At 43.3% G+C, this 57,671-nt stretch carries 59 protein-coding genes and 1 pseudogene (1 of these 60 cut by a window edge); 34 read left to right on the top strand and 26 right to left on the bottom strand.

Annotated features, from left to right (window positions below; all coding sequences use genetic code 11):
- The 6 genes from D2U88_RS18440 to D2U88_RS18410 form a co-directional block, all read right to left on the bottom strand.
- Nucleotides 1–32 carry the beginning of a quinol oxidase subunit 4 gene (locus tag D2U88_RS18440; RefSeq protein WP_119642020.1) on the bottom strand. Its footprint begins 151 nt before the window's first position, so the window shows 32 of its 183 coding nt (coding positions 1–32); its start codon is at nt 30–32; its stop codon lies off the left edge, out of view.
- Between the two features lie 103 nt (nt 33–135).
- Nucleotides 136–828: a uracil-DNA glycosylase family protein gene (locus D2U88_RS18430; RefSeq protein WP_119642018.1), complete on the bottom strand. Its 693-nt coding sequence runs from the start codon at nt 826–828 to the stop codon at nt 136–138.
- An 11-nt stretch (nt 829–839) separates the two neighbouring features.
- A complete protein-coding gene (locus D2U88_RS18425; protein WP_119642017.1) occupies nt 840–3,386 on the bottom strand; it encodes a phosphoenolpyruvate carboxylase in 2,547 nt (848 codons plus the stop codon).
- A 170-nt stretch (nt 3,387–3,556) separates the two neighbouring features.
- Nucleotides 3,557–4,318 (bottom strand): peroxide stress protein YaaA, encoded by a 762-nt coding sequence (gene yaaA / locus D2U88_RS18420; protein ID WP_119642016.1) that lies wholly within the window; start codon nt 4,316–4,318, stop codon nt 3,557–3,559.
- Nucleotides 4,319–4,406: 88 nt separating this feature from the next.
- Nucleotides 4,407–5,435: an RluA family pseudouridine synthase gene (locus D2U88_RS18415; RefSeq protein WP_119642015.1), complete on the bottom strand. Its 1,029-nt coding sequence runs from the start codon at nt 5,433–5,435 to the stop codon at nt 4,407–4,409.
- A 2-nt stretch (nt 5,436–5,437) separates the two neighbouring features.
- A complete protein-coding gene (locus D2U88_RS18410) occupies nt 5,438–6,025 on the bottom strand; it encodes a PASTA domain-containing protein (RefSeq protein WP_119642014.1) in 588 nt (195 codons plus the stop codon).
- Nucleotides 6,026–6,104: 79 nt separating this feature from the next.
- On the opposite strand from D2U88_RS18410, the gene D2U88_RS18405 reads away from it, so the two are divergent.
- The 5 genes from D2U88_RS18405 to D2U88_RS18385 all read left to right on the top strand — a co-directional run bounded on the left by D2U88_RS18405 (nt 6,105) and on the right by D2U88_RS18385 (nt 11,822).
- Nucleotides 6,105–7,079: a D-alanine--D-alanine ligase gene (locus D2U88_RS18405; RefSeq protein WP_119642013.1), complete on the top strand. Its 975-nt coding sequence runs from the start codon at nt 6,105–6,107 to the stop codon at nt 7,077–7,079.
- A 35-nt stretch (nt 7,080–7,114) separates the two neighbouring features.
- Nucleotides 7,115–7,573, top strand: coding sequence for a pantetheine-phosphate adenylyltransferase (coaD, locus tag D2U88_RS18400; RefSeq protein WP_119642012.1), 459 nt, complete (start codon nt 7,115–7,117; stop codon nt 7,571–7,573).
- Nucleotides 7,574–7,749: 176 nt separating this feature from the next.
- A complete protein-coding gene (locus D2U88_RS18395) occupies nt 7,750–9,579 on the top strand; it encodes a PAS domain-containing protein (RefSeq protein ID WP_119642011.1) in 1,830 nt (609 codons plus the stop codon).
- Nucleotides 9,563–9,976: a response regulator gene (locus tag D2U88_RS18390; protein ID WP_119642010.1), complete on the top strand. Its 414-nt coding sequence runs from the start codon at nt 9,563–9,565 to the stop codon at nt 9,974–9,976. The genes D2U88_RS18395 and D2U88_RS18390 overlap by 17 nt, the downstream gene beginning before the upstream one ends.
- Nucleotides 9,977–10,049: 73 nt before the next feature.
- Entirely contained in the window at nt 10,050–11,822 is a 1,773-nt protein-coding gene (locus D2U88_RS18385) for a M14 family metallopeptidase (RefSeq protein ID WP_119642009.1), read from the top strand.
- Here D2U88_RS18385 and D2U88_RS18380 read toward each other — a convergent pair.
- On the bottom strand, nt 11,815–12,411 hold the full coding sequence (locus D2U88_RS18380) for an NUDIX hydrolase (protein ID WP_119642008.1): 597 nt from the start codon (nt 12,409–12,411) through the stop codon (nt 11,815–11,817). The genes D2U88_RS18385 and D2U88_RS18380 overlap by 8 nt on opposite strands.
- Before the next feature lie 7 nt (nt 12,412–12,418).
- On the opposite strand from D2U88_RS18380, the gene pyrE reads away from it, so the two are divergent.
- Nucleotides 12,419–13,057 (top strand): orotate phosphoribosyltransferase, encoded by a 639-nt coding sequence (gene pyrE, locus D2U88_RS18375; RefSeq protein ID WP_119642007.1) that lies wholly within the window; start codon nt 12,419–12,421, stop codon nt 13,055–13,057.
- 10 nt (nt 13,058–13,067) lie between these two features.
- Nucleotides 13,068–13,466, top strand: coding sequence for an SRPBCC family protein (locus D2U88_RS18370; RefSeq protein ID WP_119642006.1), 399 nt, complete (start codon nt 13,068–13,070; stop codon nt 13,464–13,466).
- Here D2U88_RS18370 and D2U88_RS18365 read toward each other — a convergent pair.
- Entirely contained in the window at nt 13,460–14,146 is a 687-nt protein-coding gene (locus D2U88_RS18365) for a biotin--[acetyl-CoA-carboxylase] ligase (RefSeq protein WP_235855827.1), read from the bottom strand. The genes D2U88_RS18370 and D2U88_RS18365 overlap by 7 nt on opposite strands.
- A 139-nt stretch (nt 14,147–14,285) precedes the next feature.
- On the opposite strand from D2U88_RS18365, the gene rsfS reads away from it, so the two are divergent.
- From rsfS to D2U88_RS18335, 6 genes are read left to right on the top strand one after another with little or no spacing between them, the layout of a single operon-like run.
- Nucleotides 14,286–14,663 (top strand): ribosome silencing factor, encoded by a 378-nt coding sequence (rsfS, locus tag D2U88_RS18360; RefSeq protein ID WP_119642004.1) that lies wholly within the window; start codon nt 14,286–14,288, stop codon nt 14,661–14,663.
- Nucleotides 14,664–14,669: 6 nt separating this feature from the next.
- Complete coding sequence (ftsH, locus tag D2U88_RS18355; protein WP_119642003.1) at nt 14,670–16,616, top strand: ATP-dependent zinc metalloprotease FtsH; 1,947 nt, start codon at nt 14,670–14,672, stop codon at nt 16,614–16,616.
- Nucleotides 16,617–16,666: 50 nt separating this feature from the next.
- On the top strand, nt 16,667–17,275 hold the full coding sequence (locus tag D2U88_RS18350; RefSeq protein WP_119642002.1) for an LUD domain-containing protein: 609 nt from the start codon (nt 16,667–16,669) through the stop codon (nt 17,273–17,275).
- Between the two features lie 4 nt (nt 17,276–17,279).
- Nucleotides 17,280–18,083, top strand: coding sequence for a phosphatidate cytidylyltransferase (locus tag D2U88_RS18345; RefSeq protein WP_119642001.1), 804 nt, complete (start codon nt 17,280–17,282; stop codon nt 18,081–18,083).
- Complete coding sequence (locus D2U88_RS18340) at nt 18,073–18,741, top strand: phosphatidylserine decarboxylase family protein (RefSeq protein ID WP_119642000.1); 669 nt, start codon at nt 18,073–18,075, stop codon at nt 18,739–18,741. The genes D2U88_RS18345 and D2U88_RS18340 overlap by 11 nt, the downstream gene beginning before the upstream one ends.
- The gene (locus D2U88_RS18335) at nt 18,734–18,997 is read left to right on the top strand and encodes an acyl-CoA-binding protein (protein ID WP_119641999.1); all 264 of its coding nucleotides are present in this window, start codon (nt 18,734–18,736) and stop codon (nt 18,995–18,997) included. Before D2U88_RS18340 ends, D2U88_RS18335 begins: the two co-directional genes overlap by 8 nt.
- On the opposite strand, the gene D2U88_RS18330 is transcribed toward D2U88_RS18335, so the two are convergent.
- Together D2U88_RS18330 and D2U88_RS18325 are read right to left on the bottom strand one after the other, a co-directional pair.
- Nucleotides 18,994–20,262, bottom strand: a complete 1,269-nt coding sequence (locus D2U88_RS18330; protein ID WP_119641998.1) for a sterol desaturase family protein — start codon at nt 20,260–20,262, stop codon at nt 18,994–18,996. The two genes, D2U88_RS18335 and D2U88_RS18330, sit on opposite strands and share 4 nt — an antisense overlap.
- A 271-nt stretch (nt 20,263–20,533) precedes the next feature.
- Nucleotides 20,534–23,158, bottom strand: a complete 2,625-nt coding sequence (locus D2U88_RS18325; RefSeq protein ID WP_119641997.1) for a valine--tRNA ligase — start codon at nt 23,156–23,158, stop codon at nt 20,534–20,536.
- A 199-nt stretch (nt 23,159–23,357) separates the two neighbouring features.
- On the opposite strand from D2U88_RS18325, the gene D2U88_RS18320 reads away from it, so the two are divergent.
- Nucleotides 23,358–23,750 carry a DUF1573 domain-containing protein gene (locus D2U88_RS18320; RefSeq protein ID WP_119642252.1) on the top strand — a complete coding sequence of 131 codons (393 nt, stop codon included), beginning with the start codon at nt 23,358–23,360 and terminating at the stop codon, nt 23,748–23,750.
- A gap of 57 nt (nt 23,751–23,807) precedes the next feature.
- Here the strand turns inward: D2U88_RS18320 and D2U88_RS18315 are convergent, their stop codons facing one another.
- The gene (locus D2U88_RS18315; RefSeq protein WP_119641996.1) at nt 23,808–25,148 is read right to left on the bottom strand and encodes a PDZ domain-containing protein; all 1,341 of its coding nucleotides are present in this window, start codon (nt 25,146–25,148) and stop codon (nt 23,808–23,810) included.
- A gap of 146 nt (nt 25,149–25,294) precedes the next feature.
- On the opposite strand from D2U88_RS18315, the gene D2U88_RS18310 reads away from it, so the two are divergent.
- From D2U88_RS18310 to D2U88_RS18270, 9 genes are all read left to right on the top strand, one after another.
- Nucleotides 25,295–26,488, top strand: a complete 1,194-nt coding sequence (locus tag D2U88_RS18310; protein ID WP_119641995.1) for a pyridoxal phosphate-dependent aminotransferase — start codon at nt 25,295–25,297, stop codon at nt 26,486–26,488.
- Nucleotides 26,485–27,501, top strand: coding sequence for a UDP-N-acetylmuramate dehydrogenase (murB, locus tag D2U88_RS18305; RefSeq protein ID WP_119641994.1), 1,017 nt, complete (start codon nt 26,485–26,487; stop codon nt 27,499–27,501). Before D2U88_RS18310 ends, murB begins: the two co-directional genes overlap by 4 nt.
- Before the next feature lie 204 nt (nt 27,502–27,705).
- On the top strand, nt 27,706–28,272 hold the full coding sequence (locus D2U88_RS18300; protein WP_119641993.1) for an RNA polymerase sigma factor: 567 nt from the start codon (nt 27,706–27,708) through the stop codon (nt 28,270–28,272).
- Complete coding sequence (locus D2U88_RS18295; protein ID WP_119641992.1) at nt 28,269–29,027, top strand: anti-sigma factor; 759 nt, start codon at nt 28,269–28,271, stop codon at nt 29,025–29,027. The genes D2U88_RS18300 and D2U88_RS18295 overlap by 4 nt, the downstream gene beginning before the upstream one ends.
- A 75-nt stretch (nt 29,028–29,102) precedes the next feature.
- Nucleotides 29,103–29,312 (top strand): membrane or secreted protein, encoded by a 210-nt coding sequence (locus tag D2U88_RS18290; protein ID WP_119641991.1) that lies wholly within the window; start codon nt 29,103–29,105, stop codon nt 29,310–29,312.
- A gap of 31 nt (nt 29,313–29,343) precedes the next feature.
- Nucleotides 29,344–29,904, top strand: a complete 561-nt coding sequence (locus D2U88_RS18285) for an RNA polymerase sigma factor (RefSeq protein ID WP_119641990.1) — start codon at nt 29,344–29,346, stop codon at nt 29,902–29,904.
- A 62-nt stretch (nt 29,905–29,966) separates the two neighbouring features.
- On the top strand, nt 29,967–30,842 hold the full coding sequence (gene lipA, locus D2U88_RS18280) for a lipoyl synthase (RefSeq protein WP_119641989.1): 876 nt from the start codon (nt 29,967–29,969) through the stop codon (nt 30,840–30,842).
- Nucleotides 30,843–30,857: 15 nt separating this feature from the next.
- Entirely contained in the window at nt 30,858–31,868 is a 1,011-nt protein-coding gene (gap, locus tag D2U88_RS18275; protein ID WP_119641988.1) for a type I glyceraldehyde-3-phosphate dehydrogenase, read from the top strand.
- A 134-nt stretch (nt 31,869–32,002) separates the two neighbouring features.
- Nucleotides 32,003–34,087 carry a tetratricopeptide repeat-containing hybrid sensor histidine kinase/response regulator gene (locus D2U88_RS18270; protein WP_235855826.1) on the top strand — a complete coding sequence of 695 codons (2,085 nt, stop codon included), beginning with the start codon at nt 32,003–32,005 and terminating at the stop codon, nt 34,085–34,087.
- On the opposite strand, the gene lpxK is transcribed toward D2U88_RS18270, so the two are convergent.
- The gene (gene lpxK / locus D2U88_RS18265) at nt 34,084–35,085 is read right to left on the bottom strand and encodes a tetraacyldisaccharide 4'-kinase (protein ID WP_119641986.1); all 1,002 of its coding nucleotides are present in this window, start codon (nt 35,083–35,085) and stop codon (nt 34,084–34,086) included. The genes D2U88_RS18270 and lpxK overlap by 4 nt on opposite strands.
- A 48-nt stretch (nt 35,086–35,133) precedes the next feature.
- Here lpxK and D2U88_RS18260 point away from each other — a divergent pair, with 48 nt between their 5' ends.
- Nucleotides 35,134–36,228: a Nif3-like dinuclear metal center hexameric protein gene (locus D2U88_RS18260; protein WP_119641985.1), complete on the top strand. Its 1,095-nt coding sequence runs from the start codon at nt 35,134–35,136 to the stop codon at nt 36,226–36,228.
- A 6-nt stretch (nt 36,229–36,234) separates the two neighbouring features.
- Nucleotides 36,235–37,014, top strand: coding sequence for a zinc ribbon domain-containing protein (locus D2U88_RS18255; RefSeq protein ID WP_119641984.1), 780 nt, complete (start codon nt 36,235–36,237; stop codon nt 37,012–37,014).
- Between the two features lie 192 nt (nt 37,015–37,206).
- Here D2U88_RS18255 and D2U88_RS18250 read toward each other — a convergent pair.
- Nucleotides 37,207–38,562 (bottom strand): annotated as a pseudogene (locus tag D2U88_RS18250) (FAD-dependent oxidoreductase); the annotation flags it as partial.
- A 130-nt stretch (nt 38,563–38,692) separates the two neighbouring features.
- Between D2U88_RS18250 and D2U88_RS18245 the strand changes: the two are divergent.
- From D2U88_RS18245 to D2U88_RS19605, 3 genes are read left to right on the top strand one after another with little or no spacing between them, the layout of a single operon-like run.
- Nucleotides 38,693–38,827, top strand: a complete 135-nt coding sequence (locus tag D2U88_RS18245; RefSeq protein WP_119641982.1) for a DUF2256 domain-containing protein — start codon at nt 38,693–38,695, stop codon at nt 38,825–38,827.
- A 3-nt stretch (nt 38,828–38,830) separates the two neighbouring features.
- Nucleotides 38,831–40,129, top strand: coding sequence for a DASH family cryptochrome (locus D2U88_RS19610; protein ID WP_182859218.1), 1,299 nt, complete (start codon nt 38,831–38,833; stop codon nt 40,127–40,129).
- A 3-nt stretch (nt 40,130–40,132) separates the two neighbouring features.
- Nucleotides 40,133–41,665, top strand: a complete 1,533-nt coding sequence (locus D2U88_RS19605; protein WP_182859217.1) for a cryptochrome/photolyase family protein — start codon at nt 40,133–40,135, stop codon at nt 41,663–41,665.
- A gap of 143 nt (nt 41,666–41,808) precedes the next feature.
- Here the strand turns inward: D2U88_RS19605 and D2U88_RS18235 are convergent, their stop codons facing one another.
- The 4 genes from D2U88_RS18235 to D2U88_RS18220 form a co-directional block, all read right to left on the bottom strand.
- Entirely contained in the window at nt 41,809–42,357 is a 549-nt protein-coding gene (locus tag D2U88_RS18235; protein WP_119641981.1) for a ClpP family protease, read from the bottom strand.
- Between the two features lie 65 nt (nt 42,358–42,422).
- Nucleotides 42,423–43,259 (bottom strand): mechanosensitive ion channel family protein, encoded by an 837-nt coding sequence (locus D2U88_RS18230; RefSeq protein ID WP_119641980.1) that lies wholly within the window; start codon nt 43,257–43,259, stop codon nt 42,423–42,425.
- 35 nt (nt 43,260–43,294) lie between these two features.
- A complete protein-coding gene (locus D2U88_RS18225) occupies nt 43,295–43,483 on the bottom strand; it encodes a hypothetical protein (protein ID WP_119641979.1) in 189 nt (62 codons plus the stop codon).
- A complete protein-coding gene (locus D2U88_RS18220; RefSeq protein WP_235855825.1) occupies nt 43,484–44,056 on the bottom strand; it encodes an RNA polymerase sigma factor in 573 nt (190 codons plus the stop codon).
- 143 nt (nt 44,057–44,199) lie between these two features.
- Between D2U88_RS18220 and D2U88_RS18215 the strand changes: the two genes are divergently transcribed.
- The 3 genes from D2U88_RS18215 to D2U88_RS18205 all read left to right on the top strand — a co-directional run bounded on the left by D2U88_RS18215 (nt 44,200) and on the right by D2U88_RS18205 (nt 46,047).
- Nucleotides 44,200–44,880, top strand: coding sequence for a hypothetical protein (locus tag D2U88_RS18215; protein WP_119641977.1), 681 nt, complete (start codon nt 44,200–44,202; stop codon nt 44,878–44,880).
- A 90-nt stretch (nt 44,881–44,970) separates the two neighbouring features.
- Nucleotides 44,971–45,582 (top strand): LbetaH domain-containing protein, encoded by a 612-nt coding sequence (locus tag D2U88_RS18210; protein WP_119641976.1) that lies wholly within the window; start codon nt 44,971–44,973, stop codon nt 45,580–45,582.
- A 72-nt stretch (nt 45,583–45,654) separates the two neighbouring features.
- On the top strand, nt 45,655–46,047 hold the full coding sequence (locus tag D2U88_RS18205; RefSeq protein WP_119641975.1) for a DUF1398 domain-containing protein: 393 nt from the start codon (nt 45,655–45,657) through the stop codon (nt 46,045–46,047).
- 85 nt (nt 46,048–46,132) lie between these two features.
- Here D2U88_RS18205 and D2U88_RS18200 read toward each other — a convergent pair whose 3' ends face one another.
- Nucleotides 46,133–47,281: an MFS transporter gene (locus D2U88_RS18200; RefSeq protein WP_119641974.1), complete on the bottom strand. Its 1,149-nt coding sequence runs from the start codon at nt 47,279–47,281 to the stop codon at nt 46,133–46,135.
- A gap of 122 nt (nt 47,282–47,403) precedes the next feature.
- Between D2U88_RS18200 and D2U88_RS18195 the strand changes: the two genes are divergently transcribed.
- The gene (locus tag D2U88_RS18195; protein ID WP_119641973.1) at nt 47,404–48,270 is read left to right on the top strand and encodes a helix-turn-helix domain-containing protein; all 867 of its coding nucleotides are present in this window, start codon (nt 47,404–47,406) and stop codon (nt 48,268–48,270) included.
- Here D2U88_RS18195 and kynU read toward each other — a convergent pair.
- Together kynU and D2U88_RS18185 are read right to left on the bottom strand one after the other, a co-directional pair.
- Complete coding sequence (kynU, locus tag D2U88_RS18190) at nt 48,259–49,527, bottom strand: kynureninase (protein WP_119641972.1); 1,269 nt, start codon at nt 49,525–49,527, stop codon at nt 48,259–48,261. The two genes, D2U88_RS18195 and kynU, sit on opposite strands and share 12 nt — an antisense overlap.
- A gap of 40 nt (nt 49,528–49,567) precedes the next feature.
- Nucleotides 49,568–50,035: a GNAT family N-acetyltransferase gene (locus D2U88_RS18185; protein WP_119642250.1), complete on the bottom strand. Its 468-nt coding sequence runs from the start codon at nt 50,033–50,035 to the stop codon at nt 49,568–49,570.
- Nucleotides 50,036–50,099: 64 nt separating this feature from the next.
- Here D2U88_RS18185 and D2U88_RS18180 point away from each other — a divergent pair, with 64 nt between their 5' ends.
- Nucleotides 50,100–50,741, top strand: a complete 642-nt coding sequence (locus tag D2U88_RS18180; protein ID WP_119641971.1) for an O-methyltransferase — start codon at nt 50,100–50,102, stop codon at nt 50,739–50,741.
- Here the strand turns inward: D2U88_RS18180 and D2U88_RS18175 are convergent.
- The 6 genes from D2U88_RS18175 to D2U88_RS18150 form a co-directional block, all read right to left on the bottom strand.
- Nucleotides 50,707–51,279 (bottom strand): phosphatase PAP2 family protein, encoded by a 573-nt coding sequence (locus D2U88_RS18175; protein WP_119641970.1) that lies wholly within the window; start codon nt 51,277–51,279, stop codon nt 50,707–50,709. The genes D2U88_RS18180 and D2U88_RS18175 overlap by 35 nt on opposite strands.
- 3 nt (nt 51,280–51,282) lie before the next feature.
- The gene (locus D2U88_RS18170; protein WP_119641969.1) at nt 51,283–51,552 is read right to left on the bottom strand and encodes a Sec-independent protein translocase subunit TatA/TatB; all 270 of its coding nucleotides are present in this window, start codon (nt 51,550–51,552) and stop codon (nt 51,283–51,285) included.
- A gap of 82 nt (nt 51,553–51,634) precedes the next feature.
- Complete coding sequence (locus D2U88_RS18165; protein ID WP_119641968.1) at nt 51,635–53,950, bottom strand: M1 family metallopeptidase; 2,316 nt, start codon at nt 53,948–53,950, stop codon at nt 51,635–51,637.
- Between the two features lie 60 nt (nt 53,951–54,010).
- A complete protein-coding gene (locus D2U88_RS18160) occupies nt 54,011–54,520 on the bottom strand; it encodes a DUF6702 family protein (protein ID WP_313782581.1) in 510 nt (169 codons plus the stop codon).
- An 84-nt stretch (nt 54,521–54,604) separates the two neighbouring features.
- The gene (locus tag D2U88_RS18155) at nt 54,605–55,399 is read right to left on the bottom strand and encodes a hypothetical protein (RefSeq protein WP_235855824.1); all 795 of its coding nucleotides are present in this window, start codon (nt 55,397–55,399) and stop codon (nt 54,605–54,607) included.
- A complete protein-coding gene (locus D2U88_RS18150) occupies nt 55,399–56,133 on the bottom strand; it encodes a carboxypeptidase-like regulatory domain-containing protein (RefSeq protein ID WP_119641966.1) in 735 nt (244 codons plus the stop codon). Before D2U88_RS18150 ends, D2U88_RS18155 begins: the two co-directional genes overlap by 1 nt.
- A gap of 214 nt (nt 56,134–56,347) precedes the next feature.
- Here D2U88_RS18150 and D2U88_RS18145 point away from each other — a divergent pair.
- A partial coding sequence (locus D2U88_RS18145) for a hypothetical protein (RefSeq protein ID WP_220473520.1) occupies nt 56,348–57,671 on the top strand: 1,324 nt, incomplete at its 3' end.

Raw genomic sequence — 57,671 nt, 5'->3', positions numbered from 1 at the left:
ATAACTCCGATAATCTTATGGATTGATTTCATTTTCTTGATTTTTAGGTTTTGTGATTGTTATATATACGCAGCAACCGTCTTAAAATTGCCTTAAACAAATTTTAAATCTTTGCTAAGGCTACTAAACACAGTGTTATTTGAAAAATTCGCGATACTGTATCACCCTAAAATCAAAAGTGCTAAAGTTTGGATTCATATCTTTCAAATCCTTATATGCCTGCAAACTGCCAACGGCACGGTTGGCGGCTCCGGAAGGAGCGGTTAAGGAAACTGTTTTTACCATTCTGTACCCAACTACTTGGCTTGAAGTGGCAGGCAATTTAAATTGATGGATTCGGGGTACTTCATTGGATACCACATCCAATTTTATGTCATGTTCCTTCGCTTGTTTCCGAAAGAAATATTCTGGTCCATTTTTACTATTACCACCAGTGAACAAGAGGGTATCGATATTTTGATATTGCTGCAAATAACCGATTAAATTACGAAGCACAGCATTCTGCATTCCCAAATCCGAAGCATCAATTTTAGTACGCTCTGCACTTTGGACGATATCACAGACCCCTATCCTGTGTTTCAAAAGAAATTGTTCACGTTGCGATATGGCCTCGGCCGTGGTCTCATATTTTAACCCTAGACCAAAGATTCGGTCCAAAATAGGCCAGAGCATACCATTACAGCTCCCATAACAGAAATCAACATCCTCTTTTTTCAACTCCCCTGTCGTAAAACGAGGCGGTGGCAAAGTCCCCACGATGAGTTTAGTAGCTTCTGGGAACAGAAACGGTTCATAGGGATGTATGTGCTGAAAAACTTTGGATTCCAAGATTTTCTTCGCTAGGCAGAATTTCTACTGGCGTTGATGTTTCCGTAAAGGGATCGTGTCACTATTTTTTCGTACAGATCCAAATATTCCGACTTCTGGGTGATGTGGTACAAGGCATTCTGTTGGATCACCAACAGTGGCAGCACAATTTTCTCCCTGATCTTCACCGATTCCCTCGAAACCTCTTCGTCTTCCATCAAAATTTTCAGTCCAGAAATTTGTAACAGCATTTTTTTGGACAACTCGTACTCATTATGAAGGATTCCCCAAAACTCACCGTACTCGGGATCCTCCTTCATATAACTGGTCAAATCAAAGTTGGTCTTGGCCAGAGACATCATACTATTGAGCATCAATGCTTTGAAAAAGGGAACCTCCCGATACAATTTTTTCACCTCGTTCAATCTGCCTTCCTCTTTCAGTTTTTGGATGGCCGATCCCAATCCAAAATATCCCGGCACATTCTGCTTCAACTGGCTCCAAGATCCCACAAAAGAGATGGCCCGAAGGTCGGAAAGGGTCAGCTTGGCCTTATTCCCCCTTTTCCCCGGTCGACTTCCAATATTGGCCTTCGTATAATATTTTAAGGTGCTTCGGTGCTCCAGATACGGGATGAACTTTTCATGTTGTTTTAGGGCATCATACTTATCATAGCTCAGGTCCGAAAGTTCCTCCATCAATTTTCGTTGGGCCGATGTCATTACCAATTCTTTCCCATAAATATTGTTGCTAAGACCTGCGGTGAGCAATTGCTCCGAATTGTGGATGAACTGCTCCTTGGTCCCATACGTACTGGTAATGGTCTGTCCCTGAATGGTCAGTTGAATTTCATGGTTGGCCACATCCTTGGTCTGGGCCGCATAAAACCTATGGGTCTTGCCTCCTCCCCTAGCTGGTGGCCCTCCCCTGCCATCAAAAAAGACCGCTTTTATACCGTTCTTTTTGCACACCTTGCTCAACGTTTCCTTGGTCTTCAAGATAGACCAGTTTGCCTTAAGATAGCCACCATCCTTGGTTCCATCGGAAAAACCGAGCATAATGGTATGGGTCTCGTTTCGGCGTTCGAGGTGTTTTCTATATTTAGGAATATCGAACAAGGTCTGCATTACCTCTTCGGAAACTTCCATTCCTTTCATGGTCTCAAAAAGCGGAATGATATCGAAGGTGATTTCCTTTTCGTCCCAACCGCACCATCTGAACAATCCAAAGACAAACAATACCGAAAAGATATCTTCAGAATTGCTGATGATGTAACGGTTGCATCCATCTTCCCCATTTCGTTCCTGAATTGCTTTGAGTTGTTGGATATTGGTAATGGTATCCTTTACGATTTCTTCATCGTAGTCCGCAGGATCCAGTTTGAATTCTTTTTGCAATAACCACTGCACCAATTCCTTTTCTTTGAGTTCTTCCAGACTTTCTTTGATGGCCCCTTGTTTTTTCAGAATGGTTTCCACGGCCAATTTATGTTTGCTGTGATCTTGGCGGATGTCCAAAGAGGCAAAGTGGGTCTTGAAGATATGGACCTTATCAATAAACTGATCCAAAAGATCCAAGTATAGCTCATGGTAGTCCGAAATCAGTTTTTCCCTTACCGAACCCAAATGGTTAATGATCTCATCATATGAAATGGGGGCCTTGGCATCGAACATGGCCAAGTAGAGCTTTGCACTCAACTCGTTCAAATCGTCCTGCATCCCCTTAAAGGTGAGCTTCTTCCTTAACTCCTTTAGGTCATTATAGTAGCATTTCATCAACGTCAAACGCAATTCATCGGCCACTTGCCTTGTGATATCGGCGGTCACGAATGGGTTGCCATCTCGGTCACCTCCGGGCCAAAAGCCCAATTTGATAATGTTATAATTGGCAAAGTGCTCGTCCTTGATATTGCTCTTCACATATTGGTAAAGCTCTCCCACAGCATCATAATAGGTATTCCTGAGAATATAGATGATGTTTTTGGCCTCATCCAAGGGAGTGGGTTTTTTGGCATTGATCAACGAGGTAAGACCCAATTGCTGCAAGGTCACATCAATATCATAGATCTGGTCATGGTCGATCAGCGATCGAAGCTCCGCAATAATGTCCAACACGGCCGGGGTATAAAACTGTGTTGGATGCGCCGTCAGTACAATACGGGCACTAAACGTGGACAGTTTTTTGGATACCTTGTCCCAGTTCTTGGTCCTGTTCACCAATTCAAAATAATCCTTGATGGTCAACGAGTTACTGTATTTTTGCAGTTTTGGGAAAGCGGCATCCTCCACACTATCATAGAGCACTACCTGTCGTTCCACGTACTGGATGATTCTGAACATAAAATCCAAGCGTTCCCTTTCATCCTCAATGTTCACGAAGTTGGAAAAGAATACCTCCAAAATCTCTTGAGGCTCCTTGCCTGCTTTAAGTCCCTTCTCGCACTGGTCGAGCAAAAGAGGAATCAAAATGCCCACGTTTTCCACATTTTTATAGGGCAAGCTCAAAAACAAACTATTGTATATGTTGAACTTGTTGGTTACCGACTTTTTAAATTCTTCTAACCGTCTGGAATGCTGCATGAATCTTTTGGTGTTTGTGTTTTAAATAAGTGTACACCCAAAGGTCGTGATTAAAGTGAAACCTTGGGATTAAATTTAAACGTATCACAATTTAGGACCGGTGCCCTTCAATCATAACACGGTTCAATGAACACTAAAACATAATAAATCTGGTGGTCTTTGCCAAAGAATCAGCGAATGAAAACCGGCTCATTGGCCCTCAAAGTATGCTCCTGACTGAAGAGATATCCGTCATAATCAAAACCTTTGATGTCTTCCAAGGTCTTGGCATCGGTATCGAGAATATAACGTACCATGGACCCCCTGGCCTTTTTGGCGAAGAAACTGATGATCTTCAATTGATCGTTTTTCCAATCCTTGAAAATGGGCGTGATAACCGGCACCTTAAGTTTCTTTTCATCCACGGCTCCAAAATATTCGTTACTGGCCAGGTTTACAAAAAGTTCACCTTCCTCCAGTTCTTGGTTCAAATGGTCGGTAAGTTGTTTTTTCCAGAATTCGTGCAGGTTCTTCTTGCGACCTATCTTCAGTTGGGTTCCCATTTCCAAACGGTAGGGTTGAATCAGGTCCAAAGGTTTCAATATACCGTAAAGACCTGATAAAATACGGAGGGTATCCTGCAATTTCTGCAATTTTTCCACTGGAATGGAATGGGCATCCAATCCTTGGTACACATCCCCGTTGAAGGCATACACGGCAGGTCTCGCATTTTCGGGACTAAAAGGCAATGAAAATTGTTGGTTACGTTCCCAGTTCAATTGTGCCAGGTTATCAGAAATGGACATAAGTTGCGACAATGCTTTTGGCTTTTTCTTTTTAAGAACGGCATTCAGTTTTTGCGCTTCTTCCAAAAATTTTGGCTGACTATATTCTGAGGTAGGTAAAGTCGATTCAAAATCGAGGGACTTGGCCGGAGATATAACAATTTTCATTCAGTTCTATTTTGGTCAAAAATAAAGAGGAAATTCAAATCAAGAAAAAGATGATCAATGGTGTTTTCGATTCCAGGATTGATGGAAACTATGACTCGTGATGTTTGGCATAACTGCGCCACTTTTCAATACAGTTGACCATATCCTCAGGCAGTTCGGAATTAAAACGCATGAACTCTCCCGTAACAGGATGCTCAAAGCCCAAGGTCTTGGCGTGCAGGGCCTGTCTCGGCAATTCCTTAAACGCGTTTTCCACAAATTGTTTGTACTTGGTAAATGTGGTCCCCTTCAAGATTTTGTCGCCTCCGTACCTTTCATCGTTGAACAAGGTATGTCCAATGTATTTCATGTGCACCCGAATCTGGTGGGTCCTTCCTGTTTCCAACTTGCAGGAAACCAAGGTTACATAACCCAAACGTTCCAACACCTTATAATGGGTAATGGCTTCCTTTCCATCTTCTCCATCCGGATAAACGGTCATTTGCAATCGGTTCTTTGGGTGTCTTCCAATGTTACCCTCAATGGTACCTTCGTCCTCTTCCACATTACCCCAAACCAAGGCAACATATTCCCTTTCGCTGCTTTTTTCGAAAAATTGCTGGGCCAAATGGGTCATGGCCGCCTCAGTCTTGGCAATCACCAAAAGTCCGGAAGTATCCTTATCGATTCGATGCACCAACCCAGGCCTATTGGAACTGTTGTTGGGCAGATTCTCAAAATGGTATACCAAAGCATTAATGAGTGTACCGGAATAATTCCCGTGACCGGGGTGCACCACCATTCCCGCTGGTTTGTTCACCACCAACAATGTGTCGTCCTCGTAAACAATGTCCAGTGGAATATTCTCAGGGGTCAGCAGAAATTCGTAGGGTGGGTGTTCAAAAAGTACCTTTACCTCATCCCCTGCCTTTACCTTGTAGTTTTGTTTTACAATGGCACCGTTCACCCAAATATGGCCTTGCTTGGCAGCCTGTTGGATTTTGTTGCGCGTAGCGTTTTCAATAAAATTCATCAGGAATTTATCTACCCGCAAAGGCTCCTGCCCTTTTGACGCCACAAATCGGTGGTGCTCAAACAAATCGTCCGGCGAGAGGTCGTTTTGATCCGAAATATCCATGGCTATTCGGAATCCGCCTTCACCCTGGCACTGCCCGGAATGGTACCATTGCCACAGATCAGCTCAATTTTTGAAGTCTTGGGCAACTTGTCGCCTGGCTTTATATATTTCCCCTTGAACTTGATGTTGTAGACCATGTCCTTCCCAAGTTCATCAATATAGGTCACACGTTCCACCTCAAGACCAACGGCACGGAGCATGGATGTTGCATTACGTTGAGTCACTTGGATTATATCAGGCACACTCACCTTCTTGTACCCGGATGGGTTCACCGTAAAATAAATTTTACGGTTGGCCTTTACCTTGTTTCCCGCAGGAGGATTTTGGTCCAAAATGGAGAATCGTGGATAATCGGGGTTATAGTTGGAGGAATCCAAAACTTGATAGCGCAGTCCTGCCTCTTCCACAGCTTTTCTCATTTCTGATACCGACATCTTGGAAAAATCCGGCACCTCTACAAACTCACCGTGGTTGGTGGTACCCTTGAGCCATTGCATGGTCAGAATCACCAAGACCACAACGGCCACAACGGCCAGACCGAGTTGTATGAGAAAAGTCTTGCTTTTCAAAAAGTTCAAAAAATTTTTCATGCAGTAAACCTTATCGGGACAAATATAGGAAAGCCAACCCTTTTTTCTTTATTTTGGCTTTGCGATATTTTGAAAGCCGATGAAAAAGAACATTGCCATCATCATGGGAGGTTACTCCAGTGAGTACGGCATTTCCATGAAAAGTGGGAACGTAGTCCACAAATACCTGAATCCCGACAAATACCATGCGTACCGCTTGATCATTTCCAAAGAAAAATGGTTTTATCTGGATAAGGATGATAACGAATTTCCTGTGGACAGGGCCGATTTCAGCATCAGCCCCAATGGACAAAAAATACATTTTGATTGTGTTTTCAATGCTATCCATGGCACACCCGGTGAAGATGGGCTTATGCAGGCCTATTTTGAGCTTTTGGGGATTCCCCACACCTCCTGCAATCATTACGAATCTGCCCTTACCTTCAATAAAAGGGATCTTTTGAGCACGCTTAAACCCTACGCGGTCCCTTGCGCCATATCCTATCATTTGAACAAAGGCCAACAGGTTGATGGGGACGCCATTGTTGAGAAAGTCGGGCTGCCCTGTTTTGTAAAGGCCAATCGTGCCGGAAGCAGCTATGGGGTTTCCAAAGTATATCGAAAAGAAGAATTGCATGCAGCCATCGAGTCTGCCTTTAAGGAGGATGATCAAGTGATCATCGAATCTTTTTTGGAAGGTACCGAGGTATCGGTGGGCGTGATCACCTTCAAGGGAGAAGTAACCGTACTGCCCATAACAGAGATCATTTCCGAGAACGACTTTTTTGACTTTGAGGCCAAATATCAGGGTAAGTCCCAAGAAATTACTCCCGCAAGAATCAACGAGGCCCAGGAACAAAATGTGAGGAAACTGGCCGAATTCATTTATAAAACCTTGGGATTGAAGGGCTACACCCGTAGCGAATTTATTTTCATTGGTGATGTGCCACACCTTTTGGAAGTGAACACCACACCTGGACTGACGGAAGAAAGTCTTTTGCCCCAACAAGCCAGAACAGCGGGCATAAGCTTGGAAGAGCTTTTTGATAGTGCCATCGAAGAGGCCTTACGATAGAAAACCGTACTTTTAAACAAACTTTTTTCCAGCTTATGAGACGTGCATTGTTCCCTGGTTCCTTTGACCCCCTTACCCTAGGTCACTACGACATCATCAAAAGAGGCATTACCCTTTTTGATGAACTGGTGATCGCCATTGGGATCAATGCCGATAAAAAGTACATGTTTTCGCTCGAAGAAAGGACAAAGTTCATTGAAGAAGCCTTTAAGGACGAACCCAAAATAAAAGTGGTCACCTACAAGGGAATGACCGTGGATTTTTGCAAAGAGATCGGAGCAGAGTTTATTTTGAGGGGATTGAGAAACCCCGCAGATTTTGAGTTTGAAAAGGCCATTGCCCATACCAACCGTAAACTTTCAGAAATAGAGACCGTATTTTTATTGACCTCATCAGGTAAATCCTACATTAGTTCTTCCATAGTACGGGACGTTATTCGCAACGGTGGTGACTATACAGGTTTGGTTCCCGATACTGTTGTGGTCAATTTCTGATTTTTTCATTACATACTTTTCCTTCATTTGTGATATTATCCTTAAAATAAGGGTACAATATTGATATATATCAAGGAAACCACATTTTTAGGGCCTTTCACAACAATAAATGAGTATGCTGATGCATTACACTTACATTGGTCAGAAATTTCTTAATTGTACTAACCCCCCGTACTTTGAAAGCAGTTGAGAGAATAGAACAGCATTACTTACTGAGACAGTTGCCCCAGGCCACCGCTCTGGTTGGTTTGGATGGTTCCTTGGTAGACGCATCCGATTCGTGGTTGACCCTTTTTAGTCTTCCACCCAAGAATTTTATGGAGGCGGACATTTTCAGAGTAATGGAAAATGTTAGTGACCTTAAGGAAAACCTATCCAACCACAAGACCTTCTCTTTTAGACACCATTTGGGCGAAGAAAATGATTGTCGTTGGCTTGAGAGTACCTTCACCCCTTGGTATGATGAAAAGGAAAATATTGTTGGATCCATTGTCCAGACCCGTGATATTTCACGAGAAGTTGAAAAAGAACTTGAAATTGAAAGGATCAATGCCATCCTAAAAACAAAATCCGAAGTGGCCCAAGTGGGTTGCTGGGAATATGATGTTCAAACCGAAAAACTATACTGGTGCGACGAAACCAGAAAAATACACCAAGTCCCCCTGTCTTACCAACCCAATGTGAACGAGGCCATTGAATTTTACAAGCCCGGATACAGTAGGAACAAGATTTCCATGATTTTCCATAAGGCGATTCACGAAAGCACCCCATTCAACGAGCGCTTGATCCTCGTTACCCATAAAGGCGAGGAACGCTGGGTACAATCCGCTGGAAAGGCCATCGAAAAAAATGGCAAGGTCGTGAAGATTTTTGGTACTTTCCAAGATATTCACGAACAGGTCATGACCGAGACCAAAGTCATGGAAAACCAACAATTGCTAACGGCCTTGATAGACAACCTTCCGTTGAATGTCTTCGTGAAAGACCTTGATTCAAAAAAGATCCTGGTGAACAAATCCGAATGCGAGTATTTGGAAAAAAGTCCCAAGGAGCTTATAGGAAAAACAGACTTTGACCTCTATGACGAAGAGGTGGCCAAAATTTCCCGGGAAGAGGACCTTGAAGTGATCAAGACCCTTAAACCTATTCTCGGTAAGGAAACCATAAGCATTAAAAAGAATGGGCAGACCACTAATTTCCTGACCTCAAAAATCCCATTATTTGATCTTGAAGGTAAAGTGAGTGGCCTGATCGGCATCAGCATGGATATCTCGGCCATCAAAAAGAAGGAAGATCAGTTGCGCAATCTGATCAACCTTACGTCCATCCAAAACAAAAAGCTGATCAATTTTGCCCATATCGTATCCCACAACCTGCGATCGCACTCGGCCAACTTTTCCATGTTGCTCCAATTTTTGAAATCCGAGGACAATGAAAAGGAACGCGAACATATTGAAAACATGTTGACCCAAGCTTCCGACAATTTGCTGGAAACCTTGGAAAACCTCAACCAAGTGGTGGATATCAACACGAATATCAACCTTAAGAAGGAACAACTCAATATTCACGATACCATTGTAAAAGTTCAGCACAGCCTTGCTGCGTTCCTTGATAAGAACCAGGTACAGATCCATAATGAAGTGGACAAGAAACTTGTGGTTAAAAGTGTGCCCGCCTATCTGGACAGTATTATCCTCAATCTGTTGACCAACGCCGTTAAATATCGGGATCCGAACAGAAAACCCGTCATTACACTGACTACCAAAAAGTTAGACCGAAAAGTAATACTCTCTGTTTCCGACAATGGACTTGGAATTGACCTTGAAAGGTATGGCGATAAAATATTTGGCATGTACAAAACGTTCCATAATAACAGGGACGCCAAAGGTTTTGGACTATATTTGGTACGAAACCAAGTTGAAGCCATGGGCGGAAGAATTACAGTGAACAGTGAAGTGGACAAGGGAACTACCTTCAACGTATATTTTAATGAAGAAAGTAAGTAGTATTTTTATTGTGGACGATGATCCCATAACGGTATTTGGCATCAAAAAAATGTTGAAACCGGTAGCAATTTGTGATGACATACAAATTTTTCAAAATGGCAAGGAGGCCTATGATGCCCTAAAGAGCAGAATTACATCCGAACAGGGTATTCCCGAGGTAATTTTTCTGGACATCAACATGCCCATTATGGATGGTTGGGATTTTTTGAAGGAAATGATCGATCTCGATATCCAAGAACGCATCATCATCAACATGATCACTTCGTCCATTGATCCCTCCGATTACCAAAGATGGAACGATTTCAAGGAAAAGTGCCCGCACCAGCTCAATTTTAAGAACAAACCCATATTCAAGATAGAGGTATCCGATTTGGAAGGGTTCCATATGGCCTCATAATCATAATATTCCGTATTTTTGGGGCCACCAAAAGAAGTTTCTTTTGGCATAACTAACAAAGTACCCCGACACCTTGAAACATAAAGTTTTTTTTGCGGCCCTCGTTCTTTTACTCTCCTGTGAAACGGAAAAGCAGGATACGATCAACTCCTACCCGACATTTTATGAGGAATCTGGAGGAAAGGAAACGGCCACCTACCAGCAGACCATCGATTTTTATATCACCTTGGCACGGGATTTCCCCCAGATAAACATCCACACCATTGGCAAAACGGACAGTGGTTTACCATTGCATATGGTAACCTTTAATCCGGAAGGTGATTTCAACTTTGAAAATATTAGAAAGGACAAAACCATCATCCTGATCAACAACGGCATACATCCGGGGGAAAGCGATGGTATAGATGCCACTATGATGCTCTACAGGGATTTGGCCACGGGAAAGATTCCAAGCCCCAAAAAAACAGTATTGGTCACCATTCCCATTTACAACATTGGGGGTTCCCTCAATAGAAATTCAACCACAAGGGCCAACCAAAACGGGCCTTTGGAGTATGGATTTAGAGGTAATGCCCTCAACTATGACCTGAACCGCGATTTCATCAAAATGGACACCAAAAATGCGAAGACCTTTGCGGACATCTTCCATTTGGTAAAACCTGATGTTTTTATCGACAACCATGTGAGCAATGGGGCAGATTACCAGTATACCCTCACACACTTGTTTACCCAACACAACAAGTTGGGTGGAAAAATGGGCGAATACCTGCACGATTCCTTCATGCCCGACATTGAGAAATCATTGAAGGATAAGGAATGGGACATTACGCCTTATGTAAACGTGTTCAACGTACCTCCGGAACTTGGCTTTAGCCAATTTATGGATCATCCGAGATATTCCACGGGATATACAACGCTATGGAGCACCTTGGGGCTCATGGTGGAAACCCACATGCTGAAACCCTACGACCAACGTGTTGAAGGCACCTACGTAATTATGGAAAGTCTTTTGGATGTTGTGGAAAAGGAGCATGATACCATTAAATCATTACGGAAAGAGACGTTGGAGAAAAATCTTGATCTGGCCGAATACTACTTCAATTGGGCAGTGGACACCACCAAAAGCTCTGCCCTACAATTTAAGGGTTTTGAGGCCGATCGGCCCATTAGTGAGGTCACAGGATTACCTCGATTGAAATATGACCGATCCCAACCCTTCATAAAAGAAACCGTTTACCAAGACTATTTTTATCCCTTGGATACCGTTTCGGTTCCCGATGCCTATGTAATCAAACAGAGTTGGCAGAGGGTCATTGAGCGCTTGGACGCCAACAAAATCCAATATTTTAAACTGGATAAGGACACCACATTAACCGTGGAAGCCTATAAAATTCTGGACTATGATACCCGAAATTCACCCTATGAGGGGCATTATCCCCATTCCAACACCAAGGTGGAAAAAAGTACAAAGGAAATCCATTTTAGGGCAGGAGATTATGTAATCCCCACGCGTCAACCGGGCATTCGGTATCTGTTGGAAACCCTAGAACCCCATGCGGTGGATTCCTTCTTCAATTGGAATTTCTTCGATACGGTGCTTCAGCAAAAAGAAGGTTTTTCACCCTATGTTTTTGAAGATATTGCTCTTGAAATGTTACAAAAAGACTCTATTTTGAGATTGAATTTTGAGGCCAAAAAGAATCTGGACCCCAATTTTTCAAACAATTGGTACGCCCAATTGGACTGGATCTTTCAACGTTCCAAATATTTGGAGGATGTGTATTTGGCCTATCCGATTTATAGGATTGCCAAAGGAAGTGAGGCTTCGGGTATTTTGGCTAAGTAGCCACCTCCTTGAACAAAATTTCAATATTTTTATAGGAATTCTTGATGGCCTTTTGGGTTTTGATGGGCCCTTTCCATTTCACCTTTTCTATACCCTCTGCTTTTTCGGCTACCAATTTCCCCGTATAGTCCGTGGACATCAGAAACCAATGGGTCTGTTTCAACCAATATTCCCCGTTTCGTTTAAAAACATGATAGGTGGTGCGCAAAAACCGTTCTATTTTAAGCCCAGTGACCCCAGTCTCCTCCTCCACTTCACGGATGGCGGCACTTTCAATGGTCTCGCCTTTGTCCACCTTGCCCTTCGGCAAATCCCATTTGCCATTTCTTTTGATGAAGAGCACCTTTCCTTTTTCATTCACCACAAAACCGCCACCCGCAACGATCACAGGTATCTTGTGCATAAAAAGCTTTAAGATCTTGTTTCCATCTGGGTGGTACAGATAAGCCTTTTTCAGTTTCTTTTTGGATAACAGATGAATGGCCTCCATGATGGAATCACCATCCAACGAAAATAGATTTCCGTTGGTATTTTCCGGGCGCTCGTTTGTTAAAATCAGTGGGGACTCATTAACAAAAACTTCATACATTTGCGCAATGGTTTTAGATAAGGAAATCGCTAAAAGAACAGCAGGGCTGTTGCTACAAATTAATGCAATTAAGTTGGAACCCGAAAATCCATTTACATGGGCATCAGGTTGGAAATCCCCAATTTATTGCGATAACAGGATAATGCTTTCCTATCCTGAAATTCGAAATTTTGTTAGGGAAGAAATGGCCAAGCAGGTAGAAAACCTCTATGGAAAACCTGATGTGATCGCCGGTGTTGCCACAGGTGCCATCGGCATTGGCATATTGGTTGCCGAAGCGTTGGGGCTCCCGTTCATTTACGTAAGGCCCGAACCAAAATCACATGGTAGGCAAAACCAAATAGAAGGTTATTTTGAACCTGGGCAGAGTGTGGTGGTCATCGAAGACCTCATCAGTACGGGAAAGAGCAGTCTGAATGCCGTTCGCGCCCTTAAGGACCAGAATGCCAAAGTAAAGGGTATGGTGGCCATTTTCACCTACGGATTCCCAGTGGCGACCAGCAATTTTGAAGCAGAAGGAGTGGAACTCCACACCCTCTCCGATTACAACCATTTAATTGAGCAAGCCTCCGAGACGCACTACATTAAAGAATCACAGTTAAAAACCCTGTTGGAATGGAAATCCAATCCGCAGGAATGGAAATAAAACATCAGCAATGCACATAGAAGCCACTAAAAAGAAAGTTGCCAAGAGCGACAAGGAAGTATTTGATTTCTTGACCGATATCAAAAACTTTGAAACGTTGATGCCTGAAAACATCGACAAGTTTGAGGTATTGGATGAAAACACCTTCAAATTTGCGTTGAAGGGAATGCCCGAAATTGTTTTGAGGCTCAAGGAACAAAATCCCAACGATAAAGTGATCTTGGGTGCAGCCAGCGATAAATTACCTTTTACCTTGACCGCGGACATTACTGCATTGGGTGACAATGAAAGTGAGGTAGGTTTGAGTTTTGAAGGGCAGTTCAACGCCATGATGGCCATGATGATTAAATCCCCCATTACCAATTTCATGGAGACCTTGTCCGCTAACATGGACAAAATCGGTCAATAAAGTAGGGTCACCTCCTTTAAATCATATTCCTTAAAAATCTGGTCTTCCAGTTCCAGAACAAGCTTGCCTGCGGGAGATACGCTTCTTATAAATCCCATGAACATGTCCCCTTGGGTATTTGTAAATGTAGATGGTTTGTCCTTTCGGAACAACAACTTTTCATAGGATGGCAACAACTGGGAAACGGTTTTTGCTTCCATGCCATTCAAATGATGTTGCAGTCGATTCAATATGTTGTGCAGCAGTTCGTCCAGGTCAAAGGTTTTCCCTGTCAACAATTTCAGGGAAGAGGCCTTCCCCAAATTTTCAAAGAAGGTTTGGTTTACGTTCAACCCGATACCGATGATGGCATGACCGACCAACGACCCTTTTAGCACATTTTCGATCAAAATGCCACAAATCTTTTGTGAACCTGACATAATGTCGTTGGGCCATTTTACACTGACATTGGGCACGGAAAGTCCATGAAGCACATCGAACACGGCCATGGAAACTCCAATGTTCAGCAAAAATTGATGATTCACATGCAGTGCATCAAAACTTTTCAAAACACTTAAAGTCAGGTTTTTACCTTCTTCAGATTGCCAAACAGTTCCCATTTGCCCCCTGCCCTTGAGCTGTTTCTTTGCAACGACTACGGTGTAATCGTCCAACTTCACGGATTGCAGAAGTTCTTTCAAATACAGATTTGTGGAATCCGTGGCATCAAGTTTGATTATTCGAGTTTGTTCTCCCAAAGTGGTGCGCCTTATCGATTTGTTAAAAACTAAGGCTAAGAAAACAAAAAAAACATAACTTTGTAGAAACTAAAATTTTTGAATGCAGAAAACGAAAGCTAGCGCAGATGAACTGATTGCCTTGATCTTAGAAGGGATAGAAGACGTTAAAGGAGTTGACATTAATCTACTGGACCTGAGGGAAATCGAAAATACCGTTTGCGACTATTTTATCATCTGCAATGGTACTTCCAACACGCATGTAAACGCAATTGTATCCTCTATCCAAAAAACAGTGAGCAAGGCTTTGCACGACAAACCTTGGCATATTGAAGGCTCTGAGAACGCTGAATGGGTATTGATGGACTATGTAAATGTTGTGGTGCATGTATTTCAAAAACACATTAGGGAATTCTACGACATTGAGGGACTTTGGGGTGACGCCAAAGTAACCATGGTGGAGAGCAGCTACAATTCTTAAAACAAAATGGCAAAAGACAACAATTCAAATACACCCCCTAAGAGGCCGCGTTTTAGTTCGTGGTGGATATATGGCGTGGTTATCGCTTTGATCATCGGTTTCCAATTTTTTGGTGGAAGCAGTTTTTCAAGTACTGAAAAAACCACGACTTCCGAGTTACAGGAATTCTTGCGCAATGGTGATATTGCCAAGATCGTGATCATCACCAACACAAGACAGGCAAAGGTCTACCTTACAGAGGAAGCCCTTAAAAAGGATGTGCACAAAGGCGTGGCCAAAAAGCCATTGTTCCCTTCCAGTGGATTGGTCCCCCAATATGTGCTGGATTATGGGGATTTACAGATTTTCCAGAACGAAATCACCGAAATCAAAAAAGAAAACAACCTAGATACCATTGTTGAATTCGATACAGAATCCAATGTACTGGGCGAACTTCTATTATCGTTGTTGCCATTTGCGCTGATTATAGGTATTTGGATCTATTTGATGCGAAGGATGTCCGGCGGCGCCGGTGGAGGAGCCGGAGGCCAGATATTCAACATTGGAAAGTCAAAGGCCAAATTGTTTGATGAAAAAACGGATACCCGCACATCCTTTAAAGATGTTGCCGGATTGGAAGGTGCCAAGGAAGAGGTGCAAGAAATTGTGGAATTCCTGAAAAACCCGGATAAATATACTTCCCTTGGAGGAAAAATTCCGAAGGGAGCCCTTTTGGTAGGCCCTCCAGGAACAGGTAAGACCCTTTTGGCCAAAGCAGTGGCCGGAGAGGCCAAAGTGCCTTTCTTCTCCCTCTCAGGTTCAGACTTTGTTGAAATGTTTGTAGGTGTGGGTGCCTCTAGGGTACGTGACCTTTTCAAACAGGCAAAGGACAAGTCCCCTGCCATTATTTTCATTGATGAAATCGATGCCATTGGACGTGCCAGGGGTAAAAACAACTTTACCGGTTCCAACGATGAAAGGGAAAACACCCTGAACCAATTGTTGACCGAAATGGACGGTTTCGGGACCAATACCAACGTAATCGTATTGGCTGCCACCAACCGCGCCGATGTACTGGACAAAGCCTTGATGCGTGCCGGTCGTTTTGACCGCCAGATTTATGTGGACCTTCCGGATCTGAACGAAAGAAAAGAAATTTTTGAAGTGCACCTTCGTCCTATAAAGACAGCAGAAACCCTTGATCTTGACTTTTTGGCAAAACAAACCCCTGGTTTCTCAGGTGCCGATATTGCCAACGTGTGTAACGAGGCTGCCCTGATCGCTGCCCGAAAAGAGAAAAAGGCAGTGACCAAACAGGATTTCCTTGATGCGGTGGATAGAATCGTAGGGGGACTTGAGAAAAAGAACAAGATCATCACTCCAGAAGAGAAAAAGACCATTGCCTTCCATGAGGCAGGTCATGCCACAGTAAGCTGGATGTTGGAGCACGCCGCTCCATTGGTAAAGGTCACTATTGTTCCCAGAGGCCAGTCCCTTGGAGCAGCATGGTACCTTCCTGAAGAGCGCTTGATCGTCCGCCCCGAACAAATGTTGGACGAAATGTGTGCTACCATGGGTGGTAGGGCCGCGGAAAAAGTAATATTCGACAGAATCTCAACGGGTGCTTTGAGCGATTTGGAAAAAGTGACCAAACAGGCAAGGGCTATGGTAACCATTTACGGCCTTAACGATGAGCTTGGAAACATTACCTATTACGATTCTTCGGGTCAAAATGAATATGGATTTACCAAACCCTACAGTGAGGAAACGGCACAAAAAATAGATCAGGAAATTTCCAAGATGATCGAAGAGCAGTACCAAAGGGCCATAAAATTGTTGGCCGACAATAAGGACAAGCTCACCGAACTTGCAGAAAGGCTCTTGGAGAAAGAGGTTATCTTTAAGGATGATCTTGAAAAAATCTTCGGTAGAAGGCCCTTTGAAAAACAAGAAGAACTTGAACCTGCCAAATAATATTAAGTCTATTCGATAGAATCAAATTGAAAATGCACCGGATACAATAGATGGGAGTTTTTAAAAAACTTTTTGGAGGAGGAAAAAAGGTTTCCAAGGAAACTGCGGAAACCCGTGGAGAACATATGCCCGATCTAAAAATTCCAGTGGATGAAAAATTCACCATCTATTTCAAGAAAAACGGAGGCAAATTTATTTACTGCGAGGATTTTTCTGAGGTATCCGAGGCATTAAAAAATATCATTTCGGAGAACGATTGGCAAAATCATCTACTCTATTCTTTGGACCCTAGATTGGAAACCAAGTTTTCCTCGGAAAATTTGAAATTTACCGATAACAGGCAAGAAAGTGACATCTTTTTTACTACTTGCGAGCATTTGGTGGCCCATAACGGTTCCATACTGGTATGTTCCAATCAGATCAAGGAGAAAAAATTGGATGAGCTACCCTCAAACTTGATTGTGTTCGCGACCACCAGTCAGTTGGTGGACTCCATCAGTGAGGGACTCAAGATCATCAAGGAGCGATACCAAAAGAATATTCCCAATAACATTACCACACTTAAACACTTCCAACTTACCCAGGAAAACAAGGATGATTTCCTTTCTTATGGGAGTGCCTCAAAAAATGTCTATCTTTTACTACTAGAAGACTACTGATTTCATGAGAGAAATTTTACGACGCTCCATCACTGGAGTCATCTACGTGGTGCTTCTCTTGGGGACTGTTTTTTTGAGTTCGGATGCCTTCGACTTCCTCTTTATGGCCTTTGGACTGGCCTGTTTGTATGAATTCAAAAAGATAGTACGGATTAAGGGGTACTACATTTTTTTAGCCTATTTGGCTTTATGGTGGGTGTATATCTATTTGGTACAGGACGGTGACCTCGTTACAGTACTCATGCTCCTGACCATCACAGTCGACTTGGCCCTCTTGATGTTCCTTTTTTCTAACCGGCCTAGAAAGTTCACCGATTTTCAAAAATTTGTGATTGCCGTATTCTACATCGGTGGCGGGTGCATTTTTTTGACCATGATCCCTTATAAACAGGAAGATTTTGCCCAATTTCTCATCATGGGCATTTTTATATTGATTTGGGTCAATGACACTTTTGCCTATCTTGTAGGAAGGGCATTCGGGCGTACAAAACTTTTCCCTTCGGTTTCTCCAAAAAAAACCATTGAAGGTTCTATCGGAGGTCTTATTTTTGCACTGGTAGCCGCATATATTTTGTCATGGTACGAAACAAAACTTACCGTGGCACAATGGATGGCAATGGCTGCCTTGATCGTGGTTGCCGGTAGTCTGGGTGATCTATTGGAATCCAAGTTCAAACGCATGGCCGGGGTAAAGGATAGTGGTGCCATTTTGCCCGGTCACGGTGGAATTTGGGACCGATTGGACAGCTTGGTGTTCGCCGCACCCTTTGCCTATTTGATACTTAATTTATTCTCCTATGTTTCATAAAGAGGGTCAAAAAATAATCATTACCACATTTTTTATCGTGGTCGCTGCCATTCTGGCCTCACAATTTTATATGGATTTGGAATGGGCCCGATATGTGGTACAGATAGCTGCCCTGTTTCTATTGATTGCCATCCTGCAATTCTTTAGGAACCCAAAAAGACCCGTTACACCCAATTTTGATGAGATTTTGGCCCCTGTTGATGGTAAGGTTGTGGTAATAGAGGAAGTGGACGAGCCCGAATATTTTAAGGAACGAAGAAAACAGGTTTCCATCTTCATGTCGCCCGTTAATGTACATGTGACCCGATATCCTGCCAGCGGTACGGTAACCTATTCCAAATACCATCCAGGAAAATATTTGGTGGCATGGCATCCAAAATCGAGCACAGAGAACGAACGGACAACCGTAATACTCCATACACCCAAGTTCGGGGAAATCGGATATAGGCAAATTGCCGGGGCCATGGCACGTCGCATTGTCAACTATGCCGAAGAGGGAGAACAGGTTACACAGGGACAAGATGCAGGGTTCATCAAGTTTGGCTCACGCGTAGATCTTTTATTGCCCTTGAACTGCAATATCACCGTTAAGCTGAACCAAAAAGTGGTCGGTGCCAAAACATGTATAGCTTCCTACAGATCCGATGACGATGATTGATGAAGAGCTACATAAAAAGTTCAATGAAGCTGTTGAATACGTCAATAGCTATACAGAACCCCTCCCCGCTGATTTCTTACTGAGACTGTATGCCTATTTTAAAATAGCCAACAGGAATTTTGACAATCCCGGAAGCAGGACACCTCTGATCAATGCCTTCAAGGCCAATGCTCTGTTCCAAGCAAAGAACATCGGTCCAAAACAGGCCATGAAAAAATACATTGAGCTTGTCGAAAAAGAATTGAAATCCCGCTAGGAAACCAAATCGGGTGTTGCCAACGACTTTTCAAAATAGGTAAAATAAATGGCCCCAAAAATGGTGACCACAAAATAGAGTGCCACCAGATAACTTCCCATGGCCCAAAAACTATCGATTCCAAACCAGTCATTGGTCCAGTAAATCAAGGCCAAACCGGCAACGCCCCTAAAAACTTCTATCCAAATGGCATACCCCGCCCGGTCCATTAAAGTGGTGTAGCCATATACCCCCAGAAAAACAAAGGCACCGAACAACAAGAGACCATCAAAACCGATTTCGGAGTAATTGTAGAACATAAAGAGCATCAATATGGTGGTCACCGTCAATTGGAACAGCGAGTATGCCTTCAAGGCCGTGGATGCTTCAGGTTGATATTTTTTAAAATGGTACACATCCTCTATGATCTCTACAGGGTACTTGTCCTTTACATCCTTGGGACGCCAACCCGTGGGCATAAACCAAATCCGCAGTTTGTCCCAATAGTTTTTGGTCCTCCAGGCATCTTTCATCAATCGCCATAAATGTTGAAAATTGATGATGATGGGATTCCAAGTATGGGCAGGTTTCAATACTCCATATTGTGGTGGGACTTCATCCAGTTCCTCTTGGAAGGTTCCGAACATACGGTCCCACACACAGAAAATCTGCCCTAGATTCTTATCAATATACTCTGCATTGATGGCATGGTGCACCCTGTGCTGCGATGGGGTTACGATTACATATTCCAACCAGCCCATTTTACCAATATGCCGGGTATGGTACCAAAACTGGGCAAAGAGGTGGATGGGTGCCAAAACGGCGATAACCGTATTGGGAACGCCCAAAAGTGCTGCCGGAATCAACAATAGCGCGTAATACCCCAAAAGATTGGAAATGGGCTGGCGAAGGGCGCAGGCCAAATTAAACTCTTCGCTGCTATGATGGATCACATGTTGGTTCCAGAAGAAATTGATGTGGTGGCTCAACCGATGGTTCCAATACCCTGCAAAATCCAACACAATAAAGGCCACTACCCAGACCAGCCAAGTGGATTTGATCTCGATGAGCGCTAAATGTTCCAACAAAAAAGGATAACTGACCAGTATGATCCCCAGACCCAATGAGTCCTTGACCACATTGGTGAGACCAGAACTTAGACTGCTCACGGTATCCATAACGTTGTGCATCTGCTTTTTTGCAAAACGTCCATAGAGCACTTCTACCAATACCAACCCTAGAAAAAATGGTGTAGCATATAACAATGCCGTTGCGTACGATTCCATTTGTAAAATTTAAAGTTAATCCAATGCAGGTACGGGGTATGCGTCATGAATTTACTCTAAATTTTTAAATAAAGCTATATCGTTTGCGTAAGTGAGATTCGAAATGGACTGCGAACTTCTTTTTATACGGGAAGAAATTCCCAGCTTGCTCTTATCCCTGTGCTTCAAAAAATAATTTCCACCTCATAAATTTTCCTGACACTTTATGAAAAAGAAAAAGGGAAGTCCCCTTCCCTTTTCAAAAATCATTACTATTTACAACCAAAGAAGACTATTGCAAACTGGCCAAACTTTTTTCCAAAGTTTCAATTTTGGCCTCGGCATCGGCGGCTTTTTTACGTTCGATGGCCACCACCTGCTCCGGGGCATTGTTCACGAAACGTTCGTTGCCCAATTTGCCCTGCACCGATTTCAAAAAGCCTTTGGTATACTGAAGTTCCTCCTTGATCTTTTTAATTTCCTCTTCCACATCGATGGCCCCGGTAATGGGAATAAAATATTCATTGCTTTTTACCCTAAAGCTCAAAGCACCGTCCATGCCGGCATCAATGGTTTCCAGTTTGGAAACATTGGCCACCTTCTTGATAATGGTGTCCATATTATCTCCAATACCTTCCGAATTGAGCATAAATAGCTCCAAGGCATCCTTTTGTGGAATGTTCTTTTCCTTCCTAATGGTTCGGATTCCAGAAATGACTTCAACGGCAAAATCAAAGTCGGTTATAAGTTTGGAGTCCACTTTTGCTCCTTTTGGCCATTGTGCTACAATTAGTGCTTCTTCTGGAGTGCGCTCGGCAATATGCTGCCAAACTTCCTCGGTCAAGAATGGCATGAAGGGGTGCAACAGTTTCAGATTTTCCTCGAACAACTCAATCACTGCATTGAATGTGACTTGGTCAATGGGTTGCTGATACGCTGGTTTCACAATTTCCAATAGCCACGAACAGAAATCGTCCCAAACCAATTTATAAATGGCCATCAAGGCATCGGAAATACGATATTTTGAAAAATGATCCTCGATTTCCCCTAGGGTTTGGTTCAACTTGGCCGTGTACCATTCTATCCCAATTTTTGATGCTTCAGGTTGGGAAATATCCGCAACTTCCCATCCTTTTACCAATCGGAAGGCATTCCAAATCTTATTGGCAAAATTGGATCCTTGTTGACAAAGGGCTTCATCGAACATAATATCATTCCCCGCTGAAGAACTTAACAAAAGCCCCACTCTTACACCATCCGCACCAAAATCCTCTATCAATTTTAATGCATCCGGAGAATTGCCCAATTGTTTGGACATCTTTCGGCGTTGCTTATCACGTACCAATCCGGTAAAGTACACATTTTCAAAAGGTCGTTTACCTCGATATTCATACCCCGACATGATCATACGGGCCACCCAAAAAAAGATGATATCGGGTGCGGTGACCAAATCACTGGTCGGATAATAATAATTCACCTCTTCGTTATCAGGATCCAAGATCCCCCCAAAAACACTCATGGGCCACAACCACGAAGAGAACCAAGTATCCAAAACATCGGAATCTTGGCGTAAATCGGATTGTTGGATTGCTGGATTTTTGGATTTAGCCAATTCCAAAGCTTGCTCTGGGGTTTCCGCAACCACAAAATCTTCCTTCCCATCCCCGTAGTAGTAGGCCGGAATCTGCTGTCCCCACCACAATTGACGGGATATGTTCCAATCACGGATACCCTCCATCCAATGACGATAGATATTCTCGAATTTTTTGGGGTAAAACTTGATGTCGTCGGTGTTTAAAACCGCATCCAAAGCAGGTTTGGCCAAAGTTTCCATCTTCAAGAACCATTGATCGGACAGCCTGGGTTCTATAACGGCCTTGGTCCTTTCGGAAGTACCCACCTTGTTGATGTGCTGTTCCGTTTTCACCAAAAATCCTTTTTCTTCCAGTTCCTTGGCGATTTCCTTGCGGACCACAAAACGATCCTTTCCCTGGTAATGCAATCCAAAGGAGTTTAAGGTAGCATCCTCGTTGAAGATGTCGATGACCTCCAAATCGTGCTTTTCACCCAGATTCTTATCGTTCTCATCATGTGCCGGCGTCACCTTAAGGCACCCGGTACCGAACTCCACATCCACATATTCATCTTCAATAATCGGGATAACTCTACCACAAATGGGCACAATGGCCTTTTTGCCACGAAGATGGTGGTATCTTTCATCATTAGGGTTGATGCAGATAGCAGTATCTCCCAAAATGGTCTCTGGGCGGGTTGTGGCAATCGTCACTTTTTCATCGGAACCTTCAATGGCGTAGGCCAAATAGTATAGATTACCTTGTCTTTCCTCATAAATTACCTCTTCATCGGATAGGGTTGTTTTCGCCTCCGGGTCCCAATTCACCATTCGGTAACCCCTGTAAATCAATCCTTTATTGTACAAATCCACAAAAACCTTGATCACGGATGCGGACATATCGTCATCCATGGTAAACTTGGTACGGTTCCAATCACAGGAACAGCCCAATTTTTTCAATTGTTGAAGGATGACTCCCCCATATTCGTGGGTCCAATCCCAAGCATGCTTTAAAAAATCCTCTCGGGACAAGGTTGCCTTATCAATGCCTTCCTCCTTTAACTTTGCCACTACTTTGGCCTCTGTGGCGATGGAGGCATGATCCGTACCGGGTACCCAACAGGCATTTTTTCCCAACAGTCTTGCGCGACGAATGAGGACATCCTGAATGGTATTGTTGAGCATATGCCCCATATGAAGCACTCCCGTAACGTTTGGTGGCGGGATCACAATGGTGTAGGGTTCCCTTTCATCTGGGGTGGAGCTAAAATAATCGTGCTTTGTCCAGTAGGTATACCAATGCTCTTCAACCCTTTTGGGCTCATATTTTGATGGGATTTCCATTTTTCGGTATAGTTTTTGTTAAATAAGGATTTGGATTGGTTTTTTTGAAGGGAAAGCGCTATGTTAATTTTATGCTATTCTTCGGATGGATTCCAATCCAGAAATACGAAACAAAAATAAGTAACGTTATTACATAACAAAAGAATTTTGGATGCAGGTGTGAAAACATCTACTTTTGAAATTCACCCAAAAACCAAAAATGATGAAAAAAACTGTACTCGTGCTGTTTTTAGGGCTTATTTCCCTAGGGATCTATGCGCAAGAAGCTACGGCTAAAATTGAATTTAAGAGTGAGACCATCGACTACGGTGAAATTGACAAGGGAAGTGACGGTGTCCGTGTATTTGAGTTTACCAATACCGGAACCGCACCTTTGGTAATCAGCAATGTTAGATCTAGCTGCGGATGTACCATCCCCAAAAAACCGGAAGAACCGATCATGCCAGGAAAAACCGGTAAGATCGAAGTGAAATATGACACCAACAGGGTTGGCCCCATCAGAAAGGCCATTACCGTGACATCCAATGCCGATACCCCTACAAAGGTTTTGAAAATCAAAGGAGAAGTCAAGGGACCTGGTGCCAGTAAGTAAAAAGAAAATTATATTTTGAAGAGCCCCGAAAATATTCGTTTTTGGGGTTTTTTATTTTTAATCGTCGTCAAAGACCTTTTTCAATACAAAGGAGAACAATAGGTCTTTGTTGTACCGTTCGATCAGGACCCGAATACGCTTTCCTTCTTTCTCGTTCAACATTTTGAGGATTTCCTGAATCTTATATCGGTGCACCCCTTTGCCGTTAACGGCCAGTATCACATCCCCCTCACGAAGACCTGCCTCTGCCGCCGGACTTCCCGCCCGAATACTGGACACCACAATTTCTGGCACCAAGCTTAGCTTTGTGCGATTTTCAACCAAAATCTTGACGTTTCCAAAAGAAGAGTCGTCATCCTTCACAATACCATTGCTGTCGGCAATACTTTCGGCGATATACCGAAGACCATTGTGCTGCAGTTCGATTCCGGCCAAATTGTATTGAAATGGTTCTCTAAAATTCCCGTTTTTCTTAAGGGTCACTTGGCCACGGGAATAATCGAACACCATATTGAACCGTTTAAGGACCTCGCCTCCCACACTTCCGTTACGATCGCCCAAATTTTCCAACCCTCCAAAAAACTCCCTGTACGGAAAGGCCACTTTGGCATCCTTGAGTTCAAAATCCCCGATACGGACTCCTTTTATCTTTGAGCGCTTTCCAAAAATATCACCACTCAGTCCTCTTCCTAAATGATCTTCATAATTTTTCTCCGGCACTTCCAATCCTCGTTCGGGTTCACGGAAAAGCCATAGGGCATCGCTACTTCCGGTATCCACCAACAATTTTACCTTTATGTTTGCGGTATCCCTCATCAAAACCGTCCCCTCTACATAAGCTTTTCTCTTATCCACGATAAGAGGAATGGTCTGGTCGTTCTTTCTATTCTTATGACGATAGAGTTCAGGGTTATGCAATTTTATGTTCTTGGAGCCATAGTTTACTTCAACGACAAAGTCGCGGAACAAATCATATCCCATAATGCCATGCACGGGGATTCCCAAAGAGGTGGATAGATTGATGTCCCTGTCCAATACCACATATAGATCTTGGGAAAAGTTTTTCGCATTGCCCAATCTGAAGATATTTCCTTTGGAGCTCAAGGCCTTCATGGGCTCCCCATCACCCAATCCCCTAATGGTCACCTCTGAAACATTGTTGATGGGCACGGAATCCGATTCGGATAGATTGAAAAGAATAGGTTTACTAACACCTGAGTCCAAGATGAAAGTTAGTTCAGCGCCATTGATCTCTATGGGGATAATGATCAAGTTGTTGATGAGTTCAAACCTGATCTTTTCAAACTTTTGCCCACTAGGCAAATCATATCCTTGTGCCAAAACCGTTAATGGCACCATTAAAAGAAGCGCAAAAAAAAGAAATATTTTTTTTAACATACTTACTTTTAAAAGGTTATGCTTATTAAATATACAAAATCAAAAGAAATAACCCCTTTAATTTAACATTTTGATAAACGAACAAATCTTCCCTAATATGTTGTTTTCAAGTCTTGGTTTTCCCATTTTTGCGTAAAATTTCGGAAATGCCTAGTATCTCTAACAAAGGGAAGCAAATGCCCGCTTCACCCATACGAAAATTGGTCCCCTATGCCGAGGCGGCAAAAAAACGTGGGACCCATGTGATTCACCTCAACATTGGCCAGCCAGACATCAAGACCCCAAAAGTGGCACTGGATGCTGTTCGCAACCATAACATTGAGGTTTTGGCGTATAGTATGACGGAGGGTTCCGAAATCTATCGGGAAAAAATTGCTGCCTATTATTCCAAAAAGGATATTTATGTCAGCGCCAAGGACATTATCGTGACCACAGGCGGTTCCGAAGCATTGAGCTTTGCCATGGGCACCATTATGGATGCCGAGGATGAAATCATCATCCCAGAGCCCTTTTATGCCAACTACAATGGGTTTGCCACTGCCGCTGGCATAAACGTGGTCCCCATTGCTTCCAGTATCGATACCAATTTCGCCCTGCCACCGATAAAAGAGTTTGAAAAACTCATCACCCCAAAAACCAAGGCCATCCTTATTTGTAATCCAGGTAACCCTACCGGATACCTCTATAGCAAAGAGGAAATTATGCAATTGGCCGAAATGGTGAAAAAACACAACTTGTTCCTGATTGCCGATGAAGTCTACCGCGAGTTCACCTATGAAGGAAGGACACACTATTCCATTTTACAAGTGGAGGGTCTGGAAGAATATGCCATTGTGGTAGATTCTGTTTCCAAAAGATATAGCATGTGCGGTGCCCGCATCGGGTGTTTGGTGTCCAAGAACAAGGAAGTGATCCAAACCGCCTTGAAATTTGCACAGGCCCGATTGTCGCCTCCTACCTTTGCACAAATTGCCAGCGAGGCTGCCTTGGAAACGCCCCAGGAATATTTTGATGCCGTGATCGAGGAATATGTATCTCGAAGAAACATCCTGATTTCAGAACTCCAGAAATTGGAAGGTGTAAAGGTAGCGGTTCCACAAGGTGCCTTTTACTGTGTGGTGGAACTTCCTGTAGAAGACGCCGATGATTTTGCCCAATGGTTGCTCGAAAGTTTTGAAATGGACGGCAATACCGTGATGGTGGCCCCTGCGGCCGGTTTTTATGCTACTCCAGGACTTGGAAAAAATCAGATAAGAATTGCCTATGTGCTCGAAAAAGAGCAACTTGTAAAGGCTGTCCAAATTTTGGGCAAGGCCTTAACCAAGTACAACGCCCGGTGAACATCCTGGAAAACATATCCTTAAAACCGTACAATACCTTTGGTATAGATGCCAAGGCACGTTTTTTTGTTGATATCACGGGATTGGTTCAGCTTCAAAAAGTATTGGAGCTAAAGGCGTATCCCAAAAAATTCATTATCAGTGGTGGAAGCAACATGTTGCTCACCAAAGATATCGATGCCCTTGTGATGCATATCAAACTGGAGGGCATCAGTATTGTTGAAGAAAATGAGGACACGGTAGAAATCAAGGCCATGGCCGGGGAAAATTGGCACGAATTGGTGCTTTGGTGCCTTGATAGAGGGTATGGTGGGATTGAAAATTTGTCCCTCATCCCTGGAAATGTTGGCACGGCACCCATTCAGAACATAGGAGCCTACGGCGTGGAACTGAAGGATGTTTTTGTAAGCTGTACCGCCATGGAAATGGCAACCGGGGAGCTGTTGGCCTTTGATAAAGATGAGTGCCACTTCGGTTATCGGGAATCCATTTTTAAGAATGAGGCCAAAGGAAAATACATCATCACCTCGGTGAATCTCAGGCTTACCAAGCGGGATCATGAGCTTCACACAGGTTACGGCGCCATTGAAGGAGAACTCAAAAATATGGGGATTGTCTATCCTACCATCCGGGATATCTCGGATGCCGTGATCGCTATCCGCAGGAGCAAACTGCCCGATCCCAAAGAACTGGGCAATAGTGGCAGTTTTTTTAAGAATCCTGTTGTTTCAAAAAAAGCTTTTGACAAATTCATCAAAAAAAATCCAGAAGCTCCCCATTACGAAACGGATGACGATCAGTTTAAAATTCCTGCCGGTTGGCTCATAGAGCAATGTGGTTTTAAAGGAAAAAGGTACGGAGATGCCGGCGTGCACGATAAACAGGCCTTGGTATTGGTCAATTATGGCAATGCTACCGGACAGGAAATCCTTGCCCTGTCAGAGCAAATACAAGAAGAAGTGCACAAAAGGTTCCGTATTAAAATCCAACCTGAAGTGAACATCATAAAATAACCCCCGCACTTTGAACAGTAACGGGGGTTATACCAAACCAAACTAACCAAAATTATGTATGTCTTTAGGGCCATTAAAACCCTCTAAATTCTTTTCAACCGCCTCGGCAGATAATGCTTTTTCTGCCTTAGCTTTGTTCTATATACGATATAAACCCTATTTTAGATTTTTGTCCCACAAAAAATTTTACCAAAAGCATCATACATGAGCACATTGATTGAGAGACATATTGTTTCACTCCTTGCAGAAAAGGACGATAAGGCCATTTCCTTGCTGTATGAAAACTATGGGGACACGCTTTTTGGGGTGGCCTATAAGGTGGTAAAAGATGAAGACCTTGCCCAAGATGTGCTACAGGAAAGCTTTATCAAAATCTGGAAAAAAGCAGATTCATACGATGCATCCAAAGCCAAACTTTTCACATGGTTGTTCCGTATTACCAGGAACACCGCCATCGATAAATTAAGAAGTTTAAATAATAAAGCTGATAAGGAAGTCCAAATCGACGCTTCCAACGTATATAAAGTTGGAGTAAAGGGTATTGTGCCCGACCATATGGATATCCAAGATAATTTGGATAAAATAGACCCAAAGTACAGAATAGTCTTAGAGGCCTTGTTTTTCGAGGGAATGACGCAGCAGGAGGCAAGTGAAGAATTGGATATTCCTCTCGGGACCATCAAATCAAGACTTAAAATTGGACTACGGGAACTTGGTAAAATTTATGGTACAACAATGTCCTTGCTCTTAATCTTAAACTTACTGTCATGAAGGAAAAAGTAAAAATATTTCTGGAATCCGACATATTGGAAAAATATCTTATTGGTGATGCCTCCAAAGAGGAGTCCCAACAAGCGGAAAGGTACATTGCCATGTATCCCGAGGTAAGGGAAACATATGATGAACTCCAAAAAAACTTGGAGACCTTTGCCAAAATGTACGCCAAAAAGACCCCTGAAGGTCTCAAGGAAATCATCATGGCAAGCGCCAAAAAAGAGCGAATGGTACACAAAAGGTTCTACCGATATGCCATTGCGGCGAGTGTTGCCATCTTGGTCTTTGCCGGTTCGTCCGTTTTCTTTTGGAACCAAAACAAAAGCCTTCAAGAGGAAAATACCATGGTATCCAACAAGATCAAGTACTTGGAGGACAACATGAAGGACCAATTGGAAGATATGAGGAACCAGTTCATCGTACTGAACAACCCTGCCACCAAAAAATATGAGGTCAAGGGCAAACGTGAAGGAAAAGAACTTAAGGCCATTGCCTATATCAACCCAGTTAAAAAGCTTTCCTATATAAACGTAAGCAATGTTCCACAATTACCTGAGAACAAGTGTTTCCAAATGTGGGCAGAAGTGAACGGAGAGTTGGTCAACTTGGGCGTGATAAAGCAATTTGACGACAAGGGCAAACTTTTGGCACTACCCTATGCGGACAATGCCGTAGGTTACATCACCATTGAACCAGAAGGTGGCAATGCCGCCCCATCCGTGGACAACATCGTGGCGAACATTTCTTATTAGCCACAAACCTAAAGTATCCTTAAACACCCTCTTGCTTTAAGAGGGTATTTTGTACCTTTGTGCAAAAGTTGGATTATGAAGTTAGCACTACTGACCATTGGTCTATTAGCACTTGCATTCGCTGGTATCGCCATAAAGATATGGGGCAAAAAAGACGGAAAGTTTGCCGGAACCTGTGCAAGCCAAAGTCCTTATTTGAACAAAAGTGGCGAAGCCTGTGGTTTCTGTGGCAAGTTGCCCCACGAACAGGAATGTAAAAAAGACTCGGTTCCCGAGTTGAATTAACCCGTTTAGCACATCAAGGACACCCCTATTTTTGGAGAAAACCGATAATTCCATAAAAGAGACCATACGAAGGGCAAAGGAAGGAAACCAAATTGCCTTCAGTACACTCTTGGACACTTTTTGGAACGATGTGTATGGCTTTCAGTTGCTGCGCACCAAAAATGAAAATGATGCCGAGGACATCACCATCAGAACATTTTCCCGTGCCTTTGATAGAATCGACACCTATGATGAAGCCTATGAGTTCAAGACATGGCTCATCACCATTTCCAAAAATCTACACGTAGACCTGATCCGAAAACGGAAAAGAAGCTTTCTGGACGATGTGGATCCCCGTGGAGACGAAGTCAAAAAAGTACTTGATGAATCCCCATCGGTAGAAGACCGGCTCATCATTGAACAAAATTTGGCCGACCTGTTGCAGGATATCAAAAAATTGAAGCCTCATTACCAAAAAGTCATCAACCTACGTTATTTCAATGAAATGAGCTATGCCGATATAGCGAAAGATCTCAATGAGCCTGTGAACAACATCAAGGTAAAATTGCTCCGGGCCAAAAAATTGTTGGCAGAGATTATCAAAAAAAAGTGACCCATTTCCTTGGGTAAACTTTCCTTACCAGTTTCGTATCTTTGTAAATCAAATTCCGTTGTATGAGCACAAACGTGGCAGAAAGCGTTATACCACCCAAAGGAAAACCAAAATGGTTACGGGTAAAACTCCCAACAGGCAAGAAATATACCCAGTTGCGGGGTCTTGTGGACAAATATGACCTGCACACCATTTGTACTTCTGGAAGCTGCCCGAACATGGGCGAATGCTGGGGCGAAGGTACCGCCACTTTCATGATCCTGGGCAACATCTGCACCCGTTCCTGTGGGTTCTGTGGTGTGAAGACAGGAAGACCGGAAAGTGTGGATTGGGCCGAGCCTGAAAAAGTGGCTCGTTCCATCAAGATCATGAACATCAAACATGCCGTGCTCACTTCGGTGGACAGGGATGATCTAAAGGATATGGGCTCCATTATTTGGGCGGAAACGGTAAAAGCTGTCCGAAGAATGAACCCCGAGACCACCATGGAAACCCTTATTCCCGATTTTCAAGGGATTTCAACCCACTTGGACAGGATTTTGGCCGTGGCCCCAGAAGTCATTTCCCATAATATGGAAACCGTTAAAAGGTTGACAAGAGAAGTCCGTATACAAGCCAAATATGAGCGTAGCCTCGAAGTTTTGGACTATCTGAAGAAAAATGGTGCCAACCGGACCAAATCGGGTATTATGCTCGGTTTGGGAGAAGAAGAACACGAGGTCATCGCCACGATGGAGGATTTGAGAAATGTAGATGTTGACGTTATCACTATTGGTCAATACCTGCAACCTTCCAAAAAACACCTTCCCGTAAAGCAGTTTATTCTGCCTGAACAGTTCAAAAAATATGAGGAGATTGGTCTTGAAATGGGCTTTAGGCATGTAGAAAGTGGCGCTTTGGTGCGTTCATCTTACAAAGCCCACAAACACATCCAATAGTTCCTCCAACCCGTCATGAAAGACATCAGAATAGGCATAAACGGCTTCGGGCGTATCGGCAGGACCCTTTTTAGGTTGCTTCAAAAATACCCGAACATCCAAGTGGTGGCCATAAATGATTTGGCGGATGCCACAACTTTGGCCCACCTGTTAAAATATGATAGTATCCACGGTACTTTGGATGCCGATATCCAATCAGGTGGAAACAAGATTGTAGTAAATGGTAAAGCCATTGAAATACTCAACCACAATCATCCTAAAGACATTGATTGGTCATCCCATAAAGTAGATATAGTGGTAGAGGCCACAGGAAAATTCAAAAAAGAGGAACAACTCCGATATCATCTACAAAATGGTGCAAAAAAAGTCATCCTTTCGGTGCCGCCAGAGGATGATTCCATCAAAATGGTGGTACTTGGTGTGAACCAAGACCTTATTGATGGTAAGGACGACATTATTTCCAATGCTTCATGCACCACCAACAATGCCGCGCCCATGATCAAGGTCATCAATGAACTTTGCGGCATAGAACAGGCCTATATTACCACCATACACTCTTTTACATCGGACCAAAACCTGCACGATGCCCCGCACAGGGACCTCCGTAGGTCCAGGGCCGCTACACAATCCATTATCCCGACCACTACTGGGGCTGCCAAGGCATTGACACGGATCTTTCCTGAATTATCGGATGTAATCGGTGGTTGTGGCATTCGCGTACCGGTTCCCAATGGGTCCCTGACGGATATTACCTTCAATGTAGAACGGGAAATTTCCATTGAAGAAATAAATGCTACCTTTAAGTACTATGCTGAAAATGAACTAAAAGGCATACTTCAGTACACAGAAGATCCAATTGTTTCCATCGACATAAACAATAGTTGTTATTCTTGTACGTTTGATTCTTTGATGACCTCCGTAATTGGAAAAATGGTGAAAATTATAGGATGGTACGACAATGAAACTGGCTATTGCTCCAGAATTATTGATTTAATAGCTTTGCTTATAAAGAAAAATTACGTTTGATCTTGCACTTGATACACAAAAGGATAGGCGTAAAAACGCTGCTTCTACTGTGCATTTTCCTATGCACCCAGCTTTCTTTTGCCCAAAACGATGCAAGCTCGACCGCCAAGGTTCAGGCCATTTTCGACCAATTTATGAAGTACCGGCATGAGAACAAGGTGGACAAAGCCATGGAAACACTTGATGAGGCTGCCAATATTGCAGAGAGCAATGAGGACACCAAGTTGTTACTGGACACCTATCACCAATATGCCCGTATCTTTTTGGAAGAAGGAGATCATGAAACCGCTCTTCGTTATTGGGATCGAGCCAGTATTTACCTAAGGGACATGTCCTATTCCTATGGACAGGCTTTCCAATTGTATCTGGAAGCAGCCCTGAGGTATGATGAGGGGAACAATTTCCAAGCCCTGAAACTATTGGAAGAATCCCGAAAGCTCAGCAACAATAGGAATCTCAGCAACAATATCCTCTTACTGGAGGCATACATTTTCACCAATATAGAAAAGTATGATGATGCCATAAAGAACCTACATGCCCTTATTGTAAATTCAGACGACAAGGAAAGGGCCTATTTGGCCGCCAAAGCGAATCTGCAATTGGCCAAAATAAGTGTGAAATTGAACGACTACGAAGAAGGTATCATCCACTCTAAGGCAGCATTGGAACTTTCCGAAAAACACGGTTTTGCCAAAGAGGTAAAAAATGCCAATGAAGAATTGTCGGATATCTATGAAAAAACCGGGGATTACAAGGAAGCCCTAATTTTCAACAAAGGACTGGCCAGAATCAAAGATTCCATCTTCAATATTGAAAAGGCAAAATTGGAGGCGAAAACGGCAGATGATATCCGCTCCGAGCATATGGCCAACGAGTTGAACAAACTGCAGGCCAAGAACGAAGAATTGAGCGAGTCCAAAAACCGTTCGGAGATCACAGCGATATTGACCTCCGCTTTCTTGACCATTATTTCCTTATTGGCCGTATCGCTTTTCAGGAACAACCAGATCAAGCTCAAGACCAACGACCTGTTGTACACCAAGAACAAGGAATTGGAGTTGGCCAGGGATGCCGCGGTATCCGCCATGGAAGCCAAGACCAACTTCTTGTCCACAGTAACCCATGAGCTCCGAACGCCATTGTATGCCGTAACGGGGCTCACGCACTTGCTTTTGGAGGAAAACCCGTCGGAACACCAAAAGGAGCATTTGAAATCGTTGAAATTTTCCGGGGAATATCTTCTGAACTTTATCAACGACATTCTGCAGATCAATAAAATCGATGCCGACAAGCTGGAGCCTTTGAGCATTGAGTTCAAATTGCACAAGGTATTGAATGATGTGGTGGATTCCCTTCAGCAGAATGCCAATGAAAACAAGACCAAACTTATCCTCGATTACGACCCGAATATTCCACAACAGTTGCTTGGAGACCCTATAAAGCTTTCCCAAATTTTCATGAACCTTGTGGGCAATGCACTGAAGTTCACAAAAAATGGAAAGGTTGAGGTCGTCGCCAAATTGTTGAAGAAAGAAGAAGATCAGGTAAAGCTATATTTTGAGGTCAGGGACAACGGTATCGGTATCTCGGAAGATCAGCAGAAGCATATTTTTGACAGTTTCGAACAAGGGTCTATCCAAATCAACCGGGAATATGGTGGCACCGGTCTTGGTCTGACCATTGTGAAAAGCCTTTTGGGACTGTTTGGAAGCACCATCCAATTGGAAAGTGATCTTGGACATGGCAGTTCGTTCTATTTTGAAATGGACCTCAAATGCGATACCAAAGCCTTGGATGAAGTGGCGTTCCAATTGGACCCCGAAGAGTTCCAGTTCAAGGGATTGCATCTTTTGGTTGTGGAAGACAACAAGATCAATCAGGTAATCACCAAGAAAATGCTCACCAAAAAAGAAATTACCTGCGATATCGCCAACAATGGCAATGAGGCCATCGATTTGGCTAAATCCAATACTTACGATGCCATTTTAATGGATATCCACATGCCAGGAATCAGTGGTGAAGAGGCCACGAGACAGATACGCAAGTTTGACCAGGACATTCCGATCATTGCGCTTACCGCAATTTCATTGGATGATAGTTTGGACAGTTTCTATGCCGCTGGTTGTAATGACGTGGTTACCAAACCTTTCAAACCAGAGGTCTTTTACCAAAAAATAGGGGAAAATATTTTTAAGAGCAAAATGCAAGGCTCCGTTTAGTGCAACAGTCCCTTGATTGATTTTTCCAATTCGGTATGGTCTTCAGGAGTAAAATGATGGGATACTTCCAAATAAAATAGGTTTTGCACTTTTCCTTCCAAACGGACAAAATCCTTTTCGGTCGTCAATACCAAATCATGTCCGGAGAATTTTTGGATATCTTTTTCGGTAAAATCATGATGGTCCCCAAATTCATAATGTAGCACTTTAATGCCCATGGTGGTCATATGGCGCAATAAGGGTTCCGGTGAAGCAATTCCGGTCACCAATGCCACATCTTTATCTTTCAAGGCTTCAAGCAGCATGTGGTTGCCTTTTCCGTCTGTCACTTCATCAGCATATCTTAAACTGGCAAACAATACCTTTTGATGGGATTTTGGTTTCAGCTTGGCCATCATAGCTTTTCGGTCCAACGGTGTCAGTCCAACCGGACATTTGGTCACGATAATCACATCGGCCCGATGGGCCTCCTTCTTGGCATCTCGCAGATTGCCTGTGGGCAGGTACCAATCCACGGCATATAAGTGATCATGGGCAGTCAGTAACAGTGAAAATGTTGGTTTTACCCGTCTATGCTGAAAAGCATCGTCCAGAACAATGACTTCAGGCTTCACATATTGCTCCAACTGCTCTATACCGTTCCGCCTATCGGCATCTACAGCCACCGCCACTTTGGGAAATTTACGATGCAACTGGTATGGTTCGTCGCCCAGGTCCGAGACACCACTTTGTGGCATCGCCAAAAGAAAACCCTTCGACTTTCTCTTATAACCGCGACTCAAAACCGCTACCCTATGATGTTCCAACATACGTAATACATATTCCGTCATAGGGGTCTTTCCTGTACCACCCACACTAAGGTTTCCCACACATATCGTCGGCGTTTTGTATGAAACGGAAGTGAATAAACCCTTGTCGTACATCAAATTACGCAGGTAAACAACCATTCCATAGATCAAAGAAAAGGGAAACGCTATTTTGCGAAGGATTTGCAGCATGGGACGAAAATATAATATTTTATCTTTAGCCCACTTAACAATTTAAGAATGACGGTAAAGGACATCACAAAAATATTGGAGGAATTGGCCCCTTTGGCCCATGCCGAAGAATTTGACAACGTAGGATTATTGGTCGGCAACCCAAATATGGCCGTAACAAGTGCCCTGGTCACACTGGATACTTTGGAGAACGTGATGGACGAGGCCATCGAAAAAAAGTGTAATCTAATCATCAGCTTTCACCCCATCATTTTTAAAGGGTTAAAAAGGATTACTGGGAGCACTTATGTGGAACGTGTTGTCCTAAAAGCCATAGCCCACAACATCGCCATCTATAGCATGCACACGGCCTTGGACAATAGCAAAATGGGAGTCAATGCCAAGATCTGTGAAGTTTTGGGCCTAAAAAATCCCGAAATCCTTATCCCAAAAAAAGGAGTTATTAAAAAGTTGGTCACCTATGCCCCAGTAGCAGAAACAGAAAAAGTAAAATCGGCCCTTTTTGCTGCAGGTGCCGGGGAAATTGGCAAATACAGTAATTGTAGTTATAGTCTGGATGGAGTCGGAAGTTTCATGGCAGGCGACTTGGCCAATCCATCTGTTGGAAAAATTGGGGAAATCCATTTTGAAAAGGAGACCCAAATCAATGTCATCTATTCATTTGAAAAGGAAAAAAAGGTACTGGAAGCACTTTTCAAAGTCCATCCCTATGAGGAAGTGGCCTATGAAGTGGTGACCCTCGAAAACACCAATCAAGATATTGGAATGGGGATGATCGGTACTTTGGAAACCGAGATGGATGAAGAGGACTTTCTTTTACAGGTCAAGTCCAAAATGAACGCCAGGGTGGTACGACATTCTAAGCTGTTGGGAAAAAAGGTGAAAAAAGTGGCCGTTCTGGGTGGAAGCGGGGCTTTTGCCATAGCCGCGGCCAAAAGGGCAAAAGCGGATGTTTTCATCACATCGGACATTAAATACCACCAGTTTTACGAAGCCGAAAACGAATTGGTAATTGCAGATATCGGGCACTTTGAAACTGAGCAGTTTACAAAAGATTTATTGGTTGATCATCTTACAAAAAAAATTCCTAATTTTGCAGTCTCTTTATCGGAGAGTATAACGAATCCCATCAAGTATTTATAAACATATATGGCGAACAAGAAAGAAAGCACCGTGGAAGAAAAACTGAGAGCTTTGTACGATTTACAGCTTATCGATTCCAGGGTGGATGAAATCCGCAACGTTAGAGGTGAGCTACCTTTGGAGGTACAGGACTTGGAAGACGAGGTACTTGGTCTAAAAACCAGGTTGGACAAATTGAAAACGGACGTAGAGACCGTCAATTTTGAAATCGCTGCCAAGAAAAACCTTATCGACGAGTCCAAGGCACTCATCAAAAAATATGCTGAGCAGCAAAAAAATGTAAGGAACAGCCGTGAGTTCAACTCCCTGACCAAGGAAGTTGAATTCCAAGAGCTTGAAATCCAATTGGCCGAAAAGAACATCAAAGAGTTCAAGGCCCAAATCGAGCAGAAAAAAGAGGTCATCACCCAGACCAAGGAAAAATTGACCGAGCGCGAAGGTCACTTGAAACACAAAAAAGGGGAATTGGATGCCATTCTTGCGGAGACTGAAAAAGAGGAAAAAGCCCTTTTGAAAAAATCCGAGGAATTTGAGGAAAAAATCGAAGATCGATTGATCCAGGCTTACAAAAGGATCCGCACCAACGTGAAAAATGGTTTGGCCGTTGTTCCTGTGGAGCGTGGCGCTTCCGGCGGTTCATTCTTTACCATTCCACCACAGGTCCAGGTAGAGATCGCTTCCCGCAAAAAAATAATCACCGATGAGCACAGTGGCCGTATTTTGGTAGACCCATTGTTGGCCGAGGAAGAAAATGACAAAATGCAAGAGCTTTTTTCCAAAATCTAATTGCTCTTTATAAAATTAAAAAAGCCACCTAAAAGGTGGCTTTTTTTTATATACCAGAAGAGATTTATAATCAGAATGTCAGTTCGAGTTTTTCCAACGGAAAAGTATCGAGAACTAAATAGAAAGTGATACCAGCCCAATTCTCGATATAATTTTTATCATTACAATCTAAAAATCACTCTAATTGACAAGTTACTTACTATCCTTCAACAATCTTAAAATCTTATCCTCCACTTCTTTGGAATCCCATGTATCATCGATATTGGGAAGTTTCATGACTTCCTTCATGATTTTTTCCTGTTGATCACCAATGGCCAACGCCTCTGCATAAGGCCTATCCGAAAACGTGACCCTACTGTATATGGGAATCCATTTTTCGGGATGCTTGGCCGCAAAGTGCTTTTCAATTTTCTTTTGCAGCAAGAATTTGGGGTCTGCCGTTTTACTGCTCATCTCCACAAAGTTTCTATAACTCAACTCCGCAATGGCATCGGCATTTGGTTTACGCTGTTTTTGGTACTCCGAGAATATGGACTCCCAATCGTCACCATGCTTCTCCATCAGCCCCTGTAGCACATAAATATCCTCAAATCCTGCATTCATTCCTTGGCCATAAAACGGGACAATGGCATGGGCAGAATCGCCCACCAAAGCCACCTTGTTCCAATATGTCCAAGGGTAGCATTTCATGGTCACCATGGCACTCGTGGGATTTTGGAAGAAATCCTTGGTCAAATTTTCAATTTCCTTGCGAACATTGGGAAAGTATTCCTTGAAAAAAGCACGTGCGTCATCCTCGGTGCGTATGCTCTCAAAAGACACCTCGCCCTCAAAAGGCAAAAACAACGTACAGGTAAAACTGCCATCAATATTGGGCATCGCAATGAGCATAAAGGCTCCCCTGGGCCAGATATGGAAAGAATTTTTATCGAGTTTATGAGTCCCATCCTCATTGGCGGGGATGGTCAACTCCTTATAGCCCACATCGATAAAATCCTGCGAGTAATCGAACCTGCTACGACGTTGCATTTTATGCCTTACCCTGGAAAAAGCCCCATCACATCCAAAAATGATATCGTATTGGTATTCCTTCCACTCACTTTTCTCGGTCTCCCCTGTATAAATCTTTGCTTCTGGAAGATCAACATCCCATACCTTTTCATTGAATCTAAATTCGGTGCCCTCAGCTTCTGCCAGATCGATCATCCGTTTGTTCAAAATTCCACGGGAAATAGACCAAATCGCTTCTCCTTCCTTACCGTACTTTTGAAAATAGACCGGTTTCTCGTTCACGTGCATGGCCCGTTTGTCCAACGGAATGCCAATTTCCTTGATCTTATCCTCCAATCCTACTTTTTGTAAGGAGCGCCATCCCCTATTGCTCATGGCCAAATTGATAGATCGGCCCGAAAATTTGATGGTCCTAATATCCGGTCTACGATCGAATACCGTAACGGTATGACCGAACTTTCTAAGATAAATTGCCAGTAGGGAGCCCACCAATCCTGAACCGATGATGGCAATGTTCTTTGGGGTCTGTTTCATAGGTGCCCTTTGGGCCTTTTGCGATTAAGTGGCTAAAATACGGATTTTGAATTTCATCGAGAGTTTTTCCGTTTATCCCAAAACATTATTTTGTTTAATTTTTTTGTAATTTTATTAAACATAACAAAAACGCTTGGCTCACAAAAAAACACATCTTCCTGAAAAAATCTGTCCCATTTGCAATCGTCCCTTTCAATGGCGAAAAAAATGGGCGCTCCATTGGAACGAAATTAAATACTGTAGTGAACGCTGTAGAAAAAATAGATAACGTATGCACAACCATTTGCTATGGTTCGGTAACAATCTTAGGGTAAGAGACAATGAAGCCCTGAAAAGGGCCATGGAAGGTACAAAGTTGATTGCGGTATATTTTTTTGATCCCCGACATTTTGAAATAGGACCACTTGGTTTTGTAAAGACCGGACGCTTTCGCTCCAAATTCTTACTGGAGGGTTTGGCCCAGTTGAAGACAGACCTGCACGAATTGAATATTTCCTTGTTGACCTTTTTTGACAAACCTGAGAGCAAGATTCCTGAATTGGTTAAAAAACATGGGGTCGACACCATTTTTCTGCAAAAAGAATGGACTTCGGAAGAATTGGGTGTCATCAAAAATGTGAAATCCAACTTACCTTCTTCCATTCGTTTTGATGAAGTATTCGACCAGTTTCTATTTCACCCTGAAGATATACCGTATACTCCTTTTCTAAACATTCCCGACGTGTTCACCCAATTCCGTAAAGGGTGCGAACATAGGGTCCGGGTCCGTCCCGACTTGGGTATACCCAAACAAATGCCCAAGAACAATTTGATTGCGGCCAGCACAACATTGCCCACCATGAAGGACCTGTCATTAGATGAATTTGAACCGGACCCACGCTCCGCATTCCCATTTGAAGGAGGGGAAAAAAATGCACATAGCAGGGTAGAACATTACTTCTGGGAATCAAAAAAATTGTCATATTACAAACGGACCCGCAACGGGCTCATTGGCGCCGATTATAGTTCCAAACTATCCCCTTGGCTCGCCAATGGCAACATTTCCGCACGTACCATATATTGGGCAATAAAACAATTTGAAGCAGAATTTGGGGAGACCGAAGATACCTATTGGTTGATCTTTGAACTCATTTGGAGGGATTACTTCAAATACATTTCCTTAAAACATGGCAATAAAATATTCCATTTGAAAGGAATCAAGAACCGAACCTACACTTGGCGGCAGAGTCCAGAAATACTGCATCAATGGATACATGGGGAAACCAAGGACACCTTTGTGAATGCCAACATGAAAGAACTGGAACATACGGGCTGGATGAGCAATCGAGGTCGGCAGAACGTAGCCAGCTACTGGGCCAAGCATCTTCAGCAAGATTGGAGATGGGGCGCCTCCTATTTTGAATCCATGCTCCTGGACTATGATGTACATAGCAATTGGGGCAATTGGATGTACAACAGTGGTGTGGGCAATGATCCTAGGAACAGGACCTTTAACACCCAACGTCAAGCGGAACTTTACGACCCAAACAATATCTTCCAAAACCTTTGGCTACAACCTACACTTTTTTAAAAAATGAAGACGCTACGACTTATTTTGGGCGATCAGCTCAATAGTAACCACAGTTGGTTTAATACAGTTGATGACAATGTGCTTTACGCAATGGCTGAAATGCGTCAGGAAACCGATTATGTGAAGCACCACATTCAAAAAGTAACGGGCTTTTTCTTGGCGATGCGCCAGTTTTCAAAGAGTCTTGAAGCTAAGGGACACAGCGTGGATTACCTCAAAATCAACGATTCTCAAAATCCACAAGATCTGAAGGCTCTTATCATGCAACTGGTCACCAAAAACAAAATTGAAAAATTTGAATACCAACTTCCAGATGAATATCGATTGGACGAGCAATTGAACAAACTATGCCATGAATTGGACATCGCTTCAGAGGCATTTGACACGGAACACTTTTATACCTCCCGTTTTGAGCTCCAAGATTTTTTCAAAGGCAAAAAACAATTGCTCATGGAGAGTTTCTACCGCATGATGCGCAAGAAACATGATATTTTGATGGTGAATGGCCAGCCGGAGGGCGGAAAATGGAACTTTGACCATAGCAATCGAAAAAAATGGGACGGCACACCCGCCGTTCCCACTGAACTGAATTTTCATAAAGATGTTTCCGAACTCCTAAAAGAGCTTCAAGAAGTTGGAGTTGAAACCTTTGGAAATATTGACCCTGAACAGTTTTCCTGGCCTACTTCACGAGATGAATCCCTAAAGCTATTAGATCATTTTCGAAAGAAACTGTTGTGCTACTTTGGAGATTTTCAAGACGCCCTGCATACCGAAGAGAAATTTCTTTTTCACTCCCGATTGTCTTTCGCCATGAATACGAAAATGATTTCCCCAAAGGAAGTGGTAGATGCCATTCTTGAGGAATTCCGGGATAACCCTAACGAAGTTGACATTTCCCAAGTGGAGGGTTTCATCCGTCAGATCATTGGGTGGAGGGAATATATGAGGGGTATCTATTGGAAAGAAATGCCCCAATACAAAAAACACAATGCACTGGACAACCATAATCACTTGCCTGAATTCTTTTGGACTGCCGAAACCAAAATGAACTGTTTGAGGCATGCCATTGGACAAAGTCTGGATCATGCCTATGCACATCATATTCAAAGGCTCATGATTATTGGCAATTATGCCCTGCTTACCCAAACCCATCCTGATGAAGTGGATGAATGGTATCTGGGAGTTTACATTGATGCACTGGAATGGGTAGAAATTACGAATACACGGGGCATGAGCCAATTTGCCGATGGAGGATTGGTGGCCACGAAACCTTATGTGAGCAGTGCCAATTACATTAACAAAATGGGCAACTATTGTAAAGGCTGCCATTACAGGCATAACCTAAAGGTTGGCGCAAAAGCTTGCCCGTTCAATGAGCTGTATTGGAACTTTTTATTTGAAAAACAGCACTACTTCAAGGATAATCCCCGCATGGCCATGATGCTCAATCTACTTGAAAAGAAAGGTTGGGAAGAATTAAAGGACCTTCGGGAACGGGCCCATGAGATCATCACAAATCCCGATCGATTTTAACTTTAACAAATCCTTAAGATCTATCGGCATCGAGCTTGCCGTATATCTATTAAATAAAATATTCCGCTTCGGCGTCCATATATATGCAAAAAGTCCTTCACAAAAACTTGCGAAGGACTTTTTCCCTTTTAGGGGTTATCCCATTATTGTAAAATGCCGTCTACAATACCGTACTCAACGGATTCTTCAGCACCCATCCAATAGTCGCGATCAAAATCTTTCATGACCTTTTCAAAGGATTGACCACAGTTATCTGCCAAAATTTGGGCACCCAACTCCTTGGTCTTGATAATTTCCTTGGCTTGGATCTCGATATTCGAAGCTTGACCCCTGGCACCGCCACTCGGCTGGTGGATCATGACCCGCGCATGGGGCTGGATGAATCTTCTCCCCTTCTCCCCTACGGACAACAGTATGGATCCCATGGAAGCCGCCAATCCTGAACATACCGTGGATACCGGGCTTTTGATCTGTTTAATGGTATCGTAAATCGCAAAGCCGGAGGTAACATACCCTCCCGGACTATTGATGATCAATTGAATCTCTTTATGGTTCAGTGAATCCAGATAGAATAAGCGGTCTATGACATGCTTGGCAGAATCGTCATCTACCATGCCCCACAAAAACACTTTACGCTCATCGAGCAATTTTTCTTGGATCAAATCCTGAACCTTTCCTTTTTTTGAACTCATTTTTTACTTGTTGTGAGCATCAAAAATAATCAAAATCCAAGGAAGTTCTTGCACTACTTCCCACATTACCTTGTTTGTGACAGGATCTCCACTTTTTGGGACACCACATCTTTGATCGGAATCACATATTTACCTGATTTTGTAGTCAAGGTCAGGCTATTGTTTTCAATGGCCTCAATGGTTCCCATATCTTCCCCGATAACAATCCTATCGCCTACGGCATATGTTTTTCGGGTATAGAAAGATCGCAACAAATCGGTGACCACTTCCCTGGATCCCAGTCCTATTCCCAAAGAGAAGGCCAAAAGGAAGGAGCCCAAGATCATGGTAATGTTATTGGTAATGATGGTTGTGTCCACCCCAGCCTGGTTGAGTGCCGTTATCGACATAAATATCACAATGACATAAAACAACAGGTTACTGACCAAGTTGGAACCTCCAAGTTCCAAAGAGTCAAACAGTCTTTTTATGGTGTTCTTCACTACATTGCCGATATAGAAACCGACCATCAATAGGGCCAATGCGCTGAAGAAGCGTGGCAAATAATGCAATAGGTTGCCGATTTCCACCGATATGATCTGCCAATTGAGAATATCCGCCGCTACGATCAAAAAGGCCAGTATCAGAAGCCATTTTACAAACCCCAAAATAATCTTTGCCACATCTATGGTAAAATTCCCTTTGCCTGCGACTTCCATCCCGTTGATTTTTTCATTCAGGACATCGACTTTTGCCAGTTTCAAGACCTTTCCGAGTAAGAACAGAACAATCTTGATGAACAGCCAGCCTACGACCAGCACAACGATTGCCCCAATGATCTTGGGGAAAACCTGTCCGATTTCATTGCCCATTCCCGAAAGGGAGTCCATGGTGACATCCTTCCAATTATTAATTGTTTCCATAGTTGTTGTTTATTTATTAGTGTTGCTGTAAGTTTCTAGTTGTCACCCAAGGTCCGGAACAGTTTGCGCAAAGCACTTCCCATGTTGATAGAGAACAGGGAGGCCATGTCCAAGATAAGTTTGGCGGCCGCGATGTCGTTCATCACCTTTTTCTTCATGCCAGGTGGTGCCTCCCTAAGGGAAGCCTCCAATTCTTTGAACGGGTTTTTATGTTTCTTTGCCATCTATTGTAGGGTGTTATAGATTTCCAATAATCGTTCTTTGGCTCGTTTCAGCCTCATTTTCACTGCGCTGTCCCCCAAATCCATCAACTCTACCAACTCTTTTATACTGGCTCCATCCTGATATTTCAACAACAAAAGGGACTTGTCCTCTGCCGATATCAGATCCAGGGACTTTTTTAGTTTATCGGCCTTCATTTCATAGAGGCTCTCGTCAGGGACATCTTCGGAAAGTTTATAATCGGATTCATCAACCTGTACGGATTGGTCCCGTATCTTAAGTTGTTTGTTCCGGTTTACATAGTTCACACAAAAATTATAGGTGAAAGAATACAGCCAAGTAGAGAACTTGGACCGTCCCTTGAACGTCCTCAATTTTATGAACAATTGAAGAAATACGTCCTGGGTCAAATCCTCCGCTTCGCTTTCGGATTTTGCAAAGCCAAAGCACTTGTTATAGACCATTTTGGCATATCGATCATACAACTTCCCGAACAGTAAAGGGTCATTGTTCGCAACTATCTGTTCCACTAACTCCTCATCCGACAGATGGGCATAAAGGTCTTCTGTTTCCAAAAACTTTTTGTCGGGGTTACTTATGAGTATTAGAAACAGCTTTTTAAAAAAAGTCACTTTACGCTTGAATTAATTTGGTCGCTTTTCCCGAAATGGGGCGCAAAATAACGCAAATTGATGGTATATTTGGTTAAAAACCAGATATGAAGATCTTTTACCTCGTTGGAATGTGCTCCCTTTTCGTTTTGGCCAGCTGCAAAACGGAACCCAAAAAAGCAGAAGAGCAACCAGAACCACAAAAAACCGTGCCTGAACTGATTGCAGATGCTCACGGGTATCAAAATTGGAAAAACGTTAAAGAGATTACCTTTACCTTCAACGTGGACCGGGATTCCATGCATTTTGAACGGCATTGGGACTGGAAACCCAAATTAAACGAGATTACTTTTAGTTCGGGAGCGGATACCCTCACCTACAACAAGGCGAACATGGACAGCGTGGCCTATAAGACCAATTCGGGGTTCATCAATGACAGGTATTGGTTATTGGCCCCTTTTAATTTGATGTGGGATGCCAACAACTATACTTTTGAGCATGCTGCAGAAGCCACGGCCCCTATCAGCAACGAAACCATGCAAAAGCTCACCATTGTGTATAAAAATGAAGGTGGCTACACCCCAGGGGATGCCTACGATTTTTATTTTAAGGATGACCATCTCATCCGGGAATGGACCTATAGAAAGTCCAACCAACCCGAACCTTCACTGTCCTCCACATGGGAAGACTACTCCACCATGGGAGGTTTACAGTTAGCGACACAACGTAGCAGGCCCGACAGTAATGTAAATCTCTATTTTACGGGTTTGAGTGTGAAGACCGAGTAAGACTTAGGCGTAATCATCAAATACCTTTTAGGGATATAAAGATGTAGCTTACATTTTGCATTCATTTAGAACATCCAAAGCATAAGGTCGGTGATCAATATTGGACATTTCATATCAAACATCCCTTCTTTTCTTGAAAAGGAAGACTCCAGTTTGCCATGGGAAATAACGACAAATATCAAGAGTATCATTGAAGAAATGATACCAAACCTTGGGGAGCATTTCAAAATAGAAAACGGAATAGCCATTCACAAGTCTGCAATTCTTGAACATGGGATAACCATAAAAGGGCCTGCCATCATTATGGATAAATGCCACATATGCGCAAACGCCTATCTCAGGGAAGGTGTTTTTTTAGATAGTTCGGTAAAAATTGGACCTAGCTCGGAAATAAAGAGCAGTATGATATTTTCGGGTTCCGCCATAGCTCACTTAAACTATATTGGAAATAGTCTGATTGGCAGAAATGTGAATTTTGAAGGAGGTTCCATCGCGGCCAACCATTATAATGAACGTGTTGAAAAAAAGATACGGGTAATTTTCAAAGATCAGGTCATAGACACCGGAACGGAAAAATTTGGGGCTTTGGTAGGGGACGGTTCCAAAATTGGGGCCAATGGGGTCTTATCCCCAGGAACAATATTAGAAAAGGGTTCTATTGTAAAAAGATTGGAATTGATCGAGCAATTAAAAGAACCGTAAGACTACCTTCAAAAATAGTCACCCACAAGCAGAACAAACAGAATCATTAAAGATTGAAATAGCAATAAATCCATGTTTACAACAGATCAGATTCATAAAGCATTTTCCAAAGTTAAAAGTGGTGCTGACTTTCCTCAGTTCGTACAAGACCTAAAAGAAATTGGAGTAACCCACTATGACAATTTTGTTTCGGATGGACGAACAAAATATTATGGGTCAGATGATTTTACACTTGACGGAAATTCAAAATATCCTGAGATGAAAGTAAATGAAATCAGTTCATTGGATAGCCTCAAACACGCCCTTTCAATTCATCAACAAGGCCAAACGGATTATCCTACATTTTGTAAACAAGCAGCGGATGCCGGCGTTGAAAAATGGATTACTCACATGATGGAAATGACTGTTACATATTTGGATAAAAAGGGGCAAAAATTAATTATTGAATCCATACCGAAGCCTTAAACAATAAAATAGTCGGCAGAAAATATTGTATATGACTAAAACAGTCCAAAATCAAAATGTTGCCAAAATTTAAATGAGCGATTGATTATTTACCCCTCCTACCCAAGAAAAAGGTAATCACAAAAACCAGGATGGCACAGCTCATCAATAGAACAAAACTGTAAACCAACGAGGCCCGTTCAGCTAAAAAACCCAAGATCACAGGACCCAACAAAAATCCTGAATACCCTGTTCCCGCAATAAAGGAAACCCCTTGGGAAGAATCCACGCCTTTCACATTGCCACCAATACGGAACAGTTCGGGCACCATGACCGAAAAACCCAGACCACACAAAGCAAAACCGGCAATGGCCAAGACGGTATGTTCCGAGAGCACCATGGCATATCCCAAAATGGCAATCAAGGCACCGAGGGCAACAATTTTAATGGAACCAATCTTTGCACTGATGCCATCACCTAAAAAACGACCCAAGGTCATGGTGGTCGAAAATGCCAAAAATCCAGAACCGATAAGTACTTCGGGCGCCAAAGCAACTTCCTTTAAATACAATCCACTCCAATCGATGATGGCTCCTTCGCTCCCCATAGACACAAAACCAATGATGCCCAATAACAACAAGGGTTTGAACAGTTTAAAACTGAAGGGTTCCTTTTCCACTGGGGCAGCCACAATGTGATAATAATGCTTCCTTAACATCAAATTGATGATCAAGACCAACACTACTACAATGGCCATATGCAATGGTGGGTTGCCGATTATAGGAATCAAAAAACTACTAAAGCCGACCAAAATACCCCCCAGACTGAAAAATCCGTGGGCAGCCGACATAAAATTCTGTTTGTCTTCCTTTTCAATCTCCGTAACGAGAGTGTTCATGGCGATGTCGGTAAGCCCATTGCAGGCTCCCATCAAAAAGAGGCTAGCCATCAACGTGTAATAATTTGGAGCCATCAACGGAAGCAGGGCCGCCACCGAATTGCAGCAGACCCCTGTCCAAGTGGCCTTGCCGACCCCCAATTTATTGATGATCTTGGACGCGATGGGAAAAATGGTGAATACCCCCAACGATAAACAGAACAAGGCAATTCCCAAATCTGCCTTGTTGATTCCGAGCTTTTCCTTTACTAAAGGGATATAGATCGCCCAAGTTCCAAACCAAATATTCAAACTGGTGAACACCCATGCAGGGGCAAAATAACGTGGGTTGGAAAGAATAAGTCGTAGTGATTTCATAATGTATTGTCACTGCAAATTAACCAATCTCCAAGCAACAAATCGTGCCCATAATATTCAAATACCAATACGATTTATTCATTTATGTCAAAAAAAATGACACTTTTAGGTAATTTTACCTCATGAAACCCATCCTTGAATCCATAAACGTTGCCGTAAATACGTCAATTAGAATCAAAACTTACACTAATGATGACCATTGTGAATCTGCTGGTTGGCATATTCACCCAGAATATGAACTGGTCTATGTGAAAAATGGTTCGGGAGTATTGAACATAAGTTCCAAAAAAAGGATGTATTCGGATGGGATTCTTGTCTTTTTAGCAGGCAGCATTCCGCATGCGGACTTTGGAAACCACGACTATCCTGACAATCTAGAAGTAGTAATTCAGTTTAAAAAAGATTTTCTGGAAGAGAAACTAAAAATGTTTCCGGAATTGGGCAAGGTCAAGGAACTTATCAAAAAATCCAAACAGGTTTTGATTTTTGATCCAGGTCTACATAAAGCACTCTCTCATGATTTTAAAAAATTCGTGTACTTGGATAATCAAGGGAAACTGATTAATCTTCTCTCCATTTTGGATCGAATCTCCAGGGAGGACTCTTATGAAACCCTTTTTGACACTTTTACCACGGACAGCTTCAAAAGCAATGATGTCAAAAGGTTAGAGGAAATCTTTGAATATGTAAACCTCAACTATGCTAAAGACCTTGCTATTGGTGAAATTTCCTCAAAATTGGGTCTCACCCCAAATTCTTTCTGTAGATTCTTTAAGAAAATGACCCAAAGTACCTTTACCAATTTTGTCAATGAATTTAGGATAAACAAAGCTTTGGAATTCTTTAATGAAAGTAATGCTTCCATTGCAGAGGTAATGTTCCGCTGTGGATTTAATGACCCCTCTTATTTTTCACGCCAGTTTAAAAAATACCAAGGTACTTCCCCAAACTCCTATTTAAAAGCCAAATACAGGGGCTTACTTATTTAATATCCCCTTTTTTAAAATCTGCCCAAAATGGTACATATCTTCATAAGAGCAATAAAAAGGTGCCGGGGCCAAACGGATCACATTGGGTTCGCGCCAATCGGTGATGACCCCCTGTTTCATCAAATAATCGAATAACGACCTTCCTTCGCCATGCAACAATACAGACAATTGACAACCCCTATCCTCTGGGGTAATGATTTCAAAAGTACTCTCCACTTGGGCATCGATATCATGTAGGATAAACTCCAGATAGGCCACAATGTGCTTCTGCTTCTTGATTAGGGCATCCATTCCCACTTCATCGAACAGTTCCAACGAGGCCAAGTAAGGTGCCAACGAAAGTATGGGTGGATTGCTCAATTGCCAGGCATCTGCTGTTTCCGTGGGGTCGAATTCAGGTTTCATCAAAAAACGGGTCTCCTTTTTGGTGCCCCACCAACCTTCAAAACGGGGGATGTCCGACTTGCCCAAATGCTTTTCGTGCACAAAGATCCCGGATGCATTCCCTGGACCACTGTTCATGTATTTGTAGCTGCACCAAGCCGCAAAATCGGCATCCCAATCATGAAGGGACAATTCCACATTGCCCACAGCATGGGCCAAATCCCACCCCACAAAAGCTCCAACCCCTTTGCCGGCTTTTGTAATGGTTTCCATATCCAAAACCTGTCCATTGTAATAATTCACACCTCCCATCAATACCAAGGCGAGTCCATCTCCTACCTCGTTTATTTTTTGGATGATGTCCTCGGTACGCCAAGCATGTTCTCCATCCCGCTTTTTTACTTCAACAATGGCTTCCTTTGGGTCAAAACCATGAAACCGAACCTGACTCTGCAACATATACTGGTCGGAGGGAAATGCCTTTTCCTCGCAAATAATCTTGAATTTTTTTGCTGTGGGTCGGTAAAAGGAAACCATCAACAAATGAAGGTTTACCGTCAAGGTATTCATCACAGAGATTTCCTTAGGCTTTGCGCCTACCACCTTGCCAAGTCCGGCAGCCAAACGCTCATGATAATCCCACCAAGGTTTATCGGCATAAAAATGACCTTCCACGGCCAAATCCCGCCAATCCTTCATTACCTCATCCACAAACCTTTGGGTACGCTTGGGTTGCAATCCCAGGGAATTGCCCGTAAAATAGATGACATCCTTTCCGTTTACCTGTGGATAATGGAACTCATCCCGGTATTGGGCAAGGGCATCGGCAGCATCCAGTTGTTGTGCAAATTCAAGCGTATTTTGAAAGGTCATATGCTAAGGTTTGCCCCAAAAATACAATTTGTGATGGTATTTATTGTTCCAACCGCATTTCGATGATGTGCTTTTTGAAACCCACTTTTTCATATGCCTTGATGGCACCCACATTGTCATTGTACACCGTCAATCGTATTTCCTTGAAACCTTGCTCTTGTGACCATTTTTTGAGGGCTTCCACAATCAGTGCGTTGATTCCACGTCCCCGATAATCTACATCCGTGTACATAAACCCTAAATAGGCATAAAACTCGTGGTCCAAGTAATGTCTTGCCTGTTTGGGAATGGCATAGCCAGAGGATACGATCCTGCCATCCACCTCCGCTACAATCACACAGGATTTGGGGTCCTGAACCATTTTTTCAAGGTCATAATAATTCACCTTGCCCTCTCTAATGGTTACATCGAAGGGTCGTTCGGCCTTTACGATGCCCTGCTCAAAATCCAACAGAACGGGAAGGTCTTCCAAGGTGGCGCGGCGTATGCGTATTTCGGTCGATGACATTTTTAGCTTGCTTGATTTGATATTCCAATGTAGTTCTTTTCTATATTTTTGCGAAAACTTGTACATGCATTTCCTATCACCACTATTGGAAAATTATATTGCCAACCACTCGGAACCCGAACCACAGTTGCTGACGGAACTGACCCGGGAAACCCATTTAAAGGTGGTACAACCCCGTATGATCACGGGGCATTTTCAAGGAAGGGTGTTGAGTATACTCTCCAAGATCATCAACCCAGCCTATATTTTGGAAATAGGCACGTATACCGGTTATTCCGCCCTTTGTTTGGCAGAAGGACTTCAAAAAAATGGTGAGCTACATACCATTGAGGTGAACGAGGAACTGCACCAATTGCAACGCACCTATTTTGACAAGAGCGGTTTTGGCTCCCAAATCTTCCAACATACGGGTGATGCGTTGGATGTCACCCCCGCTTTGGAGAAGATTTTCGACCTGGTTTTTATCGATGCGCAAAAAGTGAACTACGATGCCTATTTTGAAGCTGTGATCACCAAGACAAAACCTGGAAGCATCATTTTGTCCGACAATGTGCTGTGGTCCGGAAAGGTGGTGGAACCGCTGCAAAAAGGTGACAAGGCTACGGAAGCTCTACTCGCCTACAATGAAAAATTGAAAAACGACCCCAGGGTCGAAACCGTTCTTTTGCCCATTAGGGACGGACTGACTTTAAGCCGGGTGTTATAAAACGGTTATACAACCAGTAGAATAACATTCCGGATAAAATCCCGACTATGGCCCCTACAATAATATCGATGGGAAAATGCACCCCCACATAGATCCTGCTCATGCAAAACAGAATGGGCCAAAGAAAGAACAGGAAAGCCCATTTTACCTTCTTCCTTAAAAAAAGAAACACCAAAGTAGTTATGGAAAACGAACTGGAGGCATGGCCCGAAAAGAAACTGTAATCGGTGGGGCTTTTTAAGATTCGGATGATCGTATTGATTTCTTCCGTGTTATTGGGACGTAAGCGCGCTACGGAAATCTTGGTCCAATGGGTAATGGCAGTAATAAAAATCACCAATCCCATGATCGTAAAAAACTTATAGAGGGCTTCCTTTCTGTCAAACTTTTGGAACAACAGGAAGAGAAACAGTAAAAAGAGGGGAATCCAAGTGGTAATATCGGTCACGGTAGACCAAAATCCATCATACCGTTCTATGCCCAAACTGTTGAGATACACAAATGTATCCCTGTCCCATTGGAGCAGATTCTCCCACATGTATTACTTAATGTCCCTTTTGATGGAGCCGGTAACCTCGTCCACATTTTTCTTTACCTCATTGAGTTCCTTGCGAATCTCTTTGGTAAAGTCCGTGTCGATATCTGCGCTTTTTTGGATCTCGCGCTTAATATCATCCGTGGCGTCCTTCAACTGGCGCATACCCTTGCCAAGGCCTTTGGCTATTCCAGGTATCTTGTCCGCCCCAAACACCATCACCACAATAAATAGGATGAAAAATATCTCCGCTCCGCTAATGAATAGAAAATGCATACAACAAATATAATCAGAACTTATCAGCAAAATAAAAAAAGCCCCGTGAAATCACGAGGCTCTTTAACAGTCTTTTTTTTGATTATTTTCCTTTGATGTTCTCCTTGAACTTATCAAAGTCTGATTTTTCCTCTTTTTTAGGCCAAGAGTTGTTGGTGGTATCCACATCGGCAGTTTCCAATTTTGGATCTACCACAATCCCTACCAATTCTTTTTGGGAAGAAATCACCCTTTTCACCTCTGCATCGTTCTTTCTCCAAATCTCAGGTGGATAAGTGACATTTTCCTTGGTACCATCGGCATAGGTATACTCTACGATCAATGGCATGGGGATGCCTCCTGGTTTGTCAAAAGTGATCTCATAGAAATATTTTGGCTCTTTCACCTGAGACCTTTCGGCCTCGGTCATGTTGTCCATCATAAATTCCTTAAGGTTTTGGGAAGTCTCCGTTGGGGATTTTCCTTTCAACTCAGGCATAAAATCCTCGCTTTCCTCTTCGGCCAAATATACCAATGGGGGAAGATCGGCCTCGGTAAGGTTCCTATCGGCCATATATTTTTCCATTTCCTTGGTAGGCTTGCTGGACACGTAGTATTTTTTAACGCCCTTCACTCCTATATCCACATAATCTGTGGTGTAGAACCAAGATCTCCAGAACCAGTCCAAATCCACGGCAGAAGCATCTTCCATGGTACGGAAGAAATCCTCAGGAGTAGGGTGCTTGAACATCCAACGCTGGGCATAAGTCTTGAATGCATGGTCAAAAAGTTCCTTGCCCATAACGGTTTCCCTTAAAATGTTAAGGGCGGTTGCTGGCTTGCCATAGGCATTTGGACCCAACTGGTATACGTTTTCCGGGTTGGACATGATGGGAGAAATGTATTTTTGATCTCCGCCCATGTAGGGAACAATGTCCGCTGGGTTACCCCTACGTGATGGATATTTTTCGTTAGGTGCGATCACACTTGGGTTGTTTGTACCGAAGTCCTGCTCGGCCAAATACTGCATAAAGGTATCGAGACCTTCATCCATCCATCCCCATTGACGCTCATCCGAGTTTACGATCATCGGGAAGAAGTTGTGTCCCACCTCGTGGATGATCACACTGATCATTCCAAATTTGGTCCTGTCGGAATAGGTTCCATCTTCGTTTGGACGACCGTAGTTCCAGCAGATCATAGGGTACTCCATACCTTGGTTCTTGGCATGTACCGAGATGGCCTTGTGGTATGGGTAATCAAAAGTATGCTCCGAATAGGTTTTCAAGGTCTGTACCACTGCCCTTGTGGACAACTCTTCCCAAAGTGGGTTTCCTTCCTTGGGGTACAACGATACGGCCATAACATCTTTGCTACCGATCTTAACCGCCTGCATTTCCCAGATAAACTTACGGGAAGTGGCAAAAGCATAGTCCCTTACGTTGGTGGCCTTGAATTTCCAAGTCTTGGTATCCGTGGCAAATCCTTTCTCGGCAGCTTCAGCTTCTTGTTGGTTTACAATGATCACAGGCTTGTCATAAGACTTTACGGCCTGCTTATAACGCTTCATCATTTCTTTGGAGAACACTTCCTCCCTGTTTTGCAATACCCCTGTACCGTCCAAAACGTGGTCGGCAGGAACTGTGATGCTCACATCATAATTTCCGAATGGAAGGGCAAACTCGCCACTTCCCCAGAATTGGTGGTTCTGCCATCCTTCCACATCGCTGTAAACGGCCATTCTTGGGAAGAACTGTGCAATCACATAGGCACGGTTACCGTCCTTTTCAAAATATTCGTATCCTGACCTGGCCCTGTTCACGGTATGATCGGGAATATTGTACCACCATTTAACGGAGAAAGACAATTTCTCACCACTTTTCAACGGTTGTGGAATGTTCACTCGCATCATGGTCTGGTTGATGGTATAGGACAATGGTTTTCCACTGGCATCCTTTACCCATTCAATATTGAAACCGCCATCAAATGGCTCGCTGATAAAAGTCTCTGCAAAGTTTCCGGCCGTGTAGGCAATGTTCACCCCGTTCCCATCACGCAAAGGTGATTTGGAATCCTTGGCACGGACGTTCTGGTCCAATTGCACCCAAAGGAACTCTAAATCGTCCGGTGAATTATTGTGATAGGTGATGGTTTCCTCACCGTTGATCTTGGCATTTTTGTCATCCAACTGTACATTGATCGCATAATCGGCCTGTTGTTGGTAGTAATCAGGTCCTGGGGCTCCGGAAGCGGAGCGATAGGTGTTGGGGGTTGCAAATTCTTCGTACAATTGTTTGAACCTGCTTTGATTATAGTGTCCAGGTTCCCTTTCGGTTTTTACGTCGCCTTCTTCCTGTGCCATTACGACTGCTCCCATAAGGAACAACACAGAAGCAATGCAATACTTGACTTTGTTCATTTTCTATTTGATTTTAAAACGGTGAAAAATAACGCATTTTAACCAATTGTTAACAATGCGTCATAAGTTTAACATTCCTTTATTATTCCCCTTGATGAGCACAAAACTCTTCTTGTGTCCTGCCCATTTTACATGTACCACATTCTGTTGTTCATCAAAAAGGTCGGTCAAGATCTCATTCTGTACCGAAACGGATTTTACATCGGACAGGTTGATGTTGGGGATTTCCAGATAACAAATGGCCACATCGGTGTCATACCGCTTACCCAAAAAGTTATATTTTACGGGCTTTCCATTGATTTCGACCATAAACTTGGCCCTAAAATATTTTTCCAGGTATTCATCCGCCAGTTTGGATTCATCAGGGGTTGCCAATTGGGATTTGATACCATAGCGTTCCTCCATCAGATCGTCCAGGTCATCAATAAAAATCCTGCTCGTGATCTGAAAGGCCTTATCCTCTTCGGAATAGACCATATTGGTAACGCTGACATAAAATTTGTGAACGGAGGTGAAGGACAGAAAAAGGACCATTGCCAAAGGCAATAGTATATGTTTAGCTTTTTTCATTCTCATCATATTGTTTTTTGACTCCTTTGGAAGGGACAATGTTACAGTTTTACCTGTTTTTCTGCAATTTGCTTGCCAAAAACATCAATCCAAATGGTTGTTTTTTCGATATGCCCGGCTCTTCTCCAGCATAAAATCCCAAATCTTCAACTTGTCGTGGCTATCCACTGTAGTCTGAAAGGCCTCGTCTACTTCACAGAAGTACATGAAATCGTCAATTTTTTCCATCGGTATCTTCAACGTGGCCACAAAAAGGGAATCCACATAAAAATCCTGGACCCTTTGTGTCCTGGCATAAGCCTTGTCTACCTTGACCCTGTTTTTCAACATTTTGGTCCGCCCGGTGATGGCATTGATAAGGGGGTCCAATGGTGGGCTCAAAATCATGCCCATATTAAACTTTCCCATGGTAGCCTGATCCAACATTCGCTCACTTTGGGTAGGAATCCTTTGGTGGGCATTGGGCAAATTCAAGGCCTCGGCACTTACATCTTTTTCTAGGCTCAGTTTGCCCAGATCTTGGGTCAAATCCCCAGAAAGGTTATAGGGCCTTACCACCACTTCCTTAAGTTGGTTTACAAACTCCACCATGGGCACTTCAATATAATTGGCATGGTAAAGGACCTCAGTCACCGGTAAGATCTTCTTCACAAACTGGACCGCAGAAAACACCAAGGTGTCGTTCACCTGTACATCAATGGCGAACTTTCCCTCAAAATCGGTGATTACCGCTTTATCGGAAGTTATGTTCTGGACCACCACACCCACAACATCCTCATCCTCACTGGTAACCTTTCCGGTAAGCATTTTGCCTTCCCCATCTTGGGCACTGGCAAAAAGCACCAAAAAGAAAGCCATACATGCCAAAAAACTTCTCATTATTCCAAGGTTGCCAAATATTCTTTGCTTTGGGTCACCAGAAAATCGATCAGCTGAAATTCGTTCTCTTTTTTGAGTAGGGTCTGTGAAGGTATCTTGTCATCGCAATACAACAGAAAGGCATCTATCTTGTCCTGTGGCAATTTAAGATCGGCCACAAAGAACTCGTCGTCATACACATGGCGCAAGACCTCACTTACCTTCAGTGGAGGCCTTTCCACTCCTTTTTCCTTTTGGGAGGCAAAGAGTGCCTTGAATATGTTCTTGATGTTCAGACCATCCTGCATGCCCCTCACAATTCTAGATTCGGCCACGTTCTGCACTTCTGTATTCCTATCGATCTCGTAGTTGAATTCCTTGAAATCCTCGTTCTTTACTTCGAGGAACTTGGCCTGGTTCTCAGGGGTCACCACCACTTCGTCCAATTCCCTGACCTTTTCATTGACCTCTACCACCAAGCGGTTCTTTTGCAAGATCTCGGGAGTTATCGTCACCACCTCCAATTGATAGTTCACCGCGGTGAACACTACTTGGTCCCCGGCCTTTACCTCTATGGCAAATTCACCATCCTCATCGGTAATGGTGGCCTCGCCCGAGGTGGAGTTGATCACGTTCTCATTGGGCACGTTGGAGCTTCGGTACAACACCTTGCCCCTTAACAATTGACGGCTATCCTGTGCCAAGGACCACCCTGAAACCAGCAACGAGAACAAAATCAAAACTATATTTTTCATAAGAAAGCGTTTAGCACAGGTTAAAGAAAACCCATGGTGCGCATATATAAAAGTGAAGGGGTTCTAAACTTTTGTTAATTCTGTGCCTACAAATATACCCAAAGGGTTTCCCATTCACCCCTGAATTTCGTGTTTTGACGGAAATTCATATAAATATGGAACCAGAGCATTAGATTTGTTCCTTACGTTTGGAAATCCTCAAATAACAAACACTGTGAGAACTTACATTGCATCCTTGGTCATTGGCCTACTCATGATCAGCACCCTGAGCGGACAGGTAAAGATTGGAGACAACCCCCAAAACTTGGATCCCTCATCGGTTTTGGAATTGGAAAGTGGCAACCGTGTTCTGGTGATCACCAGGGTCTCCACGGCCCAATTGAGCACCATTAACCCCTTGCCCGGTGCCTTGGTCTACAACACGGATCAAGAATGTATCAACTACTACAACGGTACGGAATGGATCAATATCTGTGAGGCCCTCGATAATTCCTTTACCGTAAGTACCCGGGCCGATTTTCTTAGTCAGATCAACCCGAATGCCAAGGACAGTACGGTGGTCATCACCCCTACGTTGAATCCGGATGGCAGTACCAACTACAACTTTGAGGTGAACCAGATCACAGGGGCCAATATTGCACCTTCTGCGGTTAATGGGGAAAAAATACAAAATGGTTCCGTTGGAAGCTTGGACTTGGCACCAGGCTCTGTTACCTTGCCAAAGTTAGCCGCTGCCGAAAACGGTATTCCCGGAGACATCATCCAATGGAACGGTACCGATTGGGAATTGGTAAACCAGTTGAACTTAGGCATTACCGAAAAAGATAGCATTGTGGGAAACGAGGTATTGGGACCCACTGATGCAACGCTCATTTTAAGTGGGGCGGGCACCAGCATCTCCCCCCTGACCCTCGATGTGGCCGATAACGGCATCACCGACAATGAACTGGCAACCAATGCCGTAACTACCGTAAAAATTGCCAATGATGCGGTAACCAGCATTAAGATCCAAGATGGACAAGTAACCGCCAATGATATTGCGAACAATGCAGTAACGCTTGCCAAAATGGCCGACAATTCTGTTGGAACAGCAGAACTAGTTGATGACAGCGTGGATGCGGATAAGATAAATGCCAACGTAGCGGGAACGGGACTTATACAAGCAGGAGATGGCTCACTGCAAGTTGATAACGCAAACATTGCGCCCGGCTGGTCGACATTGACCGGAAAGCCTGCCGGTTTCGCCGACGATATCGATGACGACACAACCTATTCCGCAGGAACGGGACTCACCTTGACGGGGACGACCTTCGCCGTGGACAACACAACAATTGCGCCCGACTGGTCGACATTGACCGGAAAGCCTGCCGGTTTCGCCGACGATGTCGATGACGACACAACCTATTCCGCAGGAACGGGACTCACCTTGACGGGGACGACCTTCGCCGTGGACAACACAACAATTGCGCCCGACTGGTCGACACTGACCGGAAAGCCTGCCGGTTTCGCCGACGATGTCGATGACGACACAACCTATT

The sequence above is a fragment of the Flagellimonas aequoris genome, assembly GCF_003584165.1.
GTDB classification, from domain to species: Bacteria; Bacteroidota; Bacteroidia; order Flavobacteriales; family Flavobacteriaceae; genus Flagellimonas; species Flagellimonas aequoris.
This window is presented reverse-complemented; position numbering and strand designations above follow the sequence as displayed.

Excerpts from the sequence above, each read along its gene's own strand:
- D2U88_RS18425 (WP_119642017.1), bottom strand. The coding sequence starts at position 3,386 with ATGCAGCATTCCAGACGGTTAGAAGAATTTAAAAAGTCGGTAACCAAC.
- yaaA (WP_119642016.1), bottom strand. The coding sequence starts at position 4,318 with ATGAAAATTGTTATATCTCCGGCCAAGTCCCTCGATTTTGAATCGACT.
- D2U88_RS18415 (WP_119642015.1), bottom strand. The coding sequence starts at position 5,435 with ATGGATATTTCGGATCAAAACGACCTCTCGCCGGACGATTTGTTTGAG.
- D2U88_RS18410 (WP_119642014.1), bottom strand. The coding sequence starts at position 6,025 with ATGAAAAATTTTTTGAACTTTTTGAAAAGCAAGACTTTTCTCATACAA.
- D2U88_RS18405 (WP_119642013.1), top strand. The coding sequence starts at position 6,105 with ATGAAAAAGAACATTGCCATCATCATGGGAGGTTACTCCAGTGAGTAC.
- coaD (WP_119642012.1), top strand. The coding sequence starts at position 7,115 with ATGAGACGTGCATTGTTCCCTGGTTCCTTTGACCCCCTTACCCTAGGT.
- D2U88_RS18390 (WP_119642010.1), top strand. The coding sequence starts at position 9,563 with ATGAAGAAAGTAAGTAGTATTTTTATTGTGGACGATGATCCCATAACG.
- D2U88_RS18380 (WP_119642008.1), bottom strand. The coding sequence starts at position 12,411 with ATGTATGAAGTTTTTGTTAATGAGTCCCCACTGATTTTAACAAACGAG.
- pyrE (WP_119642007.1), top strand. The coding sequence starts at position 12,419 with ATGGTTTTAGATAAGGAAATCGCTAAAAGAACAGCAGGGCTGTTGCTA.
- D2U88_RS18370 (WP_119642006.1), top strand. The coding sequence starts at position 13,068 with ATGCACATAGAAGCCACTAAAAAGAAAGTTGCCAAGAGCGACAAGGAA.
- rsfS (WP_119642004.1), top strand. The coding sequence starts at position 14,286 with ATGCAGAAAACGAAAGCTAGCGCAGATGAACTGATTGCCTTGATCTTA.
- ftsH (WP_119642003.1), top strand. The coding sequence starts at position 14,670 with ATGGCAAAAGACAACAATTCAAATACACCCCCTAAGAGGCCGCGTTTT.
- D2U88_RS18350 (WP_119642002.1), top strand. The coding sequence starts at position 16,667 with ATGGGAGTTTTTAAAAAACTTTTTGGAGGAGGAAAAAAGGTTTCCAAG.
- D2U88_RS18345 (WP_119642001.1), top strand. The coding sequence starts at position 17,280 with ATGAGAGAAATTTTACGACGCTCCATCACTGGAGTCATCTACGTGGTG.
- D2U88_RS18340 (WP_119642000.1), top strand. The coding sequence starts at position 18,073 with ATGTTTCATAAAGAGGGTCAAAAAATAATCATTACCACATTTTTTATC.
- D2U88_RS18335 (WP_119641999.1), top strand. The coding sequence starts at position 18,734 with ATGATTGATGAAGAGCTACATAAAAAGTTCAATGAAGCTGTTGAATAC.
- D2U88_RS18330 (WP_119641998.1), bottom strand. The coding sequence starts at position 20,262 with ATGGAATCGTACGCAACGGCATTGTTATATGCTACACCATTTTTTCTA.
- D2U88_RS18325 (WP_119641997.1), bottom strand. The coding sequence starts at position 23,158 with ATGGAAATCCCATCAAAATATGAGCCCAAAAGGGTTGAAGAGCATTGG.
- D2U88_RS18320 (WP_119642252.1), top strand. The coding sequence starts at position 23,358 with ATGATGAAAAAAACTGTACTCGTGCTGTTTTTAGGGCTTATTTCCCTA.
- D2U88_RS18315 (WP_119641996.1), bottom strand. The coding sequence starts at position 25,148 with ATGTTAAAAAAAATATTTCTTTTTTTTGCGCTTCTTTTAATGGTGCCA.
- D2U88_RS18310 (WP_119641995.1), top strand. The coding sequence starts at position 25,295 with ATGCCTAGTATCTCTAACAAAGGGAAGCAAATGCCCGCTTCACCCATA.
- D2U88_RS18300 (WP_119641993.1), top strand. The coding sequence starts at position 27,706 with ATGAGCACATTGATTGAGAGACATATTGTTTCACTCCTTGCAGAAAAG.
- D2U88_RS18295 (WP_119641992.1), top strand. The coding sequence starts at position 28,269 with ATGAAGGAAAAAGTAAAAATATTTCTGGAATCCGACATATTGGAAAAA.
- D2U88_RS18290 (WP_119641991.1), top strand. The coding sequence starts at position 29,103 with ATGAAGTTAGCACTACTGACCATTGGTCTATTAGCACTTGCATTCGCT.
- lipA (WP_119641989.1), top strand. The coding sequence starts at position 29,967 with ATGAGCACAAACGTGGCAGAAAGCGTTATACCACCCAAAGGAAAACCA.
- gap (WP_119641988.1), top strand. The coding sequence starts at position 30,858 with ATGAAAGACATCAGAATAGGCATAAACGGCTTCGGGCGTATCGGCAGG.
- D2U88_RS18270 (WP_235855826.1), top strand. The coding sequence starts at position 32,003 with ATGAAGTACCGGCATGAGAACAAGGTGGACAAAGCCATGGAAACACTT.
- lpxK (WP_119641986.1), bottom strand. The coding sequence starts at position 35,085 with ATGCTGCAAATCCTTCGCAAAATAGCGTTTCCCTTTTCTTTGATCTAT.
- D2U88_RS18260 (WP_119641985.1), top strand. The coding sequence starts at position 35,134 with ATGACGGTAAAGGACATCACAAAAATATTGGAGGAATTGGCCCCTTTG.
- D2U88_RS18255 (WP_119641984.1), top strand. The coding sequence starts at position 36,235 with ATGGCGAACAAGAAAGAAAGCACCGTGGAAGAAAAACTGAGAGCTTTG.
- D2U88_RS19610 (WP_182859218.1), top strand. The coding sequence starts at position 38,831 with ATGCACAACCATTTGCTATGGTTCGGTAACAATCTTAGGGTAAGAGAC.
- D2U88_RS19605 (WP_182859217.1), top strand. The coding sequence starts at position 40,133 with ATGAAGACGCTACGACTTATTTTGGGCGATCAGCTCAATAGTAACCAC.
- D2U88_RS18235 (WP_119641981.1), bottom strand. The coding sequence starts at position 42,357 with ATGAGTTCAAAAAAAGGAAAGGTTCAGGATTTGATCCAAGAAAAATTG.
- D2U88_RS18230 (WP_119641980.1), bottom strand. The coding sequence starts at position 43,259 with ATGGAAACAATTAATAATTGGAAGGATGTCACCATGGACTCCCTTTCG.
- D2U88_RS18225 (WP_119641979.1), bottom strand. The coding sequence starts at position 43,483 with ATGGCAAAGAAACATAAAAACCCGTTCAAAGAATTGGAGGCTTCCCTT.
- D2U88_RS18215 (WP_119641977.1), top strand. The coding sequence starts at position 44,200 with ATGAAGATCTTTTACCTCGTTGGAATGTGCTCCCTTTTCGTTTTGGCC.
- D2U88_RS18205 (WP_119641975.1), top strand. The coding sequence starts at position 45,655 with ATGTTTACAACAGATCAGATTCATAAAGCATTTTCCAAAGTTAAAAGT.
- D2U88_RS18200 (WP_119641974.1), bottom strand. The coding sequence starts at position 47,281 with ATGAAATCACTACGACTTATTCTTTCCAACCCACGTTATTTTGCCCCT.
- D2U88_RS18195 (WP_119641973.1), top strand. The coding sequence starts at position 47,404 with ATGAAACCCATCCTTGAATCCATAAACGTTGCCGTAAATACGTCAATT.
- kynU (WP_119641972.1), bottom strand. The coding sequence starts at position 49,527 with ATGACCTTTCAAAATACGCTTGAATTTGCACAACAACTGGATGCTGCC.
- D2U88_RS18185 (WP_119642250.1), bottom strand. The coding sequence starts at position 50,035 with ATGTCATCGACCGAAATACGCATACGCCGCGCCACCTTGGAAGACCTT.
- D2U88_RS18180 (WP_119641971.1), top strand. The coding sequence starts at position 50,100 with ATGCATTTCCTATCACCACTATTGGAAAATTATATTGCCAACCACTCG.
- D2U88_RS18175 (WP_119641970.1), bottom strand. The coding sequence starts at position 51,279 with ATGTGGGAGAATCTGCTCCAATGGGACAGGGATACATTTGTGTATCTC.
- D2U88_RS18170 (WP_119641969.1), bottom strand. The coding sequence starts at position 51,552 with ATGCATTTTCTATTCATTAGCGGAGCGGAGATATTTTTCATCCTATTT.
- D2U88_RS18165 (WP_119641968.1), bottom strand. The coding sequence starts at position 53,950 with ATGAACAAAGTCAAGTATTGCATTGCTTCTGTGTTGTTCCTTATGGGA.
- D2U88_RS18160 (WP_313782581.1), bottom strand. The coding sequence starts at position 54,520 with ATGAAAAAAGCTAAACATATACTATTGCCTTTGGCAATGGTCCTTTTT.
- D2U88_RS18155 (WP_235855824.1), bottom strand. The coding sequence starts at position 55,399 with ATGAGAAGTTTTTTGGCATGTATGGCTTTCTTTTTGGTGCTTTTTGCC.
- D2U88_RS18150 (WP_119641966.1), bottom strand. The coding sequence starts at position 56,133 with ATGAAAAATATAGTTTTGATTTTGTTCTCGTTGCTGGTTTCAGGGTGG.